The sequence below is a fragment of the Pseudacidovorax sp. genome (assembly GCF_017991995.1).
Classification (GTDB): domain Bacteria; phylum Pseudomonadota; class Gammaproteobacteria; order Burkholderiales; family Burkholderiaceae_C; genus Xenophilus.
In genome coordinates this window covers 335,465-391,103 of the sequence record NZ_JAGOPN010000003.1, presented here as the reverse complement: position 1 = coordinate 391,103, position 55,639 = coordinate 335,465, and the positions used below count along the sequence as shown (strand labels likewise).

At 69.0% G+C, this 55,639-nt stretch carries 51 protein-coding genes, 1 tRNA gene and 1 pseudogene (2 of these 53 cut by a window edge); 20 read left to right on the top strand and 33 right to left on the bottom strand.

Annotated features, from left to right (window positions below; all coding sequences use genetic code 11):
- The 22 genes from nuoN to KBC94_RS06310 all read right to left on the bottom strand — a co-directional run.
- Positions 1-924, bottom strand: partial view of an NADH-quinone oxidoreductase subunit NuoN gene (gene nuoN / locus KBC94_RS06415; protein WP_294367585.1) — the 5' portion only. Its footprint begins 564 nt before the window's first position; only the first 924 of its 1,488 coding nucleotides appear in the window; its start codon is at positions 922-924; its stop codon lies beyond the left edge, outside the window.
- A 28-nt stretch (positions 925-952) separates the two neighbouring features.
- The gene (locus tag KBC94_RS06410) at positions 953-2,428 is read right to left on the bottom strand and encodes an NADH-quinone oxidoreductase subunit M (protein WP_294367583.1); all 1,476 of its coding nucleotides are present in this window, start codon (positions 2,426-2,428) and stop codon (positions 953-955) included.
- A gap of 22 nt (positions 2,429-2,450) precedes the next feature.
- The gene (nuoL, locus tag KBC94_RS06405; RefSeq protein ID WP_294367582.1) at positions 2,451-4,484 is read right to left on the bottom strand and encodes an NADH-quinone oxidoreductase subunit L; all 2,034 of its coding nucleotides are present in this window, start codon (positions 4,482-4,484) and stop codon (positions 2,451-2,453) included.
- A 2-nt stretch (positions 4,485-4,486) separates the two neighbouring features.
- On the bottom strand, positions 4,487-4,795 hold the full coding sequence (gene nuoK / locus KBC94_RS06400; protein ID WP_294367580.1) for an NADH-quinone oxidoreductase subunit NuoK: 309 nt from the start codon (positions 4,793-4,795) through the stop codon (positions 4,487-4,489).
- The gene (locus KBC94_RS06395; RefSeq protein WP_294367578.1) at positions 4,795-5,436 is read right to left on the bottom strand and encodes an NADH-quinone oxidoreductase subunit J; all 642 of its coding nucleotides are present in this window, start codon (positions 5,434-5,436) and stop codon (positions 4,795-4,797) included. The genes nuoK and KBC94_RS06395 overlap by 1 nt, the downstream gene beginning before the upstream one ends.
- Before the next feature lie 25 nt (positions 5,437-5,461).
- The gene (nuoI, locus tag KBC94_RS06390) at positions 5,462-5,971 is read right to left on the bottom strand and encodes an NADH-quinone oxidoreductase subunit NuoI (protein WP_058641599.1); all 510 of its coding nucleotides are present in this window, start codon (positions 5,969-5,971) and stop codon (positions 5,462-5,464) included.
- 12 nt (positions 5,972-5,983) lie between these two features.
- Positions 5,984-7,060 (bottom strand): NADH-quinone oxidoreductase subunit NuoH, encoded by a 1,077-nt coding sequence (gene nuoH / locus KBC94_RS06385; protein ID WP_234196621.1) that lies wholly within the window; start codon positions 7,058-7,060, stop codon positions 5,984-5,986.
- Positions 7,057-9,213, bottom strand: a complete 2,157-nt coding sequence (nuoG, locus tag KBC94_RS06380) for an NADH-quinone oxidoreductase subunit NuoG (protein ID WP_294367567.1) — start codon at positions 9,211-9,213, stop codon at positions 7,057-7,059. Before nuoG ends, nuoH begins: the two co-directional genes overlap by 4 nt.
- Before the next feature lie 20 nt (positions 9,214-9,233).
- Positions 9,234-10,574 carry an NADH-quinone oxidoreductase subunit NuoF gene (gene nuoF / locus KBC94_RS06375; protein ID WP_294367564.1) on the bottom strand — a complete coding sequence of 447 codons (1,341 nt, stop codon included), beginning with the start codon at positions 10,572-10,574 and terminating at the stop codon, positions 9,234-9,236.
- On the bottom strand, positions 10,574-11,119 hold the full coding sequence (locus KBC94_RS06370) for an NAD(P)H-dependent oxidoreductase subunit E (protein WP_288407935.1): 546 nt from the start codon (positions 11,117-11,119) through the stop codon (positions 10,574-10,576). Before KBC94_RS06370 ends, nuoF begins: the two co-directional genes overlap by 1 nt.
- Positions 11,116-12,369: an NADH-quinone oxidoreductase subunit D gene (locus KBC94_RS06365; RefSeq protein WP_294367558.1), complete on the bottom strand. Its 1,254-nt coding sequence runs from the start codon at positions 12,367-12,369 to the stop codon at positions 11,116-11,118. The genes KBC94_RS06370 and KBC94_RS06365 overlap by 4 nt, the downstream gene beginning before the upstream one ends.
- Before the next feature lie 15 nt (positions 12,370-12,384).
- On the bottom strand, positions 12,385-12,993 hold the full coding sequence (locus tag KBC94_RS06360; protein ID WP_294367557.1) for an NADH-quinone oxidoreductase subunit C: 609 nt from the start codon (positions 12,991-12,993) through the stop codon (positions 12,385-12,387).
- Between the two features lie 13 nt (positions 12,994-13,006).
- Positions 13,007-13,489, bottom strand: coding sequence for an NADH-quinone oxidoreductase subunit B family protein (locus KBC94_RS06355; protein WP_017756931.1), 483 nt, complete (start codon positions 13,487-13,489; stop codon positions 13,007-13,009).
- Between the two features lie 30 nt (positions 13,490-13,519).
- Positions 13,520-13,879 carry an NADH-quinone oxidoreductase subunit A gene (locus KBC94_RS06350; RefSeq protein WP_017756932.1) on the bottom strand — a complete coding sequence of 120 codons (360 nt, stop codon included), beginning with the start codon at positions 13,877-13,879 and terminating at the stop codon, positions 13,520-13,522.
- Between the two features lie 74 nt (positions 13,880-13,953).
- Positions 13,954-14,038, bottom strand: a tRNA-Leu gene (locus KBC94_RS06345).
- Positions 14,039-14,172: 134 nt separating this feature from the next.
- Positions 14,173-14,541 carry a preprotein translocase subunit SecG gene (secG, locus tag KBC94_RS06340; RefSeq protein WP_294367553.1) on the bottom strand — a complete coding sequence of 123 codons (369 nt, stop codon included), beginning with the start codon at positions 14,539-14,541 and terminating at the stop codon, positions 14,173-14,175.
- A gap of 32 nt (positions 14,542-14,573) precedes the next feature.
- A complete protein-coding gene (gene tpiA, locus KBC94_RS06335; protein WP_294367551.1) occupies positions 14,574-15,326 on the bottom strand; it encodes a triose-phosphate isomerase in 753 nt (250 codons plus the stop codon).
- A 28-nt stretch (positions 15,327-15,354) separates the two neighbouring features.
- On the bottom strand, positions 15,355-16,344 hold the full coding sequence (locus KBC94_RS06330; protein WP_294367548.1) for an NAD(P)H-quinone oxidoreductase: 990 nt from the start codon (positions 16,342-16,344) through the stop codon (positions 15,355-15,357).
- An 80-nt stretch (positions 16,345-16,424) separates the two neighbouring features.
- Positions 16,425-18,779 carry a polyribonucleotide nucleotidyltransferase gene (gene pnp, locus KBC94_RS06325; protein WP_294367546.1) on the bottom strand — a complete coding sequence of 785 codons (2,355 nt, stop codon included), beginning with the start codon at positions 18,777-18,779 and terminating at the stop codon, positions 16,425-16,427.
- A gap of 206 nt (positions 18,780-18,985) precedes the next feature.
- The gene (gene rpsO / locus KBC94_RS06320) at positions 18,986-19,252 is read right to left on the bottom strand and encodes a 30S ribosomal protein S15 (protein WP_017756937.1); all 267 of its coding nucleotides are present in this window, start codon (positions 19,250-19,252) and stop codon (positions 18,986-18,988) included.
- A 140-nt stretch (positions 19,253-19,392) separates the two neighbouring features.
- Positions 19,393-20,556 (bottom strand): pyridoxal phosphate-dependent aminotransferase, encoded by a 1,164-nt coding sequence (locus KBC94_RS06315; RefSeq protein ID WP_294367541.1) that lies wholly within the window; start codon positions 20,554-20,556, stop codon positions 19,393-19,395.
- 14 nt (positions 20,557-20,570) lie between these two features.
- A complete protein-coding gene (locus KBC94_RS06310) occupies positions 20,571-21,854 on the bottom strand; it encodes a branched-chain amino acid ABC transporter substrate-binding protein (protein ID WP_294367539.1) in 1,284 nt (427 codons plus the stop codon).
- Positions 21,855-21,980: 126 nt separating this feature from the next.
- Between KBC94_RS06310 and KBC94_RS06305 the strand changes: the two genes are divergently transcribed.
- Positions 21,981-22,355, top strand: a complete 375-nt coding sequence (locus tag KBC94_RS06305; RefSeq protein WP_294367537.1) for an Hsp20/alpha crystallin family protein — start codon at positions 21,981-21,983, stop codon at positions 22,353-22,355.
- A gap of 99 nt (positions 22,356-22,454) precedes the next feature.
- Here KBC94_RS06305 and KBC94_RS06300 read toward each other — a convergent pair whose 3' ends face one another.
- The 4 genes from KBC94_RS06300 to ptsP form a co-directional block, all read right to left on the bottom strand.
- Positions 22,455-23,297, bottom strand: a complete 843-nt coding sequence (locus KBC94_RS06300; RefSeq protein ID WP_294367534.1) for a shikimate 5-dehydrogenase — start codon at positions 23,295-23,297, stop codon at positions 22,455-22,457.
- 107 nt (positions 23,298-23,404) lie between these two features.
- On the bottom strand, positions 23,405-25,174 hold the full coding sequence (locus tag KBC94_RS06295; RefSeq protein WP_294367533.1) for a PTS fructose-like transporter subunit IIB: 1,770 nt from the start codon (positions 25,172-25,174) through the stop codon (positions 23,405-23,407).
- Positions 25,175-25,259: 85 nt separating this feature from the next.
- Complete coding sequence (locus KBC94_RS06290; RefSeq protein ID WP_294367531.1) at positions 25,260-26,228, bottom strand: hexose kinase; 969 nt, start codon at positions 26,226-26,228, stop codon at positions 25,260-25,262.
- On the bottom strand, positions 26,225-28,771 hold the full coding sequence (ptsP, locus tag KBC94_RS06285) for a phosphoenolpyruvate--protein phosphotransferase (RefSeq protein ID WP_294367528.1): 2,547 nt from the start codon (positions 28,769-28,771) through the stop codon (positions 26,225-26,227). The genes KBC94_RS06290 and ptsP overlap by 4 nt, the downstream gene beginning before the upstream one ends.
- A 199-nt stretch (positions 28,772-28,970) precedes the next feature.
- Here ptsP and KBC94_RS06280 point away from each other — a divergent pair, with 199 nt between their 5' ends.
- Positions 28,971-30,038, top strand: coding sequence for a LacI family DNA-binding transcriptional regulator (locus KBC94_RS06280; protein ID WP_294367526.1), 1,068 nt, complete (start codon positions 28,971-28,973; stop codon positions 30,036-30,038).
- Here KBC94_RS06280 and tsaD read toward each other — a convergent pair.
- The gene (gene tsaD / locus KBC94_RS06275; RefSeq protein ID WP_294367524.1) at positions 29,977-31,038 is read right to left on the bottom strand and encodes a tRNA (adenosine(37)-N6)-threonylcarbamoyltransferase complex transferase subunit TsaD; all 1,062 of its coding nucleotides are present in this window, start codon (positions 31,036-31,038) and stop codon (positions 29,977-29,979) included. The genes KBC94_RS06280 and tsaD overlap by 62 nt on opposite strands.
- A 182-nt stretch (positions 31,039-31,220) precedes the next feature.
- Here tsaD and KBC94_RS06270 point away from each other — a divergent pair, with 182 nt between their 5' ends.
- The 12 genes and pseudogenes from KBC94_RS06270 to KBC94_RS06215 all read left to right on the top strand — a co-directional run bounded on the left by KBC94_RS06270 (position 31,221) and on the right by KBC94_RS06215 (position 44,663).
- A complete protein-coding gene (locus KBC94_RS06270; protein WP_294367521.1) occupies positions 31,221-32,480 on the top strand; it encodes a nitrate regulatory protein in 1,260 nt (419 codons plus the stop codon).
- Positions 32,481-32,899: 419 nt separating this feature from the next.
- Entirely contained in the window at positions 32,900-34,147 is a 1,248-nt protein-coding gene (locus KBC94_RS06265; protein WP_294367519.1) for an ABC transporter substrate-binding protein, read from the top strand.
- Positions 34,148-34,181: 34 nt separating this feature from the next.
- Positions 34,182-35,117 carry a nitrate ABC transporter permease gene (gene ntrB, locus KBC94_RS06260; RefSeq protein ID WP_294367516.1) on the top strand — a complete coding sequence of 312 codons (936 nt, stop codon included), beginning with the start codon at positions 34,182-34,184 and terminating at the stop codon, positions 35,115-35,117.
- Positions 35,114-35,944: an ABC transporter ATP-binding protein gene (locus tag KBC94_RS06255; RefSeq protein WP_294367513.1), complete on the top strand. Its 831-nt coding sequence runs from the start codon at positions 35,114-35,116 to the stop codon at positions 35,942-35,944. The genes ntrB and KBC94_RS06255 overlap by 4 nt, the downstream gene beginning before the upstream one ends.
- A gap of 38 nt (positions 35,945-35,982) precedes the next feature.
- A pseudogene (locus tag KBC94_RS06250) lies at positions 35,983-37,185 on the top strand (FAD-dependent oxidoreductase); the annotation flags it as partial.
- A gap of 7 nt (positions 37,186-37,192) precedes the next feature.
- Positions 37,193-40,030 carry a nitrate reductase gene (locus KBC94_RS06245; protein WP_294367511.1) on the top strand — a complete coding sequence of 946 codons (2,838 nt, stop codon included), beginning with the start codon at positions 37,193-37,195 and terminating at the stop codon, positions 40,028-40,030.
- Positions 40,031-40,077: 47 nt separating this feature from the next.
- Positions 40,078-40,986, top strand: a complete 909-nt coding sequence (gene ybiB, locus KBC94_RS06240; RefSeq protein ID WP_294367509.1) for a DNA-binding protein YbiB — start codon at positions 40,078-40,080, stop codon at positions 40,984-40,986.
- On the top strand, positions 40,983-41,795 hold the full coding sequence (cobA, locus tag KBC94_RS06235; protein ID WP_294367508.1) for a uroporphyrinogen-III C-methyltransferase: 813 nt from the start codon (positions 40,983-40,985) through the stop codon (positions 41,793-41,795). The genes ybiB and cobA overlap by 4 nt, the downstream gene beginning before the upstream one ends.
- 137 nt (positions 41,796-41,932) lie before the next feature.
- Positions 41,933-43,153, top strand: a complete 1,221-nt coding sequence (locus tag KBC94_RS06230; RefSeq protein ID WP_294367507.1) for an NAD(P)/FAD-dependent oxidoreductase — start codon at positions 41,933-41,935, stop codon at positions 43,151-43,153.
- Between the two features lie 255 nt (positions 43,154-43,408).
- Positions 43,409-43,621, top strand: coding sequence for a 30S ribosomal protein S21 (gene rpsU, locus KBC94_RS06225; protein ID WP_007833691.1), 213 nt, complete (start codon positions 43,409-43,411; stop codon positions 43,619-43,621).
- Between the two features lie 129 nt (positions 43,622-43,750).
- The gene (locus tag KBC94_RS06220; RefSeq protein ID WP_294367504.1) at positions 43,751-44,197 is read left to right on the top strand and encodes a GatB/YqeY domain-containing protein; all 447 of its coding nucleotides are present in this window, start codon (positions 43,751-43,753) and stop codon (positions 44,195-44,197) included.
- Positions 44,198-44,201: 4 nt separating this feature from the next.
- A complete protein-coding gene (locus KBC94_RS06215; protein ID WP_294367503.1) occupies positions 44,202-44,663 on the top strand; it encodes an NUDIX domain-containing protein in 462 nt (153 codons plus the stop codon).
- A gap of 42 nt (positions 44,664-44,705) precedes the next feature.
- Here the strand turns inward: KBC94_RS06215 and KBC94_RS06210 are convergent, their stop codons facing one another.
- Entirely contained in the window at positions 44,706-45,464 is a 759-nt protein-coding gene (locus KBC94_RS06210) for a sulfite exporter TauE/SafE family protein (protein ID WP_294367501.1), read from the bottom strand.
- 213 nt (positions 45,465-45,677) lie between these two features.
- Here KBC94_RS06210 and KBC94_RS06205 point away from each other — a divergent pair, with 213 nt between their 5' ends.
- Positions 45,678-46,583 carry a LysR substrate-binding domain-containing protein gene (locus tag KBC94_RS06205; protein ID WP_294367499.1) on the top strand — a complete coding sequence of 302 codons (906 nt, stop codon included), beginning with the start codon at positions 45,678-45,680 and terminating at the stop codon, positions 46,581-46,583.
- A 4-nt stretch (positions 46,584-46,587) separates the two neighbouring features.
- On the opposite strand, the gene pmbA is transcribed toward KBC94_RS06205, so the two are convergent.
- A complete protein-coding gene (gene pmbA / locus KBC94_RS06200) occupies positions 46,588-47,958 on the bottom strand; it encodes a metalloprotease PmbA (RefSeq protein ID WP_076510500.1) in 1,371 nt (456 codons plus the stop codon).
- A 61-nt stretch (positions 47,959-48,019) separates the two neighbouring features.
- On the opposite strand from pmbA, the gene yjgA reads away from it, so the two are divergent.
- Positions 48,020-48,676, top strand: coding sequence for a ribosome biogenesis factor YjgA (gene yjgA / locus KBC94_RS06195; protein ID WP_294367494.1), 657 nt, complete (start codon positions 48,020-48,022; stop codon positions 48,674-48,676).
- Entirely contained in the window at positions 48,676-49,275 is a 600-nt protein-coding gene (gene mog / locus KBC94_RS06190) for a molybdopterin adenylyltransferase (RefSeq protein WP_294367491.1), read from the top strand. Before yjgA ends, mog begins: the two co-directional genes overlap by 1 nt.
- A 48-nt stretch (positions 49,276-49,323) precedes the next feature.
- On the opposite strand, the gene KBC94_RS06185 is transcribed toward mog, so the two are convergent.
- Positions 49,324-49,980 carry a glutathione S-transferase gene (locus tag KBC94_RS06185; protein ID WP_234196590.1) on the bottom strand — a complete coding sequence of 219 codons (657 nt, stop codon included), beginning with the start codon at positions 49,978-49,980 and terminating at the stop codon, positions 49,324-49,326.
- Between the two features lie 117 nt (positions 49,981-50,097).
- Between KBC94_RS06185 and phaZ the strand changes: the two genes are divergently transcribed.
- Positions 50,098-51,324, top strand: coding sequence for a polyhydroxyalkanoate depolymerase (phaZ, locus tag KBC94_RS06180; protein WP_294367486.1), 1,227 nt, complete (start codon positions 50,098-50,100; stop codon positions 51,322-51,324).
- A gap of 82 nt (positions 51,325-51,406) precedes the next feature.
- Here phaZ and KBC94_RS06175 read toward each other — a convergent pair whose 3' ends face one another.
- Complete coding sequence (locus KBC94_RS06175) at positions 51,407-51,874, bottom strand: CBS domain-containing protein (protein ID WP_294367484.1); 468 nt, start codon at positions 51,872-51,874, stop codon at positions 51,407-51,409.
- A 159-nt stretch (positions 51,875-52,033) separates the two neighbouring features.
- Here KBC94_RS06175 and KBC94_RS06170 point away from each other — a divergent pair, with 159 nt between their 5' ends.
- Entirely contained in the window at positions 52,034-53,344 is a 1,311-nt protein-coding gene (locus KBC94_RS06170) for an O-acetylhomoserine aminocarboxypropyltransferase (RefSeq protein WP_294367482.1), read from the top strand.
- 1 nt (position 53,345) lies between these two features.
- Complete coding sequence (locus KBC94_RS06165; RefSeq protein WP_294367479.1) at positions 53,346-54,149, top strand: alpha/beta hydrolase; 804 nt, start codon at positions 53,346-53,348, stop codon at positions 54,147-54,149.
- Here KBC94_RS06165 and KBC94_RS06160 read toward each other — a convergent pair.
- Positions 54,142-54,555: a NirD/YgiW/YdeI family stress tolerance protein gene (locus KBC94_RS06160; protein ID WP_294367476.1), complete on the bottom strand. Its 414-nt coding sequence runs from the start codon at positions 54,553-54,555 to the stop codon at positions 54,142-54,144. The two genes, KBC94_RS06165 and KBC94_RS06160, sit on opposite strands and share 8 nt — an antisense overlap.
- A 142-nt stretch (positions 54,556-54,697) precedes the next feature.
- Positions 54,698-55,639, bottom strand: the 3' portion of a protein-coding gene (locus KBC94_RS06155; RefSeq protein WP_294367474.1) for a sensor histidine kinase. It continues 414 nt past the right edge of the window; the window shows 942 of its 1,356 coding nt (coding positions 415-1,356); its start codon lies off the right edge, out of view; its stop codon occupies positions 54,698-54,700.

Below are 55,639 nucleotides of genomic sequence, written 5' to 3'. Positions count from 1 at the left end.
CGCGATGGTCGAGTAGGCCAGCATGCGCTTGAGGTTGGTCTGCGCGACGGCGGCCAGGTTGCCCACCAGCAGCGACGCCACGGCCAGCACGGCCAGCATCTGCTGCCAGTCGAAGGCCAACGGCAGCATGCCTTCCACCAGCAGACGGATGACGATGGCGAAGGCCGCCAGCTCGGGCGCGGCGCCGATCAGCAGCGTCACGGCCGTGGGGGCGCCGTGGTAGACGTCCGGCAGCCACATGTGGAAGGGCGCGGCACCCAGCTTGAAGGCAAGACCAGCGACGATGAACACCAGGCCGAACACCAGCACCTGGTGGTTCACCTTGCTGCTGGCGATGCTCTTGAAGACCTCGTTGACGTCAAGCGAGCCGGTGGCGCCGTACATCATCGACATGCCATAGAGCAGGAAGCCGCTGGCCATGGCGCCGAGCACGAAATACTTCATGGCGGCTTCGCTGGCCGTCGCATGGTCGCGGCGCAGTGCCACCAGGGCATAGCTGGACAGCGTGAGCAGTTCCAGGCCCAGGTAGATCATCAGGAAGTTGCTGCCCGAAATCATCACGAACATGCCGAGCAGCGAGAACAGGCTGAGCGTGAACATCTCACCGCCGCGCAGCATCTGGCGGTCGGCCGCATAGGGACGGCCATAGACCAGCGTGACCATCAGCGCCACGGCCGAGAAGCATTTGAGCCAGTTGCCCATCGGGTCGCTTACCACCATGCCGCCGAAGCCGTGGAAGGTGTGGCCGGCGACGGCGTTCATGCCGGTCAGCAGCGCCGTCGCGGCCAGCGTGAGCATCGTGAGCCAATGGGTGGCGGTGCGGTGCGCGCTGCTGACACGCAGGTCGAACAGCGTGATGACGCAGGCCATCACCAGCAGCAGGATCTCGGGGTAGACAGCCACCCAGCTGAGTTTGTCGATCATCTTGTTCTCTTGTCTGCGTGGACTCTGGTCAAGGCAGCTTGGAGGCGGCCACGTGGCGCAGCAGCTCGGCCACGGAAGCGTCCATCACGTCGGTGAAGGGCTTGGGATCCAGGCCCATCCACAGCACGGCCACGGCCAGCACGGCGAGCATGAAGAACTCGCGGCCGTTGATGTCCGTCAGTTCCTTCACATGGTCGTTGCCGATGGGGCCGAGATACACGCGCTTGTACATCCACAGGGTGTAGGCGGCGCCGAAGATCAGCGCGGTGGCAGCCATCAGGCCGATCCAGAAGTTAGCCTTCACGGCACCCAGGATCACCATCCATTCGCCCACGAAGCCGGCGGTGGCAGGCAGGCCGCAGTTGGCCATGGCGAACAGCAGCGCGAACGCGGCGAACTTGGGCATGACGTTGACCACGCCGCCGTAGTCGGCGATCTGGCGCGAGTGCATGCGGTCGTACAGCACGCCGATGGACAGGAACATCGCGCCCGACACGAAACCGTGGGCGATCATCTGCACGATGCCGCCAGCCACGCCGAGCGGATTGAAGATGAAGAAGCCCAGCGTCACGAAGCCCATGTGGGCGACCGACGAATAGGCCACCAGCTTCTTCATATCGCGCTGGACCATGGCCACCAGGCCCACGTAGATCACCGCCACGATCGACAGCGCGATCATCAGCCACGCCCATTCACGGGCAGCATCGGGCGCGATCGGCATGGAGAAGCGCAGGAAGCCGTAGGCGCCCAACTTCAGCATGATGGCGGCCAGCACGGCGGAGCCGCCGGTGGGCGCCTCGACGTGCACGTCGGGCAGCCAGGTGTGCACCGGCCACATCGGCACCTTCACGGCGAAGGCCGCGAAGAAGGCGAAGAAGATCAGCGTCTGCGCCGTCGAGCCCAGGGGCGTCCGATGCCAGGTGGCGATGTCGAAGCTGCCGCCCGAGGCGCGGTACAGGTACACCAGGGCCACCAGCATCAGCAGCGAGCCGAGCAGCGTGTACAGGAAGAACTTGAAGGCCGCGTAGATCCGGTTCGGACCGCCCCAGATGCCGATGATCAGATACATCGGGATCAGCGTGGCCTCGAAGAACACGTAGAACAGCATGCCGTCCAGCGCGGCGAACACGCCGATCATCAGGCCCGACAGGATCAGGAACGCGCCCATGTACTGGTTGACGCGCTCGGTGATCACCTCCCAGGCCGAGATCACGACGATCACCGTGATGAAGGCCGTGAGCAGCACGAACCACATCGACAGGCCATCGACGCCCAGGTGGTAGTTGATGTTGAAGCGCTCGATCCACGGCGCACGCTCGACGAACTGCATCGCGGCGGTGCCGGTCTGGAAGCGCGTGTACACCGGAATGGTGACAAGGAAGCTCGCCACCGACCCGACGAGTGCCGCCCAGCGCACGAAGCGCGCCTGGTCGTCCCGCCCGAACGCCAGCAGCAAGGCGCCGATCACGATCGGCAGCCAGATGGCAAGGCTCAGCAAACCCATTTTTCTTGTTCTCCAGCCCGCGTCAGCGCTTGAACCAGACGAAATACGTCATGAGAAGGAACACCCCCAGCAGCATCGCGAAGGCGTAGTGATAGATGTAGCCAGACTGCATCCAGCGGATGGCCGCCGAGATGCGGCCCACCAGCTTCCACGAGCCATTGACCAGCGCGCCGTCGATGATGGCCTGGTCGCCGCCCTTCCAGAGGCCGGTGCCCAGCGCACGGGCGCCACGGGCCAGGATGTTCTCGTTGATCCAGTCGAGGTAGTACTTGTTCTCGAGCAGGTTGTAGATCGGCATGCAGGCACGCTTGATGGCAGCCGGCAGTGCCGGGTTGACCATGTACATGTAGTACGACAGCGCGACGCCGGCGATGGCCAGCCACAGTGGCAGGCTGGTCAGCGAATGCAGGGCCATGGCAACCGGACCGTGGATGTCCTCACGCAGCTCGGCCATCGCATGGTGGCGGGCCGTGTCGACGAAGATCACGCCGTCGAAGAAGCTGTTCAGCATCGGCATCAGCGTGAAAAAGCCGATCACCACCGACGGGATCATCAACAGAAGCAGCGGCACGGTCACCACACCGGGCGACTCGTGAGGCTTGTGGTGACCATGGCCGTGATGGTCGCCATGGCCATGACCGTGGGCGTCGTCGTGGTGCGCGTCCGGGTTCTGGTCGTAGCGCTCCTTGCCATGGAACACCAGGAAGTACAGGCGGAACGAGTAGAAGGCCGTGACGAACACGCCTGCAACCACCGAGAAATAGGCGAAGCCCGCGGCCGGCAGGTGGCTGGCGTGCACGGCCTCGATGATGGCGTCCTTCGAATAGAAGCCCGAGAAGAAGGGCGTGCCGATCAGGGCCAGCGACGCCAGCAGGAAGGTGATCCAGGTGATGGGCATGTACTTGCGCACGCCGCCCATCCAGCGGATGTCCTGGTTGTGGTGCATGCCCATGATCACCGAGCCGGCGCCGAGGAACAGCAGCGCCTTGAAGAATGCGTGCGTCATCAGGTGGAACACGGCGACCGGATAGGCCGACACGCCCAGCGCAACGGTCATGTAGCCCAGCTGCGACAGCGTCGAGTACGCCACCACGCGCTTGATGTCGTTCTGGATGATCCCCAGGAAGCCCATGAACAAGGCCGTGATCGAACCGATCACCAGGATGAAGTTCAGGGCCGTGTCCGACAGCTCGAACAGCGGCGACATGCGCGACACCATGAAGATACCGGCGGTCACCATCGTCGCGGCGTGGATCAGCGCGGAGATGGGCGTCGGGCCTTCCATCGAGTCCGGCAGCCAGACGTGCAGCGGGAACTGCGCGCTCTTGCCCATCGCGCCGATGAACAGGCAGATGCAGATCACGGTGATCAGCATCCAGTCGGTGCCCGGGAAGCCCATCTTGCCCAGCTCGCCCGACTTGGCAAAGATCTCGGTGTAGTTGAGCGTGCCGGTGTACGCGGCAATCAGGCCGATGCCGAGGATGAAGCCGAAGTCACCCACGCGGTTGACCAGGAAGGCCTTCATGTTGGCGAAGATGGCCGTCGGCTTGTTGTACCAGAAGCCGATCAGCAGGTACGACACCAGGCCCACCGCTTCCCAGCCGAAGAACAGCTGCAGCAGGTTGTTGCTCATCACCAGCATCAGCATGGAGAAGGTGAAGAGCGAGATGTAGGCGAAGAAGCGGTTGTAGCCCTCGTCCTCTTCCATGTAGCCGATGGTGTAGATGTGCACCATCAGCGACACGAAGGTGACGACGCACATCATCATGGCCGTCAGGCTGTCGATCATGAAGCCGACTTCCATCTTCAGGCCGCCCACGACCATCCATTCGTAGATGGTGGCGTTGAAGCGGGCGCCGTCGACGGCCACGCTGTAGAGCGTCCAAGCCGACAGCACGAAGGCGACGAACACGCCCAGGATGGTCAGCGTGTGCGAGGCGGCTCGGCCGATGCGGTTGCCGCCGAATTGCGTCCCCAGGATACCGGCGAGCACGCAGCCGACGAGCGGCGCCAGCGGCACCGCCAGCAGGGTGGATGCAGACAAGGTCGTGGCCATCGTTATCCCTTCAGCGTGTCGAGTTCATCGACGTTGATGGTCGACTTGTTGCGGAACAGCAGCACCAGCAGTGCCAGGCCGATGGCCGATTCGGCCGCTGCCACGGTGAGGATGAAGAACACGAAGATCTGTCCGTGCAGGTCGCCGAGGTAGGAGGAGAAGGCGACGAAGTTCATGTTGACCGCCAACAGCATCAGTTCGATGCACATCAGCAGCACGATGAGGTTCTTGCGGTTGAGGAAGATGCCGATGACGGCCAGCGCAAACAGGATGGCGCCGAGCGACAGATAGTGGCCAAGGGTCAATGTCATCACTTGCTCTCCCCTTCCGCGGCAGGCGCGGCGGGCTGCGGGGCCTGGGTGGGCGACACCTTGATCACCTGCAGGCGGTCGCTGGCCCTCACATGGATCTGGTCCTTCACGTCCACGTAGCGCGTGTCCTTGCGGCGGCGCAGCGTGAGGGCGATGGCGGCGATCATGGCGACGACCAGGATCACGGCCGCGACCTGCACCGGGTACACGTACTCGCTGTAGAGCAGAAGGCCCAGGGCCTTGGTGTTGGACACCTGATTCGCGGCCGCCACGGTGTCGGCCGCGGAGGTCTGCAGGCGGAAGCCGCCCATCAGCACATAGGCCATCTCGAGCGCGATCACCACGCCGACGAGAGCGGCCAGCGGGAAGTGCTTCCAGAAGTTCTGGCGCAGATGGTCGACGTTGAGGTCAAGCATCATCACCACGAAGAGGAAGAGCACCATCACCGCGCCGAGGTACACCAGCACGAGCACGATGGCCAGGAACTCGGCCTTGAGCAGCAGCCACACAGCGGCGGCCTGCGAGAAGGCGAGCATCAGGTACAGCACCGCATGCACAGGATTGCGGGCGGTCACAACCCGGAAGGCTGCAAACAGCAGCACGACCGAGAACAGGTAGAAGAAGCCGGTCTTGGCGTCCATGGGTTTTTCTTTTCGCTTCGCCGGTTCAGCGGTACTTGGCGTCGGCCGCCTTGCTGGCCGCGATCTCTTGCTCGTAGCGGTCGCCCACCGCCAGCAGCATGTCCTTGGTGAAGTACAGGTCACCGCGCTTCTCGCCGTGGTACTCCAGGATGTGCGTCTCGACAATCGAGTCGACCGGGCAGCTCTCTTCGCAGAAGCCGCAGAAGATGCACTTGGTCAGGTCGATGTCGTAGCGGGTGGTGCGGCGGGTGCCATCGTCGCGCACGGCGGACTCGATGGTGATGGCCACGGCGGGGCACACGGCTTCGCAGAGCTTGCAGGCGATGCAGCGCTCCTCGCCGTTCTCGTAGCGGCGCAGGGCATGCAGGCCGCGGAAGCGCGGCGACAGGGGGGTCTTTTCTTCCGGGAACTGGACGGTCACCTTGCGGCGCAGCGCATAGCGCCCCGTCAGGGCCATGCCCTTGAACAGTTCCACGAGCATGAAGCTCTTGAAGAAGTCCTTGATCGAAAAAGGAGAAGCAGCGACGGCAGTCATTCGTGGTCCACCTTATTTCCAGATGTTCCAGGGCGTCTGCATCCAGCCGCCGACGATCAGCAGCCAGACCAGCGTGACGGGGATGAAGATCTTCCAGCCCAGGCGCATGATCTGGTCGTAGCGGAAGCGCGGGAACGTGCCGCGGATCCAGATGAACAGCGACAGCACGAAGAAGGTCTTCAGGCCCAGCCAGATCCAGCCGGGGATGAAGGCCAGGAAGCCCACCGGGGGCAGCCAGCCGCCCAGGAACATGAGCACGGCCAGGATCGACACGAGCCACATGCTGGCGTACTCGGCCAGGAAGAAGATCGCGAAGCCCATGCCCGAGTATTCGACCATGTGGCCGGCCACGATCTCGGCCTCGCCTTCCACCACATCGAAGGGGTGACGGTTGGTTTCGGCCACGCCCGAGATCAGGTAGACGATGAAGATGGGCAGCAGCGGCAGCCAGTTCCAGGACAGGAAGGACAGCCCCATGTCGGCAAAGGTGCCCTTGCCCTGCACGGCGACGATGTCGCCCAGGCTCAGGCTGCCCGACACCATGATCACCACGACGAAGCAGAAGCCCATCGCGATCTCGTAGCTCACCATCTGGGCCGAGGCGCGCAGCGCGCCCAGAAAGGCGTACTTCGAGTTCGAGGCCCAGCCGGCGATGATCACGCCGTACACCTCGATGGAGGTGATGGCCATGATCAGCAGGAGGCCGGCGTTGACGTTGGCGATGACTGCGTCAGGGCCGAAGGGAATGGCCACCCAGGCCGCCAGGGCCGGCATGATGGCCATGACCGGGCCGAGGCGGAACAGGCCGGAGCTGGCCGCCGTCGGGTTGATCAGTTCCTTGGTCAGCAGTTTGACCGCGTCGGCGATCGGCTGCAGCAGGCCGAAGGGGCCGACCCGGTTGGGTCCGTGGCGGACCTGGATCCAGCCGAGGAACTTGCGCTCCCACAGCGTGGCGTAGGCCACGGCGCCCAGCACGGGCAGCAGCACCGCAATGATCTTGAGCAGCGCCCAGATGACGGGCCAGCCGCCGGCCGTCCACCAGTGGGCGCCGATGAGGCCGTAGCCGGCGTTGTACAGCGCGTCGATCATGCCGACACCTCCTGTGCGGCGGCGGCGCGGCGGCCGTCGGTCGTCAGTTGCAGCGACGGTGCGCGGCGCACCAGCGAGTCCAGTTGGTAGATGGCGGCGGTGACCGGTGCGGCCTGTCCGGCGGCCGGGGCAGAAGCCAAGTCGACGGCCGGGGCGTCGTTGCTCAGGCGCTCCGCGGCGACGAAGTCTGCAGCGGACGAACCACGCACCTTGGCCATCACGTCCTGCGTCGACTCGAAGTCGAAACCCGACAGCCCCAGCAGGTTGCCCAGCACGCGTAGCACCTTCCACGCGGGACGTGCCTCGCCCAGGGGGCGCACCACGGCATGGAAGCTCTGGATGCGGCCTTCGGCATTGACGAAGGTGCCCGGCGTCTCGCTGAACGGCGCGATGGGCAGCAGCACGTCGCTGAATTCGAGGTTGGCCTTGAAGGGGCTCAGGGTGACCACCATCTGCGCCTGACCGAGTGCGTCCGCGGCACGCGCACCGGCGGCCGAATCGAACACCGGCTCGGTGTTGAGCAGTAGCGCCGCCTTGAGGCCGCCTGCCAGCATCTGGCCGGCGTTCAGGCCCTTGGCGCCGGGCTGGGCGTTGACCCACTGCGCGCCGACGGTGTTGGCCGCTTCCGTCAGGTAGCCGACGCTGGCGCCGGTCTGGGCGCCGATCCACTGGGCCAGTGCCAACAGCCGCGAAGCCTCGGCATGGTGCGCGGCGCCGTTGCCCAGCAGGATGGCCTTGCGCTCGCCGCCCACCAGAGCCTGCGCCACACCGCGCGCGGCATCGGTCACATCAGCCTGGGCGGGTGCGGCGACGCCCTTCTCTGCCGCCACGGCAGCGGCGATCCGGGCCAGAGCGCCGTACCAGTCGGCCGCGTCGACCTGCTGGAAGCCGGCCAGCGGAATGGCCCACGAGGCGTCGGCCGCCAGTTGCTCGGCTGATGCGATGGCAAACAGCTTGCCGCCCTTGCGCACCGACTGGCGGATGCGCTGCGCGAACAGCGGATGGTCCTTGCGCAGGTTGCTGCCGACAACCAGCACACGCTGCAGGTTCGACAGCGAGGCGATGGGGGTGCCCAGCCAGCGGATGCCACTGCCCACGTTGCCGAAATCGGCATGGCGCAGGCGGTGGTCGATGTTCTCGCTGCCGAGGCCACGCACCAGCGCGCCGGCCAGGGCCAGTTCTTCCACGGTGCTGTGCGGACTCACCAGCGCGCCGATGGCAGCGGCGCCGTGATCGCCCTTGATCTGCTTGAGGCCGTTGGCGACGTACTCGAGGGCCGTCTGCCAGTCCACGGCCTGCCACTGGCCGCCCTGCTTCAGCATGGGCTGCGTCAGGCGTTGTTCGCTGCCGAGGGCTTCATAGGAGAAGCGGTCGCGGTCGGCGATCCAGCACTCGTTGACGTCCTCGTTCTCCATCGGCAGAACGCGCATCACACGGTTGTTCTTGACCTGGACGATCAGGTTGGCGCCGGTGGAATCGTGCGGGCTCACCGACTTGCGGCGCGACAGTTCCCAAGTGCGGGCGCTGTAGCGGAAGGGCTTGCTCGTGAGCGCACCGACCGGGCAGATGTCGATCATGTTGCCCGACAGCTCGGAGTCGACGGTGTCGCCGACCACGGTGGTGATCTCGGAGTGCTCGCCCCGGTTCACCATGCCCAGTTCCATGATGCCGGCCACTTCCTGGCCAAAACGCACACAGCGGGTGCAGTGGATGCAGCGGCTCATCTCCTCCATGGAGATCAGCGGGCCGACGTCCTTGTGGAACACCACGCGCTTTTCTTCCTGGTAGCGCGAGGCGCCACCGCCGTAGCCCACCGCCAGATCTTGCAGCTGGCATTCGCCGCCCTGGTCGCAGATGGGGCAGTCCAGCGGATGGTTGATCAGCAGGAACTCCATGACCGACTTCTGGGCCTTGACGGCCTTGTCGGACTGGGTGCGCACGATCATGCCCTGCGTCACGGGCGTGGCGCAGGCCGGCATCGGCTTGGGCGCCTTCTCCACGTCCACCAGGCACATGCGGCAGTTGGCGGCGATGGAGAGCTTCTTGTGGTAGCAGAAATGCGGGATGTAGGTCCCGGCCTTGTCGGCCGCATGCATGACCATGCTGCCTTCGGCCACTTCGACCTTCTTGCCGTCGAGTTCGATTTCGATCATGTGAGGTTCTCGCTCCCCGCTCAGGCCTGGGCCGGCGTCTTCGGCACGTAGCCGGGCACCATGGCCTCGAACTCGTGACGGAAGTGCTTCAGCATGGCGCGCACGGGCATGGCCGCGGCATCGCCCAGCGCACAGATCGTGCGGCCCTGGATGTTGTCGGCCACGGAATTCAGCAGGTCCATGTCGGAGGCCCGGCCTTCGCCATGGTGGATGCGGTCGACCACGCGCCACAGCCAGCCCGTGCCTTCGCGGCAGGGCGTGCACTGGCCGCAGGACTCGTGCATGTAGAAGTACGACAGGCGCTTGAGCGACTCGACCATGCAGCGGCTGTCGTCCATCACGATGACAGCGCCCGAGCCCAGCATGGAGCCGGCCTTGGCGATGGAGTCGTAGTCCATCGTGCACGACATCATGATGTCGGCCGGCAGCACCGGGGCGGACGAGCCGCCCGGGATCACCGCCTTGAGCTTGCGGCCCTTGCGCACGCCGCCCGCCAGCTCCAGCAGCTTGGAGAAGGGCGTGCCCATCGGCACTTCATAGTTGCCGGGCAGCTCGACGTCGCCCGAGACCGAGTAGATCTTGGTGCCGCCGTTGTTGGGCTTGCCGCACTCCAGGTAGGCCTGGCCGCCATTGCGGATGATCCAGGGCACCGCCGCGAAGGTCTCGGTGTTGTTGATGGTGGTCGGCTTGCCGTACAGGCCGAAGCTGGCCGGGAAAGGCGGCTTGAAGCGCGGCTGGCCCTTCTTGCCTTCCAGCGACTCGAGCAGCGCCGTCTCTTCACCGCAGATGTAGGCGCCGAAGCCATGGTGCGCATGCAGCTGGAAGCTGAAGTTGCTGCCCATGATGTTGCCGCCCAGGTAGCCGGCGGCACGCGCTTCCTCCAGGGCCGCCTCGAAGCGTTCGTACACCTCGAAGATCTCGCCGTGGATGTAGTTGTAGCCCACGCTGATGCCCATGGCATACGCCGCGATCGCCATGCCTTCGATGACGATATGCGGGTTGAACATGAGGATGTCGCGGTCCTTGCAGGTGCCGGGCTCGCCTTCGTCCGAGTTGCAGACCAGGTACTTCTGGCCCGGGAACTGGCGGGGCATGAAGCTCCACTTCAGACCCGTCGGAAAGCCGGCGCCGCCGCGGCCGCGCAGGCCGGAGGTCTTGACCTCGGCGATCACTTGGTCCTGCGTCAGGCCCTCGGTGAGGATCTTGCGCAGCGCCTGGTAGCCGCCGCGCGCCTCATAGTCGGCGATGCTCCAGTTGGTGCCGTCCAGGCCGGCATAGATCTGCGGATCGATGTGGCGGCCGTGGAAGCAGGTCTGCACGCCGGTGGCGCGGAACTGCGATAGGACTTGGTCGGGGGTCATCAGCGCGTCTCCCCTTTGGGCTCGGCGGCACGCAGGCCGTCGACCAGTTGATCGAGCTTCTCGTTGCTCATGAAGCTGCACATGGTGCGGTCGTTCACCAGCATCACCGGGGAATCGGCGCAGGCGCCCAGGCATTCGCTCTGCTGCAGCGTGAACATGCCGTCGGCGGTGGTCTCGCCCATCTTGATGCCCAGCTTGGCTTCGAGGTGGTGCAGGGCCTTGTAGCCGTCGCGCAGCTGGCACGGCAGGTTGGTGCAGACGTTCAGCTTGAACTTGCCGACCGGGTGCTGGTTGTACATGTTGTAGAACGTGGTCACCTCGCGCGCCGCGATCTGGGGCATGCCCAGGTAGGCGGCCACGGCGGCCTCGTTCTCGTCGCTCACCCAGCCATAGACCTGCTGCACGATGGACAGGCAGGCCATCACGGCAGACTGGCGACCAGCGTCGCTGTCGGGGTACTTGGCCACTTCGCGGGCGAAGCGGTCCAGCACGTCCTGCGGCAGAGCCGCAGGGGCGATGGGAGGATTGTTGAGGGAGTCGCTCATCGATCGATCTCTCCGAAGACGATGTCCAGCGTGCCGATGATGGCCACGGTGTCGGCCAGCATGTGGCCGCGCGCCATCTCGTCGAGCGCGGCCAGGTGCACGAAGCCCGGCGGCCGGATCTTCAGGCGATAAGGCTTGTTGGCACCGTCGCTGACCAGGTAGATGCCGAACTCGCCCTTGGGATGCTCGACGGCGGCATAGGCCTCGCCCTCGGGCACGCGGAAGCCCTCGGTGAAGAGCTTGAAGTGGTGGATCAGCTCTTCCATGTTGGCCTTCATGGCCTCGCGCTTGGGAGCCGCCACCTTGTGGTTGTCGGTGATCACCGGGCCGGGGTTGGCCTTGAGCCACTTCACGCACTGGGCAATGATGCGGTTCGACTGGTGGAGCTCCTCCATGCGCACGAGGTAGCGGTCGTAGCAGTCGCCGGTCTTGCCCACCGGGATGTCGAAGTCAAGCTGGTCGTAGACATCGTAGGGCTGGGTCTTGCGCAGGTCCCAGGCGATGCCCGAGCCGCGCAGCATCGGGCCGGTCAGGCCCAGGTTGAGCGCACGATCGGCGTCCATGACGCCGATGCCCACGGTCCGCTGCTTCCAGATGCGGTTGTCGGTCAGCAGCGTGTGGTACTCGGCCAGGTAGGTATCGAAGCGCTTGGTGAAGTCTTCGAGGAAGTCCAGCAGCGAACCCTGGCGGTTCTCGTTCATGCGAGCGAGGGCCTTGGCGTTCTTGATCTTGCTGTGCTTGTACTGCGGCATGGTGTCCGGCAGGTCGCGGTACACGCCGCCCGGACGGAAGTAGGCCGCGTGCATCCGCGCGCCAGAGACGGCCTCGTAGGCGTCGAACAGGTCTTCGCGCTCGCGGAAGGCGTAGATCAGGATCGTGGAGCTGCCGCAGTCGTTGCCGTGCGAGCCCAGCCACATCAGGTGGTTGAGCATGCGCGTGATCTCCGAGAACATCACGCGGATGTACTGGGCGCGGATCGGCACTTCCAGGCCGAGCAGCTTCTCGATGGCCAGGCAGTAGGCATGCTCGTTGCACATCATGGACACGTAATCGAGACGGTCCATGTAGGGCAGCGACTGGATGAAGGTCTTGTGCTCGGCCAGCTTCTCGGTGGCGCGGTGCAGCAGGCCGATGTGCGGGTCGGCGCGTTGCACCACTTCGCCATCGAGCTCCAGCACCAGCCGCAGCACACCGTGCGCGGCCGGGTGCTGCGGCCCGAAATTGAGCGTGTAGTTCTTGATTTCAGCCATGGGTCGGTCGGGGGTTCAGTGCAGGCCGCCGTAGTGCTCTTCGCGGATCACGCGCGGCGTGATCTCGCGCGGCTCGATGGTCACCGGCTGATAGACCACGCGCTGCATCTGCTCGTCGTAGCGCATCTCGACATGGCCCGACAGCGGGAAGTCTTTGCGGAACGGGTGGCCGATGAAGCCGTAGTCGGTCAGGATTCGGCGCAGGTCCGGGTGGCCGTCGAAGACGATGCCATACAGGTCGAAGGCCTCGCGCTCGAACCAGTTGGCCGCGGCCCACAGTTCGTTGACGGAGGCGATCACAGGCAGGTCGTCGTCGGGGCAGAAGGCGCGCACGCGCACGCGCTGGTTGAGACTCACCGACAGCAGGTGCGCCACCACGGCGAAGCGCGGGCCTTCCCACACCTCGTCGCGCCAGGCGGAATAGTCCAGCCCGCACAGGTCGATGAGCTGCTCGAACTGCATGCCGGCGGTGTCGCGCAGCGTCTTCATCACGTCCAGGTAATTGGCGGCGCTGACGATGATCGTCACCTCGCCCAACGCGAGGCTGACCTCGCGCACCTTGTCGCCCAGGGCGAGTGCAAGCTGGTCCTTCAGGACCTGCGGATCAATGGCAATCGATGTCATGGGAGGGGCGCGCTCAGGCACGCGCGATGGTGTTGGTGCGGCGCACCTTCTGCTGCAGCTGGATGATCCCGTAGATCAGCGCCTCGGCCGTCGGCGGGCAGCCGGGCACGTAGACGTCGACCGGCACGATGCGATCGCAGCCGCGCACCACCGAATAGCTGTAGTGGTAGTAGCCGCCGCCGTTGGCGCAGGAACCCATGGAGAGCACCCAGCGCGGCTCGGCCATCTGGTCATACACCTTGCGCAGGGCAGGCGCCATCTTGTTGCACAGCGTGCCGGCCACGATCATCAGATCGGATTGGCGCGGACTGGCCCGGAACACTTCGGCGCCGAAGCGGCCGATGTCGTAGCGGGCCGCGGCCGCGTGCATCATCTCGACCGCGCAGCACGCAAGACCGAAGGTCATGGGCCACAGAGAGCCCGTCTTCGCCCAGTTCACCACTGCGTCATAGGACGTGGTGATGAAGCCTTCCTTGAATACACCTTCAATGGCCATGGCCAGCTTTTCCTCTCGGGTTGCTTCGCCTCATTCCCAGTCCAGCGCGCCCTTTTTCCACTCGTAGGCAAAGCCCACGACGAGGATGGCCAGGAACACCACCGCCGCCCAGAAGCCCAGCGGACCCACTTCCTTGAAGGCGACGGCCCACGGGAAGAGGAAGGCGATTTCCAGGTCGAAGAGGATGAAGAGAATGGCGACGAGGTAGTAGCGGACGTCGAACTGCATGCGGGCGTTCTCGAACGCCTCGAAGCCGCACTCGTAAGGGGAATTCTTGGCCGCGTCGGGCCGGTTCGGGCCCAGAACGAAACCCAGAACTTGCGGGAGTATGCCTACCGCCACCCCCACCAGAATGAACAACAGAACGGGAAGGTAGGTCGCGAGGTTCATCGGGGGGCTCTATCACCGCTTGCCACCGACTGATGCCCTGACCCGTTGCGGGCGGCGCATCAGCCGGTGCAGATTGGTGCCGTCGGCGAGACTCGAACTCGCACAGCTTTCGCCACTACCCCCTCAAGATAGCGTGTCTACCAATTTCACCACGACGGCGGTTTACGCTTGCCCCGGATGGCATGAGGAACCAAGAAGGTTATTGGCTTTCCGGGGCAGCCTTGGAGTTTACCCTGAAATGCCCCGATTTGGACAGGACTGCATCACAAAGTGATGCCCGGGGCATGCCTGTATCACTTGGCCGGGATCTGGGCCGCGTCCGAAGCGGGCGCAGCAGGTGCGGGCACGGCATTGCCGGCCGGGATCTGAGAAGCCGGCGCCGTGAGGGGTGCCCGCTCGAGCAGGCTGTCGCCGCCGGCCGCCCGCGGCGTGCCGAAATAGGCCAGCAGCAGCGTGCAGGCGAAGAACAGGGCGGCCAGCACGGCCGTGGTCCGCGACAGGAAGTTGGCACTGCCGCTGGCACCGAACAGGCTGCCGGCGCTGCCGCTGCCGAACGCGGCGCCCATGTCGGCGCCCTTGCCGTGCTGCAGGAGGATCAGGCCCACCATGGCGATGGCGGCCAGGATCTGCACGGCGATGAGGATGTTGTGGACGATGGTCATGTGTGGAGAACTCCTTGAAGGGTGCGATCGCGTCAGCGCGCGGCCGCGATGATCTGGAGGAAGTCGGGTGCCTTGAGCGAAGCACCGCCGATGAGGCCGCCGTCGATGTCCGGCTGCGCCAGCAACGACGCGGCATTGGCGGCGTTCATACTGCCACCGTAGAGGATGCGGATCCGTGCGGCAGCATCGCCGGCCGCATGCTGCAGTTGCGCGCGCAGCACGGCGTGCACAGCCTGCGCCTCTTCCGGCGTGGCGGTCTTGCCCGTACCGATGGCCCAGACGGGCTCGTAGGCGACGACGATCTCGCTGATGCAGTGGCCGTTGGCATGGATCACGGCAGCCAGTTGGCGCCGAACCACGTCTTCCGTCTGGCCGGCTTCGCGCTCGGCCAAGGTCTCGCCCACGCACACGATGGGCGTGATGCCGCCGGCCAGCGCGGCGGCGGCCTTGGCGGCCACCACTTCGTCGGTCTCGCCGTGGTACTGGCGGCGCTCTGAATGGCCGACGATGGCATAGCCCACGCCGAAGTCCTTCAGCATGGACACGGACTGCTCGCCCGTGTAGGCGCCCTGCACATGGGCCGACACGTCCTGCGCGCCGAGCGCGATGGGCGAGCCCTGCGTCAGCACCTGCACCTGCGCCAGATAGGGCGCGGGCACGCACACCGCGACATCGCACACCGGCTGGCCCACTCCCTGACGAAGCGCACCGACGAGCGCCTCGTTGGCGGCCAGGCCGCCATTCATCTTCCAGTTGCCAGCAATGAGTTGTTTTTTCTTGCTCATGGTTCTTGATGGATAACCTGCTTGCCCCTCACCAGGTCAGCACGATCTTGCCGATGTGCTGATTGGACTGCATCAGCGCATGGGCCTTGGCCGCATCCGCGGCCTCGAATGTGGAATGGATCACCGGCTGCACGCCTTTGCGCGTAGCCAGCAGCGGCCAGACCTTCTCGCGCAGGCTGCGCGCGATGGCCGCCTTGAAGGCGACCGGACGCGGGCGCAGCGTGGAGCCCGTGATCGTCAGCCGACGGCGCAGCACCAGCCCGGCGTTGAAACCGCTCTCGATGCCGCCCTGCACGGCAATGATCACCAGCCGGCCGTCCTCGGCCAGGCAGCCCACTTCGCGCGCCACGTAGTCGCCAGCGACCATGTCGAGGATCACGTCCGCGCCGCGGCCGCCGGTGATGCGTTTGACCTCTTCGGCGAAGTCCTGCTCGCGGTAGTTGATCGCATGATCGGCACCCAGGGACAGGCAGGCCTTGCACTTGTCGGCACTGCCCGCCGTGGCGATCACGGTCGCGCCGAATGCCTTGGCCAGCTGAATGGCCGTCACGCCGATGCCGCTCGTACCACCCTGCACCAGGAAGGTCTCGCCCTGCTGCAGTCGACCGCGGTCGAAGACGTTGCTCCAGACGGTGAAGAAGGTCTCCGGCAGCGCTGCCGCCTCGACGTCCGACCAGCCCTCAGGCACGGGCAGGCATTGGCCGATGGGCGCGACGCACAGCTGCGCATAGCCGCCGCCAGCGACCAGCGCGCACACGCGGTCACCCAGCTTGAAGCCGGCCTGCGCCAGCTCGGCCGCATCGCCGCCGACGATCTCGCCGGCGACTTCCAGGCCCGGCAGGTCCGACGCACCCGGCGGCACCGGGTATTGGCCCATGCGCTGCAGCACATCGGGCCGGTTCACACCGCTGGCCGCGACGCGGATCAGCAGCTCGCCGGCGCCCGGCTGCGGATCGTCGCGCGTGCACAGGCGCAGCACCTCGGGGGCGCCATGGCTGCTGATCTCGACGGCTTTCATGCGATCTCCTGTTCAGGGCAGTGATGGACGAAAGCCGGCAGGCCACGCGAGGTGGTCTGCCGGCCTCCGATCAAGGCCGATCAGCCTTGCTGATCGGGCGCCAGGGCGCCGCCTTGGGCGCCCTGCGGTGCGGCCTGCTGCTGTTGTGCCGCCGCTGCGGCCGCCGCGTCAGCCGTGGGCTCCTGGCTGTTGCCGGGCTCCACACGCGGCTGGCGCTCTTCGCGCGGCGGACGGTCACGGCGATCACCACGGTCGCCGCGATCACCACGCTCGCGACGATCGCCACGGTCTTCGCGCGGCGGGCGGTCGCCGAACTCGGGCATGCCGGCCGGACGCTCGGCCAGCGCCTTCATCGACAGCTTGACGCGGCCCTTGTCGTCGGTCTCGAGCACCTTGACCTTCACGATCTGGCCTTCGCTGAGGTAGTCGGTGACCTTCTCGACACGCTCGTGGGCGATCTGGCTGATGTGCAGCAGGCCGTCCTTGCCGGGCAGCAGGTTGATCAGCGCGCCGAAGTCCAGGATCTTGGTGACCGGGCCTTCGTAGATCTTGCCGATCTCGACTTCGGCCGTGATCTGCTCGATGCGCTGCTTGGCCACGTCGGCCTTGGCGGCGTCGGTCGCCGCGATGGTGATGGTGCCGTCTTCCTCGATGTTGATCTGGCAACCGGTCTCTTCGGTCAGCGCGCGGATGGTGGCGCCGCCCTTGCCGATCACGTCGCGGATCTTCTCGGGGTTGATCTTCATCGTGTAGAGCTTGGGCGCGAAGGACGAGATCTCGGCCTTGGCCTCGCCCATGGCGTCCTGCATCTTGCCCAGGATGTGCATGCGCGCTTCCTTGGCCTGGGCCAGGGCGACCTGCATGATTTCCTTGGTGATGCCCTGGATCTTGATGTCCATCTGCAGGGCGGTGATGCCGTTGGTCGTGCCGGCCACCTTGAAGTCCATGTCGCCCAGGTGATCTTCATCGCCCAGGATGTCGGTCAGCACGGCGAACTTGTTGCCGTCCTTGATCAGGCCCATGGCGATGCCGGCCACGTGCGCCTTCAGCGGCACGCCGGCGTCCATCATCGACAGGCAGCCGCCGCACACCGAGGCCATCGACGAGGAGCCGTTGGATTCGGTGATCTCGCTGACCACGCGGATGGTGTAGGGGAACTCGTCCTTCTGCGGCAGCACGGCCACCAGGGCACGCTTGGCCAGACGGCCGTGGCCCACTTCGCGGCGCTTGGTGGAGCCCATGCGGCCCACTTCGCCGGTGGCGAAGGGAGGCATGTTGTAGTGAAACAGGAAGCGGTCCTCGAACTCGCCGGCCAGCGCGTCGATGCGCTGCGCGTCGCGCTCGGTGCCCAGGGTGGTCACGACCAGCGCCTGCGTCTCGCCGCGGGTGAACAGGGCCGAGCCGTGGGTGCGGGGCAGCACGCTGTTGCGGATCTCGATGGGGCGCACGGTGCGCGTGTCGCGGCCGTCGATGCGGGGCTCGCCCTGCAGGATCTGGCTGCGCACGATGTTGGCCTCGATGGCGAACAGCAGGTCGCTGACCTTGCCGGCGTCGAACTCGGCGCCTTCGGCCTTCAGTGCCTCGAAGACGCTGGCATTGGCTTCGCGCAGGGCCTGCGTGCGGGCCTGCTTGCTGCGGATCTGGTAGACGGCACGCAGCTTCTCTTCAGCCAGGCCCTTGATCTTGGATTCGAAGGCCTCGTCCTTGGCTTCGGGCGCCCAGGTGCCGTTCTCGGTCCACAGCGGCTTGCCGGCTTCACGGGTCAGCTGGTGGATGGCCTCGATGGCGATCTTGCCCTGCTCGTGGCCGAAGACCACGGCGCCCAGCATGATCTCTTCGGACAGTTGCAGCGCTTCGGATTCGACCATCAGCACGGCGGCTTCGGTACCGGCGACCACCAGATCCATCTGCGAGTCGGCACGGGCGGTCTTGCCCGGGTTCAGCACGTACTGGCCGTTGATGTAGCCCACGCGCGCGGCACCGATCGGGCCGCTGAACGGAATGCCCGAGACCGACAGGGCGGCGCTCACGGCGATCATGGCGGCGATGTCGGCGTCGACTTCGGGGTTGAGCGACAGCGTGTGGATCACCACGTGCACTTCGTTCAGGAAGCCTTCGGGGAACAGCGGGCGGATCGGGCGGTCGATCAGGCGGCTGGTCAGCGTCTCGAGTTCGCTGGGCTTGGCTTCGCGCTTGAAGAAGCTGCCGGGGATCTTGCCGGCGGCGTAGGTCTTCTCGATGTAGTCGACGGTCAGCGGGAAGAAGTCCTGGCCCGGCTTGGCCGACTTGGAGGCGACGACGGTGGCCAGCACCACGGTGCCGTCGATGTCCACCAGCACGGCGCCGGTGGCCTGGCGGGCGATCTCGCCGGTTTCCATGACGACGGTCTTGTCGCCCCACTGGAAGCTCTTGGTGACTTTGTTGAAGAGGCTCATGCTCTGCTCCTTGGGTGGTGCGGAGCCGGCGTCGAGGCCGGTCCGCGGGTGGCGGAGCGCAGGGGCGGAACACGATGCCATTCCAGCGAAGCCCTCGCGCGAGGGGCCCGTTGGAATGACACAGCTTCGATCCGTTCTGCGGTCTCCGAAGTTAAAAACGCCTGAGCTAGCGGGCTAACTCAGGCGTTCGTGCGATGCGAAGCGGCTTACTTGCGCAGGCCCAGCTTGGCGATCAGGGCGGTGTAGCGTTCGGCGTCCTTGGACTTCAGGTAGTCCAGCAGCTTGCGGCGGCGGCTCACCATGCGCAGCAGGCCGCGGCGACCGTGATGGTCCTTGGCATGCTGCTTGAAGTGGGGGGTCAGCTCGTTGATGCGAGCCGTGAGCAGGGCAACCTGCACTTCGGGACTACCGGTGTCGTTGGCAGCGCGGGCATTGGCCTTGACGACCTCGGCCTTCTTTTCGAAAGAAATCATGATGATGTGTCCTGTGATTCCCGACCTGAGGCGGCCTGCGGGGTTGAGACGCATGGCCGTGGGCGCGGGGTTGTTGACTTGCGGCACTCCCTGGAACCGGGGGTGCCGTGGAGCTTTGCAACGCGCAAAGCCTTGAAATTCTAGCAGTTTCTGGTCAGCCAACCCGAAAGCCGCTCCACGCCCTGCACCAGCCGGCCGGTGTCCCGCGAGGCGAAACACCAGCGCAGCCAGCCCTGCGCCTCCGGCGCGAAGGCATTGCCGGGCGCCAGGCCAAGGCCGGCTTCGGTCACCAGGCGCTTGGCCAGCGCCAGCGAATCGGCCGCGCCCTCGACCTGGAAGAAGGCGTACATGCCGCCCTTGGCGGCCGACACCTTCAGGCCCCGCAGGCGCTGCAGCAGCGGCACCAGCGTGTCGCGGCAGGATTGCAGGTGCGCCACCACCCGCGGGGTGATTTCGGCCTCGTGTGCCAGGGCGGCGATGCCGGCGCGCTGGCTGAACACGCTGGCGCAGGAGGTGTTGAACTCGATCAGCTTGCCGACGTTGTCCAACAGCGCCGGCGGCACCACCAGCCAGCCCAGCCGCCAGCCGGTCATCAGGAAGCTCTTGGAAAAGCTGTGCGCCACCACCAGCCGGTCGTCGGCGGTGGCGATGTCCAGGAAGCTGGGCGCGCAGCCGTTGGCGGTGTCGCCGGCGTAATAGAGCCGCTCGTAGACCTCGTCCGCCAGGATCCAGGTGCCGGTGGCGCGGCAGTGCTCCAGGATGGCCTGCTGCTCGGCCCGCGTGAGCGTCCAGCCGGTCGGGTTGTTGGGCGCGTTCAGGATCAGCAGGCGCGTGGCGGGCGTTACGGCGGCGCGCAGGGCCGCCAGGTCCAGCGTCCAGGTGCCGTCGACCGGCGCCAGTGGCAGGCAGCGCACCGTGGCGCCCAGGATGGCCGGCTGCGCCGTCAGGTTGGGCCAGACCGGCGTCACCGCCACCACCTCGTCGCCCGGGTCCACCAGCGCCTGCACGGCGATCATGAGCGCGCTGACGCCGCCGGAGGTGACGGCGATGCGTTCCATGCCCACGGCCGGGTGCAGCCGCGAGGCATAGCGCGCGATGGCTTCGCGCAGCTCGGGCAGGCCCAGGTTGTGGGCGTAGAAGGTCTCGCCGCGCTCGATGGAGTCGATGGCGGCCCGGCGCACCGGCTCGGGCGTGACTTCGTCGCTCTCGCCGAACCAGAAGGCCAGCACGTCGCTGCGGCCCATGCCGGCGTTGGCGACTTCGCGGATCTTGGAGGCTTCGAGGTTGTCGATGGCTTGGCGCATGGGTGTCCTCGGGATCAGGGCCGCTGCATGCGGCAGGTTGTCGGGAGCTCGGCCACTTCAGGCGCGATGTCCTTGATGACGCGGAAGCCGTAGCCCGAGCCTTCGACGTCGAAGGTCACGCCCGGCGTGCCCTGACGGTCCATCAGGCCCACGACCAGCGGCTGCTGGAACTGGTGGTCCGCCGCCCGCATGCGCCCGCTGCGCCCGGCGAGCGACACTTTGGCGTTCTCCAGTCGGGCCGCGACGGCGGCCGCTTCGGTGCTGCCGGCTTGGGCGATGGACTGCGCCAGCGCCTCGATCATCAGTTGCATGCGCATGTGCACATAGTCGTCCGCCGGGTTCGGGAAGCGCGCGCGGAAGCTCTTGTAGAAGGCCGCCGACTCCGGCGTCGGCACATTGGGCAGCCAGTCCGCCACGGCGATCACCTTGCCCACGCCGGCGTCGCCCAGCGCCGCCGGCGCGCCCAGCGCATTGCCGTAGAAGGTGTAGAACTTGCCCTCGAAGCCGACCTCGCGCGCCGCCTTGACCAGCAGCGTCAGGTCGTTGCCCCAGTTGCCGGTGAACACGGCCTGGGCGCCGCTCGCCTTGATCTTCACGGCGTAGGGCGCGAAGTCCTTCACCTTGCCCATGGGGTGCAGTTCCTCGCCCACGATGCGCACGTCCGGCCGCAGCTCGGCGATGCGGCGCCGGCTTTCGCGCAGCACGGCCTGGCCGAAGCTGTAGTCCTGGCCAATCAGGTAGGCGCTGCCGACGGCGCGGTCTTCCTTGAACACGGCCATCAGCGCCGCCACCCGCATGTCGGCATGGGCGTCGAAGCGGAAGTGCCAGAAGCTGCAGCGCTCGTTGGTGAGGATCGGGTCCACCGCCGAGTAGTTGAGGAAGAGCAGCCGCCGGCGCGCGTCCCGCTCGTTGTGCTTGTCCACCGCATCCAGGATGGCTGCGGCGGTGGCCGAGGAGTTGCCCTGCAGCACCGCCTGCGCGCCGTTGTCGATGGCAGCACGCAGGGCCGACAGCGCCTCTTCGGTCTGGCCCTTGCTGTCATAGCGGTCCAGTTGCAGCGGACGCGCACCGCCCGGCAGCGGGACGCCGCCGCGGGCGTTGACGCGCTCCACGGCCCACAGCAGGTTGCGGAAGACGGCCTCGCCCGTGTTGGCGAAGGGGCCGCTCAGGCTCTCGACCAGGGCCAGCCGGATGGGCGCCCCGCCCTGCGCGCGGGCCAGGCCGCCGAGGGTCGATGCACATAGCGCCGCCGCGCCGCTTTTCAAGACGCGACGACGAGAAATATAGGTCTGGGACATGCTCTTGAAAGCCGCTGGGAGGGTGCCTAGATAGGTCTCAAGCGGCACTCACGACTGAAAGGCCGCGCAGTGTAAGGGGCGCATCCTGCGCCCCTGGATCGACCCTCTTTCAGACTGGAGAAACACATGCTGTTCGCACCCGCCATCCGTTCCGCCGCCCTCGCCTCGCCCCGCAGCTTCGACCGCGGCTTCGAGCGCTTCGTCAACGACGCCTTCTTCCCGACCGCCCGCGGCGTGCAGGTCGAAAGCACCGAGCAGGGCTGGACCCTGAGCCTGGACGTGCCCGGCATCGCCCGTGAAGACCTGGGCGTGGGCATCGAAGGCCAGGTGGTGCGCATCGAGACCCGCGCCGAAGCCAAGCGCCAGTACAAGGCCGCCTACGAGCTGCCGCAGGAGATTGACACCGCCGCCAGCGAAGCCAAGCTGGAAAACGGCGTTCTGACCCTGAAGCTGGCCCGCCTGGCGCCGGTGAGCAAGGTCACGCAGCTGACCATCGCCTGAGCCTCGAGACGAAGGCGAGCGCTTCGGGCGCCCAATGAAGAAACGGCCTCCCTCGGAGGCCGTTTCTTCGTCCCCGGCACGTGCGGGCAATGCCGTCGTTCAGCCGGCCCGCGCAAAGGCGGCCGCCTCGGCCACCCGCGCCGCATCGGGCCGCACGCCGGTATAGAGCGCAAACTGCTCCACCGCCTGCAGCACCATCACCTCCTCGCCCGTGATCACGGGCCGGCCCAGCCGGCGTGTGGCGCGCACCAGCGGCGTCTCGGAGGGCAGCGCCACCACGTCGAACACCCAGGCCGCCTCGGCAATCAGTGCATCGGGGAAGGCCTGCGCCTCGGACTCCGGCGCGCCCGCCATGCCCAGCGGCGTGGCGTTGACCAGCACCGCGCCCGGTGCCTCCGCCGGCAACTCGGGCTGCCACTTCAGGCCATGCAGATTGGCCACGGCCCGGCCGCTGTCGGCGTTGCGCGCCACCAGCATGCCGGGGCCCAGGCCATGGTCCACCAGGGCCGCGGCCACCGCCCGGCCCATGCCGCCGCTGCCGCGCAGCACGAAGGGCGTGCCCGGCGGCACGCCGTGCGACTTCAGCAGCGCCGCCACGGCGATGTAGTCGGTGTTGTAGGCCACCAGCCGCCCGTCCGTGTTGACGATGGTGTTGACCGACTGCAGCCGCGCGGCCGAGGGTGTCAGCTCGTCCAGCAACGGAATGCAGGCCTCCTTGAAGGGCATGGACACCGCGCAGCCCCGCACGCCCAGGGCGCGCACGCCGCCGATGGCGGCCGGCAGGTCGGTGGTGGTGAAGGCCTTGTAGACATAGTCCAGGCCCAGCGCCTGGTACAGGTGGTTGTGCAGCCGGGTGCCGAAGTTGCTCGGCCGGCCCGACAGCGACATGCACAGTCTGGTGTCGCGGCTGAGGGTCAGGCGCATGTCCTTCGCAGCACTCATGGATGGCTCTCCTTGGAAATCAGGCGGCGCAGCTTAACGCGCCAAAAAAAGGCGGCGGGCCTGCGCATGCACAGGCCCGCCGCTGGCGGAAGGCGGTGTGCGCTGAATCAGGCCGCCACCACCACCTTCTTCTTGAACGCACCCAGCGCCAGCGCCGTCACCACACTGCCGATCAGGATGGCCAGCGCATACAGGACGACATGGTTGACCGCATTGGGAATGGCCAGCACGAACACGCCACCATGCGGCGCCTGCAGGGCGATGCCCCACATCATCGACAGCGCGCCGGCGGTGGCCGAGCCCAGCACACAGGCCGGAATCACGCGCAGCGGATCGCGCGCCACATAGGGAATCGCGCCCTCGGTGATGAAGGCCAGGCCCAGCACCGCGGCGGCCTTGCTGGCCTCGCGCTCGTCGGGCGTGAAGCGGCTGGCGAAGAGGCGGCAGGCCAGCGCGATGCCCAACGGCGGCACCATGCCGGCAGCCATGGCGGCGGCCATCGGCGTGGCCACGCCCGAGGCGATCAGCGTGGTGGAGAACACATAGGCCGCCTTGTTGATCGGCCCGCCCATGTCGGCCGCCATCATGGCGCCCAGCGTGATGCCCAGCAGCACGGCGCTGCTGGTCTGCATGCCCTTGAGCCAGTCGGTCAGCGCCGCCATGATGGCCGCCACCGGCTGGCCGATCACGAGCATCATGGCCACGCCCGTGATGGCCGCACCCAGCAGTGGCAGCAGCAGCACCGGCTTGAGGCCCTCCAATCCGCGTGGCAGGCGGATCCAGCGGTTGAGCGCGTTGACCGAGTAGCCGGCGATGAAGCCCGCGGCGATGCCGCCCAGGAAGCCGGCGCCGACGGTACCCGCCAGCAGGCCGCCGATCATGCCGGGCGCGATCCCGGGCCGGTCGGCGATGGAGAAGGCGATGTAGCCGGCCAGCGCCGGCACCATCAGCGCGAAGCCGCCCTTGGCGCCGATCTGGAACAGCGTCCAGCCCAGCGTGCCCTTGTGCGCGTCGTCGTAGACATAGATGCCGCCCAGCGCGAAGGCGAGCGCGATCAGCAGGCCGCCCGCCACCACGAAGGGCAGCATGAAGGAGACGCCGGTCATCAGGTGCTTGTAGGGGCCGGTGGCCGCGACCTTGCCCGCCGGCTTGGCGCCGGCTGCGGCGGTGGATGCGGCAGCCGCGGCGCCCTCCCCGCCCCAGACGGCCGCCTCGGCCTGTGCCTTGGCGATCAGGCCCTGCGCGTCGTGGATGGCAGCCTTGGTGCCCGAGGAATGCAGGCGCTTGCCGGCGAAGCGGCTGCGGTCCACCTGGGTGTCGGCGGCGATCAACACCAGGTCGGCCTCGTCGATGGCCTGGGCGCCCAGCGTGTTCTGCGCGCCCACCGAGCCCTGCGTCTCCACCTGGATCTGGTGGCCCAGCGCGCGGGCGCCCTGCTCCAGCGCCTCGGCGGCCATGAAGGTGTGGGCCACGCCGGTGGGGCAGGAGGTGATGGCGACGATCTTCAGTGGCCTGGCTGCTGCGGCTGCCACGGGCGCAGCGGAAACAGGCGCAGAAGCCGGCGCACCGGCCAGGGCCAGCGCCTGGCGCAGCACGGCGCCGGCATCGCGGAACACGGCGTCGGGCGCTACGTCCAGCACGCGGCCGGCGGGCAGCGCGCTGCGGTCCACGGCGGCACCGGCGTCGGCCGCCACGATGACGGCCGAAGCCTGGGCGAGTTCCGCGGCCGAGAGCTGGCCCTGGGTGCCGAGCGAGCTCTGCACCTGCAGCTTCAGGTCGTGCCCGAGCTGGCGGGCGGCGTCGGCCAGCACCTCGCCCAGCATGAAGCTGTGCGCGGGTCCGGCCTGGCTGGCGGCAATGGCGATGAGTGAGGCCATGGTGTCTCCTGGCGGGGTCTTGGTGGGGTGAGTGACAGAAGGGATAACGGAATCTTGAATGGGGCGTCGGCGGCTTCGATGCCGGTCAGACCGGCTGCAGCGCGATGCGCGCGGCCAGGGCCTCGATCTCGACCCGCGGCGGCAGCCCGGGCGCGATGCGCTGGATGCGGGCAGCGGCGCAGGCCATGCCGAAGACCACGGCTTCGGGGTAGTCGCGACCTTCGACCAGCGCCACCAGCGTGCCGGCCACCAGCGCATCGCCGGCGCCAACGGTGGTGGCCACCGGCACGCGTGGCGGCAGGGCCAGCCAGCAGCCGCCCTCGCCCGCGATGACGGCGCCGTCGCCGCCCAGCGAGACGACCACCAGCCCCACGCCGTGCGCACGCAGCGCCAGCGCCGCGCGTGCCACGTCGGCCGCAGCGGGCAGCGGCTGCCCGACCAGCTCTTCCAGCTCGGCGCGGTTGGGCTTGAGGAAGTCGGGCGCGGCCGGCAGCCGGTCGAGCAGCTCGCCCAGCACCTTGCCGCCGGTGTCCACCATCAGGCGGGCGCCGCGGGCGCGCAGCGCCTCGGCCAGGCGCAGCAGGCTCTCGACGCCCACGCCGGGCGGCAGGCTGCCGGCCAGGGTGCACCAGGTGCCCTCGCCCACCAGCGGCGCCAGGCGCGCCAGCAGCGCGGCTTCGGCCTGCGCGGTAGCTTGGGCGTCGAAGGCGATGCCGGCCAGGTTGATGTCGGTGCTGTCGCCGCGTTCGGCGTCGGCCAGCTTGATGTTGGTGCGGGTGCGGCCCGGCACGCGCACCATGGCGTCGGCGATGCCGCGCTCGGCGAAGGCGCGTTCGAACAGCTGCGGGTTCTGGTCCCCCAGCCAGCCCGAGGCCGCCGTGCGCAGGCCCAGCGCAGCAGCGACCGCCGCCACGCCAATGCCCTTGCCGCCGGCCTCGAACTGCTCGGCGCGAGCGCGGTGCACGGCGCCGGGCTCCAGCCGGTCGAGCGAGACGGTGTGGTCGATCGCCGGGTTGGGCGTGACCGTGATCAGCTGCATCGCCGTGGACGTCATGCCGCCACCTCGTCGCCAGCCGGCGCGGTGTCGCGCAACTGGGCGGCCAGAGCGCGCACGGCGTCGCCGTCGTCCATGTCCAGGGCGGCCTTCGCCAGCGCCTGCAGCTCGGCCAGGCTGTGGCGGCGCAGCAGGGCCTTGACGCCGGCGATGTCGCCCACGCTCATGCTTAATTCCTGCACGCCCAGGCCGGCCAGCAAGGCCGCGCCCAGCGGCTCGCCGGCCAGGCCGCCGCAAACGCCGACCCAGCGGCCGTGGCGGCGGGCGCCTTCCACGGTTTGCGCAACGAGGCGCAGCACGGCCGGATGCAGGCTGTCGGCCATGGTGGCCAGTTGCGGATGCTGGCGGTCCACCGCCAGCGCGTACTGCGTCAGGTCGTTGGTGCCGATGGAGAAGAAGTCCACATGCGGCGAAAGACGGTCGGCCATCATGGCGGCGGAAGGCACCTCGATCATGATGCCCACCGGAATGCGCCGGCCGCCCTGCTCGGGCGCCAGGCCCAGCGACTGCTGCACCTCGGCCAGGCGCTCGCGCAGGCGACGCACTTCGTCGAGGGTGCTGATCATGGGGAACATCAGCGACAGCGGCCCCTCCTGCGCGGCGCGCACCAGAGCGCGCAGCTGGGGCAGCATGAGGTCGTCGCGGACCAGGCACAGGCGGGCGCCGCGCAGGCCGAGGAAGGGGTTCTCCTCCACCGGCAGATCGAGGTGCGGCACCTGCTTGTCGCCGCCGATGTCCAGCGTACGCACGATCAGCGGACGGCCGCCCAGGGCGCGCACCATGTCGCGGTAGACCGCGTACTGCTCCTCTTCACCGGGCACATGGTCGCGCTCCAGGAAGAGGAATTCGGTGCGCATCAGGCCCACGCTCTCGGCGCCATGGTCCAGCGCCTTGGCCACCTGCTCGGGCTTGTTGATGTTGGCGGCGATCTCCAGGCCGTGGCCGTCCAGCGTGGTCACCGGCTGCAGACGGCTGCGGGCCTCTTCCGCCTGGCGACGGGCCAGGCGGTCGATCATGGCCTGGGCCTGGGCCAGCGCTTCGTCGCTGGGGCCGATGTGCAGCTGGCCACGGTAGCCGTCGAGGATGGCGCGCTCGCCGCTGCGGGCCGCGAGCACGCCGGGACCGGCGGCCACCACGGCCGGCAGGCCCAGGGCGCGCGCCAGGATGGCGGTGTGGGCGGTCGGGCCGCCGCGGGCGGTGCAGAAGCCCTTGACGCGTTGCACGTCGATCTGCGCCGTGACCGAGGGCGACAGGTCGTCGGCCAGCAGCAGGCTGTCGGCGGGCCAGCGCGACGGGTCCTGCGCGGCGGCGCCGGCCTCGCCCACCAGGGCGCGCAGCACGCGGTCGCCCACGTCCTGCAGGTCGGCGGCGCGGGCAGCCAGCACCGGGTCGGCGACGGCGCGCTGGGCCGCCACATGGCCGGCCAGCGCATGGCGCCAGGACCAGGCGGCACCGTGGCCCTGCACGACCAGCCGGGTGGCGTCGCGCAGCAGTTCCGGGTGGGCCAGGATCTGGCGGTGCGCCTCGAAGATGCCGGCCTGCTCGGCGGCGTTCTTGCGGCGGGCGCCTTCGGCCAGCTCGATCAGCTCGGCCTCGGCGGCGGCCAGCGCCGCATCGAGCGCGGCGGCAGCGGCGGCCACGCCCTGGCCGGGCTGGTCGGCCACCTCCAGCGCGGGCGCGTCAGCCATCACCAGCGTGCCGATCACCAGGCCTGGGCTGGCGGCGATGCCGCCGATGTGCTGGCGTGCCTCGGGTTGCCAGCCGGCCAGTTCGCGGCCCAGGCCGTGGGCCTGCTTCTCGCGGGCGGCGGCCTGCTCGGCCTGGCGTTTTTCGTCCTGCGCCAGACGGACGATCACGTCCTTGAGGGCGGCCAGCGCCTGCGCGGCGTCCGGGCCGGCGGCCGAGATGCGCAGGCGCGCGCCGCGGCCTGCGCCCAGGCCCAGCAGCGCGGGCATGCTGCGCGCGTCGGCTACGGTGTCGCCATGGCGCACGCGCAGCTCGGCCAGAAAGCGCGAGGCCACCTGCGCCCACTGCGTGGCAGGGCGGGCATGCAGGCCGTTCGGGTAGTCGAGCACCACGTCCTGCGCCATCGGCAGGTCTTCGGGCACGGCGGTGGCGACGGGGGCGGCGCCGTCGCGGGTGAGCGCGGCCACGATCTCTTCCGCATTGCCGGTGGCGGCCAGGGCTTCGAGGCGCTGGCCATCGGCCATCAGCCGGGTCAGGCGGCGCAGCACGGCGATGTGCTGGTCGGAAGCTGCGGCCACCGCCACCACGAGCTGCACGCGGTGGTCGGGCGCATCCCAGGCGACGCCGCCCGGCACCTGCACGACAGCCAGGCCGGTGCGGCGCACCAGGCCCTTGTCTTCCACCATGCCGTGCGGCACGGCCAGGCCGCGGCCCATGTAGGTGGTGGCGACCTGCTCGCGACGCAGCAGGCTGTCGGCATAGGCGGGGTCGCAGAAGCCGGCCTGGACCAGCAGGGCGCCGGCGGCGCGGATGGCAGCCTCACGGTCGGCGACCGCGGCGGCGAGTTGGACTTGCACGGGAAGATCCATACCGTCTCCTGAAAGTTTTGGAATCGATACCAATGACGGAATTATCGAAACGGGCGCTCGGCTGTCCACTGAAACCCGCTGATATGTCTCAAAAATCAGGGTAAACACCGAGATTCAGGCGATAGAACCTTCATCGCCTCGCCGCCCTCGGAATGCAGAATCCTGGTATCGATTTCAGCTTTCACCCATGACGCAGCCCTTGCCGCATCGCCAGAGCGCCAGCATCAAGGACGTCGCCGAACGCGCCGGCGCCTCCACCACCACCGTCTCGCGGGTGCTGAGCCACCCCGAGGCGGTGCGACCCGACCTGCGCCAGCGCGTGCAGCAGGCCATCGACGAGCTGGGCTACCGGCCCAACCTGGCCGCGCGACGGCTGCGGCAGCAGCGGGCCTCGCTCATCGGGTTGATCGTCTCGGACATCCGCAACCCCTTCTTCACCGAGATCAGCCGCGCGGTGGAAGACATCGCCTACCAGCACGGTCTGCGCCTGATCCTGTGCAACAGCGACGAGGACCCGGCCAAGGAACAGTCCTATCTGGAGCTGATGGCGGACGAGCAGGCCAGCGGCGTGATCCTCTCGCCCACGCTGGAGCTGACGCGGCGATTCCGTGCCGGCCAGCATCCCTTTCCGGTGGTGATGGTCGACCGGGCGCCCGAGGGCAGCACGCCCGCCGACCTGGTGCTGCTGGACAACGCCCCCGCCGCTCGCCGCCTGACCGAGCACCTGATCGCCCAGGGCTGCCGCCGCATCGCGCTGCTGGCCGGCTCGCGCAGCAGCACCGGTCGCGAACGGCAGGCGGGCTACGAGGCCGCCATGCGCGAGGCCGGCCTGGCGCCCCAGGTGGTGGCCCTGCGCCCGCTGGCGGCCGAGGGCCAGGCGGCGGCCTCCACGCTGCTGGCCCGGGCCGAGCGCCCGGATGCCTTGCTTGCAACCAACGGTCTTCTTCTATTGGGGGCCTGGAAGGCGGTGCGCGAGGCGGGCCTGGCCATGCCCGAAGACATCGCCATCGCCGGCTTCGACAACAACGACTGGACCACCCTGCCCGAGCCCGCCGTCACCGTGATGGCCCAGCCCACGGCCGACATCGGCCGCACGGCCGCCGAGCTGCTGCTGCAGCGCATGACCGAGCCCGGCCGGCCGCCGCGGCGCATCGTGCTCGAAGGCGAGCTGCTGGTGCGGGGGTCGAGTGTGCTCAGGCCGTCGGCGACGGCAGCGGCGTCCCGGCCAGCGCATCCAGCGGCCAGCGCGGCTTGACGTCGAAGGCATAGCGCGCCTCCGGCTGCGACAGGCCGGACTGGATGCGCATGGCCGCCGCCAGGGCGATCATGGCGCCGTTGTCGGTGCACAACGACAGCTCCGGGTAGTGCACCCGCACCTTGCGCCTAGCGCAGGCGGCATTCAGCTGCTCGCGCAGCAGCTTGTTGGCGCCTACGCCGCCAGCCACCACCAGCCGAGTGAGGCCGGTGCGCTGCAGCGCCGCGAGCGACTTACGCACGAGCACCTCGACGATGGCCGCCTGGGTCGAGGCGGCCAGGTCGGCCTTGCGGGCTTCCAGTTCGGCACCCAGCTTCTTGGTCTGCGTGAGCACCGCCGTCTTGAGGCCGGCGAAGGAAAAATCCAGGTCGCCGCTGTGCAGCAGCGGCCGTGGCAGCTTGAAGGCCTGCGCATCGCCGCCCTCGGCCAGCTTCGACAGCCAGGGCCCGCCGGGATAGGGCAGGCCCATCAGCTTGGCGCTCTTGTCGAAGGCCTCGCCCGCGGCGTCGTCGATGGTCTCGCCCAGCAGCTCGTAGCGCCCGACGCCTTCCACCCGCATCAGCTGCGTGTGGCCGCCGGACACCAGCAGCGCGACGAAGGGAAACTGCGGCGGATCGACGCTGAGGAAGGGCGAGAGCAGATGCCCTTCGAGGTGATGCACGCCCAGCACCGGCCGGCCCAGGGCCGCGCCCAGCGCACAGGCCACGCCCGCGCCCACCAGCAGCGCGCCGGCCAGGCCGGGGCCACGGGTGAAGGCGACGACGTCGATGTCGGCCCGCGTGCAGCCGGCCTCGGCCAGTACCGTCTCGGTCAGGGGCAGCACGCGGCGGATGTGATCGCGGCTGGCCAGCTCGGGCACCACGCCGCCGTAGGCCTGGTGCATGGAGATCTGGCTGTGCAGCGCGTGAGCGGCCAGGCGCGGCACACCGCCGTCGGCCAGGGTCTCGACGAGGGCCACGCCCGTTTCGTCGCAGGAGGATTCGATGCCCAGAATGCGCATCGCGGCAGTGTAGGCGGCGGCCTGCGGCCGGGCAGGCGGTGCTGGGCTTGCCCTTGCGGGCCGTCGGCGGCCGGTGCGTTCGTGACAGGCAAGAAAACGTGCCACCTCCGGCCGAGGGGCATGGAATTTGCGGCATGCTCTCGCCCCCTTGCGCGTGCCACACATTCCGACTGCCCCTGCCCATGACGACCAGCCTTGGCTTCCTGATCGCTGCCCGCCATTGCGAGATCGACGAGCTCGACCAGCTCGCCCGCACCAGCGAAATGGTGGGCACGCTCGGCCTGCTGGTGCATGCACTGCAGCGCGAACGCGGCATCACCAACGTCTTCCTGGGGTCCGGCGGCCAGCGCTTCGCCGCCGAGCGGTCCGCACAGGTGGCCGACTGCCTGGCGAAGGAGCAGCAGGTGCGTGCCGCCCTGGATCCCCTGGTGGACGATCCCCGGCGCCTGGCCGGCGGCGCCCGGCTGTTTCCCCGCGTGGCCTATGTGCTGCAGGGGCTGGACGCCCTGCCTACCCTGCGCGCGCGCGTCGAAGCGCTGGCGCTGGGGCCCGACCTGGCCACCGCCGCCTTCGTGAAGCTGATCGCCGGCCTGCTGGCCGTGGTCTTCGAAGCAGCCGATGGCGCCACCGACCCGGACATCTCCCGCTGGCTGGTCGCCATGTTCAATTTCATGCAGGGCAAGGAATTCGCCGGCCAGGAGCGTGCCTTCGGCGCCGCCGCCTTCCTGCGCGGCGGCAACGACGATGCCCAGCGCCAACAGTGGCTGCACCTCATCGAATCGCAGGAGCGCTGCTTCGGCCTGTTCTGCGAGTTCGGCGACGAGGCGCTGCGTGCCCAATGGCAGGCCAGCCAGGCGCCGGCCCACCTGGCCGAACTGGAGCGGCTGCGCCGCATCGGCTGCACCTCGCCCGCCGGCACGGTGCTCGACGCCAACCTGAGCCCACAGTGGTTCGAGGGCTGCACCCGCCGCATCGACGCCATGCAGGCCATCGAGGACGGGCTGGCCCGCGGACTGCGCGCCCTCTGCGGCCGCAAGATCGAACAAGCCCGCGCCGAACTGCAACGCTACGAGGCGCTGCAAGCCGAGGCGGTGACACCGGGCGACTTCTTCGCCGACGCCGCCGGCGAGACCGCCGAGGCGCCCGCAGCCGGCTACGGCCGCAACCTCGAGCGTTCGGTGCTGCAGATGGTGCAGGAGCAGTCGCGCCGCCTGCAGGCCATGAACGACGAACTGCAGACCGTGCGCGCCTCGCTCAACGAGCGCAAGGTGGTCGAGCGCGCCAAGGGCCTGCTGATGGCCCACCGCCAGCTCAGCGAGGAAGAGGCGCACAAGATGCTGCGCCAGACCGCCATGAACCAGAACCGCCGCCTGGTGGATGTGGCGGAGTCGGTGCTGGCCATGGCCGACTTCCTGCCGCTGGGCGGCAGCGCCCCGCGCTGAGCCGGGCCCCTGCGCAGCCGCGCCCCAGGTTGACACAGAACCGGCGCTGACGCCCGCACCACAGCTGCTTTTGGTGCACAGCAGCAATCCGCGGCGCACGTCCGTGGCGCATGACGGTCGCCCGGGGACGCCTGCAGCAGTGGGCTCGGCAAGCCCTGTCCGGCCCTTCTCCCTCTGACGAAGCCACCTTGGACCGCCCATCAGCCCATCCTGGCACACCGCTTGCATAGTCCTGACCACAGACCGGAAACGGTCGTCCGGCAGGCGGCGCCCAAAGGCGGGCAAGGCAGGCCGGACACAGGACAAAGGCGTCCTCTCCCGCTGGCTCCATGGCATGCACCGCATGCGATGGGCCCGGCGCGGCGAGGACGCCTTTTTGTTTTTCCCCTTCGCTGCCCTTCTTGCCCCGGAGTCTGCCCATGACCGACGCCAACCGCCCCGCCCCGCTGAGCCGCCGCCGCGTGCTGCAGGCCGCCGCTGCCAGCGCCCTGACCATCGATCCTGCCCTGCGCGCCTGCGTCTGGGCCCAGGGCTCTGACAAACCCGAGAAGGAGGAGGTCAAGATCGGCTTCATCCCGCTGACCGATTGCGCGAGCGTCGTCATGGCCTCGGTGCTGGGCATCGACAAGAAGTACGGCGTGAAGATCGTCCCCAGCAAGGAAGCCAGTTGGGCCGGCGTGCGCGACAAGCTGGTCAATGGCGATCTGGACTTCGCCCACGTGCTCTACGGCCTGATCTACGGCGTGCACCTCGGCATCGGCGGCCCCAAGAAGGACATGGCCGTGCTCATGACCCTCAACAACAACGGCCAGGCCATCACGCTGTCGAAAAAGCTGGCCGACAAGGGCGCGGTGGACGGCGCTTCGCTCGCCAAGCTGATGGCCACCGACAAGCGCGAATACACCTTCGCCCAGACCTTCCCCACCGGCACCCATGCCATGTGGCTGTACTACTGGCTGGCGGCCAACGGCATCAACCCGATGAAGGACGCCAAGTCCATCGTGGTGCCGCCGCCGCAGATGGTGGCCAACATGCGCGTGGGCAACATGGACGGCTTCTGTGTGGGCGAGCCCTGGGGCCACCGGGCCATCATGGACGGCATCGGCATCACCGCCGTGACCACGCAGGACATCTGGAAGGACCACCCCGAGAAGGTGCTGGGCACCTCGGCCGACTTCGTCAAGAAGTACCCCAACACGGCCCGCGCCGTGACGGCCGCCATCCTGGAGGCCGGCAAGTGGATCGACGGCGGCCTCTCGAACAAGAACAAGATGGCCGAGACCATCGCCGAGAAGAGCTACGTCAACACCAGCGTGGACGCCATCAACCAGCGCATCCTGGGCCGCTACCAGAACGGCCTGGGCAAGACCTGGGACGACCCGAACTACATGAAGTTCTACAACGACGGCGCGGTGAACTTCCCCTACCTGTCCGACGGCATGTGGTTCCTCACCCAGCACAAGCGCTGGGGCCTGCTCAAGGAGCATCCGGACTACCTGAAGGTGGCCACCGAGATCAACCGCATCGACATCTACAAGCAGGCCGCCGCCGCCACCAAGACGCCGGTGCCCGCCAGCCCGATGCGCAGCAGCAAGCTCATCGACGGCGTGGTGTGGGACGGCAAGGAGCCGGCCAAGTACGCCGATTCGTTCAAGGTCCGCGCCTGAGGCCGCACCCTCCATCCACCAGGAGCCCATCACCATGGTTGCCGCCGTCTTCCATCTTCCGCGCGAGGCCGACATCGCGGCCCCGTCCCCGTCCGTGCATGTGCCGGCCAAGCCGCTGACCGTGGTGTCTGCGCCCGATGTGCCGGCGGCGCCCGCCCAGCCGGCCAAGGCGGCGCGTGCCTCGCGCGACTTCAGCGGCTTGTGGCTGCGCATCGTCCCGCCGCTGCTGGGCTTTGGCCTGCTGCTGCTGGTGTGGGAGCTGGTGGCCGCGCGCAGCGGCGGCAGCTTTCCGGGCCCGGCCGAGACCTGGAAGCAGGCGGTGCAGGTCTTCGCCGACCCCTTCTACAGCAACGGCCCCAACGACCAGGGCGTGGGCTGGAACGTGCTGGCTTCGCTGCAGCGCGTGGCGGTGGGCTTCGGCCTGGCGGCGCTGGTCGGCATTCCGGCGGGCTTCGCCGTCGGCCGCTCGGTGTTCCTGGCGCGCATGTTCAACCCGCTGATCAGCCTGCTGCGCCCGGTGTCGCCGCTGGCCTGGCTGCCCATCGGCCTGCTGGTCTTCAAGGGCGCCAACCCGGCCGCCATCTGGACCATCTTCATCTGCTCGATCTGGCCGATGGTCATCAACACCGCCGTGGGCGTGCAGCGCGTGCCGCAGGACTACATGAACGTGGCCCGCGTGCTGGACCTGTCGGAATGGAAGATCCTCACCCGCATCCTCTTCCCCGCCGTGCTGCCCTACATGCTCACCGGCGTGCGCCTGGCCGTGGGCACCGCCTGGCTGGTGATCGTGGCGGCCGAGATGCTGACGGGCGGCGTGGGCATCGGCTTCTGGGTCTGGGACGAGTGGAACAACCTCAACGTCAAGAACATCATCATCGCCATCTTCGTGATCGGCATCGTGGGCCTGCTGCTGGAGATGGCCCTGGTCAAGCTCGCCACCGCATTCACCTTCGAAGAGGTCAAGTCGTGAACACCGCCGTTTCCACCTCCGCTGCCGATGCCAGGTTCATCCAGATCCAGGGCGTCGAGCAGGCCTTCAAGACGCCCAAGGGCCGCTTCGTCGCGCTGCAGAACATCGACCTCACGGTGGCCAAGGGCGAGTTCGTGGCGCTGATCGGCCACTCCGGCTGCGGCAAGAGCACGCTGCTGAACCTCATCGCCGGCCTCACCCGGCCCACGCAGGGCGCGCTGCTGTGCGCCAACAAGGAGATCGCCGGCCCCGGCCCCGAGCGCGCGGTGGTGTTCCAGAACCATTCGCTGCTGCCCTGGCTGACCTGCTTCGAGAACATCCACCTGGGCGTGGAGCGTGTCTTCGGCGGCACCGAGTCCAAGGCCCAGCTGCGCCAGCGCACCACCGATGCCCTCGCGCTGGTGGGCCTGACGGCGGCCACGCACAAGCGGCCCGGCGAGATCTCCGGCGGCATGAAGCAACGCGTGGGCATCGCCCGCGCCCTGGCCATGGAACCCAAGGTGCTGCTGATGGACGAGCCCTTCGGCGCGCTCGACGCCCTGACGCGCGCCAAGCTGCAGGACGAGCTGCTGGCCATCGTGCAGAAGACGCACAGCACCGTGGTGATGGTCACGCACGACGTGGACGAAGCCGTGCTGCTGTCCGACAAGATCGTGATGATGACCAACGGCCCGGCCGCCACCATCGGCGAGGCGCTGGCGGTGGACCTGCCCCGCCCGCGCAATCGCGTGGAACTGGCCGAGGACCGCGACTACGTGCACTACCGCAAGGCGGTGATCGACTTCCTCTACACCCGGCAAGGCCACGTGGAGAAGCAGGCCGCCTGAGGGCGGCCACGCGGGAACACGGCACGCAGGAGACAAGGATGCGGCAGAAACTGGTGGTGATCGGCAACGGCATGGCTGGCATGCGCACGGTGCAGGAGCTGCTGGCCATCGCGCCGGGGCTCTACGACATCACGGTGTTCGGTGCCGAGCCGCATCCGCACTACAACCGCATCCTGCTGTCGCCGGTGCTGGCCGGCGAGCGCAGCCTGCAGGACATCGTGCTGAACGACTGGGACTGGTACCGCGAGCAGGGCATCACCCTGCATGCGGGCCGCACCGTCACGCAGGTGGACCGCGCCCGCCGCATCGTGCGCGCCGACGACGGCACCGAGGCAGCCTACGACCGGCTGCTGCTGGCCACCGGCTCGCAGCCCGTGGTGCTGCCGGTGCCGGGCGCCGGCCTGCGCGGCGTGCTCGCCCACCGCGACATCGCCGACACCGAGGCCATGATCGAGGCCGCCCGCACGCACCGCCATGCCGTGGTCGTCGGCGGCGGCGTGCTAGGCCTGGAAGCCGCCAGCGGCCTGGCCCGTCGCGGCATGGCCGTCACTGTGGTGCACCGCAACGAGTGGCTGATGGAGCGCCAGCTCGACGCCGAGGCCGCCACGCTGCTGCGCCAGACGCTGGAAACACAACAAGGCCTGAACTTCCGCCTGGGCGCGCAGACCGAGGCGCTGCTGGACGACGGCCAGGGCCGCGTGCGCGCGGTGCGCCTCACGGACGGCAGCGAGCTGCCCGCGGACCTGGTGGTGATGGCCATCGGCATCCGGCCGCACATCGCGCTGGCGCAGCAGATGCGGCTGTATTGCGAGCGCGGCATCGTGGTCAGCGACACGCTGCAGACCGGGACCGACGGCCGCATCTACGCCGTGGGCGAATGCGCCCAGCACCGCGGCGTGGCCTACGGCCTGGTTGCGCCGCTGTTCGAGCAGGGCCGCGTGGCGGCCAACCACCTGGCGCAGATGGGCATCGGCCGCTACGAGGGCAGCACCGTCTCGGCCAAGCTCAAAGTGACGGGTGTCGAACTGCTGTCGGCCGGCGACTTCATGGGCGGCGAAGGCACTGAGATGCTGGTGCTGCGCGACCCCGAAGGCGGTGTCTACCGCAAGCTGGTGCTCAAGGACGAGCGGCTGGTCGGCGCCTGCCTCTACGGCGATGCCGAGGGCGGCGGCTGGTACCTGGACCTGCTGCGCGAAGGCCGCAGCGTGGCGGAGTTGCGCGAGCAGTTGATCTTCGGGGAGCCGGCGCATGGCTGAGGAAACGCGCTCCACCTGTCCGTACTGCGGCGTGGGCTGTGGTGTGCTCATCCAGACCGAAGGCGACCGCATCACCGGCGTGCGCGGCGACCCGTCCCACCCTGCCAACTTCGGCCGCCTGTGCACCAAGGGCAGCACGCTGCACCTGACGGCCTCGCCCGCCATCGCGCAGCAGACGCGGCTGCTGGCACCGGCGCTGCGACCCGCGCGCGGCAAAGCGCCCCACGCCATCGGCTGGAACGAGGCGCTGGACCTCGCCGCCGATCGCTTCGCGCGCGTGATCGCCGAGGACGGCCCGGATGCCGTCGGCTTCTACCTGTCGGGCCAGCTGCTCACCGAGGACTACTACGTCTTCAACAAGCTGGCCAAGGGCCTCATCGGCACCAACAACCTCGACACCAACTCGCGCCTGTGCATGAGCAGCGCCGTGGCCGGCTACAAGAGGACACTGGGCGCCGACGCTCCGCCTGCCTGCTACGACGACGTGAAGGACGCCGGCTGCCTGTTCATCGCCGGCAGCAACACGGCATGGGCGCATCCCATCTTCTTCCGCCGCATCGAAGAAGCGAAGCGCGCCAACCCGGCCATGAAGATCGTGGTGGTCGACCCGCGCCGCACCGACACCTGCGAGATCGCCGACCTGCACCTGGCGCTGCAACCGGGCAGCGACGTCATGCTCTTCCACGGCCTGCTGCATGTGATGCTGCGCGAAGGCTGGACCGACGCCGCCTTCATCGACGCCCACACCCATGGCTTAGAGGCGCTGCGCGCAACGGTGCAGGACTGCACCCCCGAGCGCGTGAGCGAGATCTGTGGCCTGCCCATTGCCGACATCGTGGAAGCCGCGCGCCTGTTCGCCACCGGCGGCACCGGCGATGCGGCGCGCCGTGCGCCCACGCTCAGCCTGTATTGCATGGGACTGAACCAGTCCTCGCACGGCACGGACAAGAACGCGGCGCTCATCAATCTGCACCTTGCCACGGGCCAGATCGGCCAACCGGGTGCCGGCCCCTTCTCGCTGACCGGCCAGCCCAATGCCATGGGCGGCCGCGAGGTGGGCGGCCTGTCGAACCTGCTGCCCGCGCACCGCGACATGGCCAACGCCGATCACCGGGCCGAGGTGGCCGCCTTCTGGGGCGTTCCGACCATCCCGGCCACGCCGGGCCTGAGCGCCATCGAGATGTTCCGTGCCGCCGCCGAAGGCCGGGTGCGCGCGCTGTTGATCGCCTGCACCAACCCCGCCCAGTCCATGCCCGACCAGGCGCTGGTGCGTCGGGCGCTGGAGCGCTGCGAATTCGTCGTGCTGCAGGAAGCCTTCGCCACCACCGCCACGGTTGCCTTCGCCGACCTGCTGCTGCCCGCCACCACCTGGGGCGAGAAGGACGGCACGGTCACCAACAGCGAGCGGCGCATCTCGCGCGTGCGGCCCGCCGTCGCGGCGCCCGGCGAGGCGCGCCACGACTGGGCCATCGCGGCCGACTTCGGCCGGCGGCTGCAGTCGCGGCTGGCCCTGCAGGCACTGGCACCCGCCACGCACGCCCTCACCGCCTACGACACGCCCGAGCAGGTCTGGAACGAGCACCGCGCCACCACCCGTGGCCGCGACCTGGACATCACCGGCCTTTCCTACGCCCTGCTGGACGAACTCGGCCCGCAGCAGTGGCCCATGCCGGAAGGGCAAGCGGCCGGCACGGCGCGCCTGTACCAGGACGGCGTCTTCGCCACGCCCGACGGCCGCGCCCGCTTCAGCCCCGAGCCCTGGCGCCCGCTGGCCGAGGCACGCGACGCCGACTGGCCCTATGCACTCAACACCGGCCGCCTGCGCGACCAGTGGCACGGCATGAGCCGCACCGGCACGCTCGGCCGGCTGTTCGGCCATGTGGCCGAGCCGGCGCTGCAGATGGCCCCGCAGGACATGGCCCGCGAAGGCCTGGCGGCCGGCGACCTGGTCGAGGTCAGCTCCCGCCGCGGCAGCGCGGTGCTGCCGGTGCAGCCCGATGCCACGCTGGCGCCGGCGCAGACCTTCCTCGCGATGCACTGGGGCGAGGAGTTCCTCGGCGGCCGGGACCCGCAGGGCCGGGAGATGACCGGCGTCAACGGCCTGACGACGCCCACCTTCTGCCCCACCTCCAAGCAGCCCGAACTCAAGCACGCGGCCGTGCGCATCCGCCGCGCGGCCCTGCCCTGGACGCTGCTGGGCATCGCCTGGCTGCCCGCCGACCGGGCGCTGGCCGTGCGGCAGGCGCTGCGCGAGGCGGCGCGCGACCTGCGCTTTGTCAGCTGCGTGCCCTTCGGCGACGAAGGTGCCGGTGGCGGCGAAGGCGGCGTGCTGCTGCGCGTCGCAGCCGACAGGCCACCGCCCGCCGCGCTGGTCGACCGCATCGAGGCCCTGCTCGGCCTGGGCGACGGTCAGGCCCTGCGCTACGCCGACCCGGCCCGCGGCCACCGCCGCGCCGTGCGGCTGCAGCGCGACGGTGAAATCGCCCATGTGCGCGCCGTGCTGCTGGCTGGCGACACCCGCGCCGAGGGCTGGCTCAAGACGCTGATCCAGGACCGGCTGCCGGCTCAGGCCTTCGGCCGTCGCCTGCTGTCGTACCAGGCGACGGCGCCGGTAGCGGTGGTGTCGCGCGGCAAGACCGTGTGCAACTGCTTCGGCGTGGCGGCGCAGACCATCGGCGAGCACCTGGCGGCCTGCGACGGCAGCGAGGGCGAGCGCCTGGCCAGCCTGCAACAGGCGCTGCGCTGCGGCACCCACTGCGGCTCCTGCGTGCCCGAACTGCGCCGCATGGTGCGCGAGACGCCGGTGCGCCTGCATCGCCAGGCGGCATAAGCGCCCTCGCATTCCGGCATAAGCGCTGCGGGACAATCCGGCCACCCATGGGAAGCATTGCGCACTACATCAAGGAAATCGGCCGCGGCGCGCGCGGCGCGAAGCCCCTCGCCCGCGAGCAGGCGGCCGACCTCTTCGGCCAGGTGCTGGACGGCAGCGTCACCGACCTGGAGATCGGTGCGTTCTGCCTGGCCATGCGCGTCAAGGGCGAGACCACGCAGGAGATGGCCGGCTTCCTCGACGCCACCCATGCGCGGCTGGCCTGCGTGCAGAGCCTGGCCGGTCCGGTGGTCGTGCTACCCAGCTACAACGGCGCGCGCCGTTTGCCGGTGCTCACGCCCCTGCTGGCGCTGCTGCTGGCCCGCGAAGGCCTGCCGGTGCTGGTGCACGGCAGCCGCACCGAAAGCAGCCGGGTCACGGCCGCCGAGGTGCTGGCCGAACTGGGCCATGCCGAAGCGACGACGCTGACGCCGCTGGACACCGGCCAGATCGCCGTGGTCGACACCGGCCTGCTGCACGGCGGCCTCAAGCGCCTGCTGGAAGTGCGCCGCGTGGTCGGCCTGCGCAACGCGGGCCACAGCGTGGTCAAGCTGATGCAGCCGGTGGCCGGCCCGGCGGTGGTGGTGGGCAGCTACACCCATCCCGCCTTCGGCACGGTGATGACCGAGCTGTTCGAGTTGCTGGGCATGACAGCCATGCTCTCGCGCGGCCTCGAAGGCGAGGTGGTGGTGGATCCGCGCCGCACCCTGCACGTCGAAGGTTTCGTGCGCGGCCAGCGCCAGGCGCTGCAGACGCAGCAGCCCGGCACACTGGCCGAGATCCCCGGCCTGCCGGCCGAACTCGACGCCGTCGCCACCGCCGCCTACACCCGCCGCGTGCTGGCGGGCGAATTGCCCCTTCCCGATGCGATCGCCGCCCAGGTCGCGCACATCCGCCAGCTGGCCGCCCACGCATGAACACGCCCACGAACGCCTCCCGCCCCCTTGGCCGCTGCACCCTCGTCGGTGCTGGCCCGGGCGATCCGGAACTGCTCACCCTCAAGGCCGTGAAGGCCATCCAGGCCGCGACCGTGCTGCTGGTGGACGACCTGGTCAACGACGAGATCCTGCAGTGGGCCCGGCCCGACGCGCGCATCGTGCACGTCGGCAAGCGCGGCGGCTGCAAGAGCACGCCGCAGTCCTTCATCGAGAAGCTGATGATCACCGCCGTGCAGGAAGGCGAGACCGTGGTGCGCCTCAAGGGCGGCGATCCCTTCGTCTTCGGCCGCGGCGGCGAAGAGGTTGAGCACCTGCGCGAGGCCGGCATCGCCTGCGAGGTGGTCAACGGCATCACCGCCGGCCTGGCCGCGGTGACGGCACTGGGCGTGCCGCTGACCCACCGCGACCATGCGGCGGGCGTGGTGTTCGTCACCGGCCATGCCAAGACCGGCGCGGCCGACAGCGCGCGCCACGACAGTACCGACTGGGCCGCCCTGGCCGCCACGGCCCGCGACGCGCGGCTGACGCTGGTCATCTACATGGGCGTGGCCGGCGCGGCCCACATCCAGCAGCAGTTACTGGCCGGCGGCCTGCCGGCCGCCACGCCGGTGGCGGTAGTGCAGCATGCCAGCCTGCCGCGGCAACGGCAGATCGTCGCCACCCTGGGCACGCTGGTCGCCGATCTGGCGCACAGTGGCCTGGGCAGCCCGTCGATCATCGTGGTGGGGGATGTGCTGCGCGGCATGGCGGCGGTCGGCGACACGGCCTCGTCACGCTTCGGGACCTGAACCGAAGCGTTCCGCGCCGCCCTGGTAGAGGTCAGCCTCGGCCGGCATCGATGAGGACCTGCGCGGCCGACTTCGCGCCGGGCGACGCCGACCTCAGCAACTTGCAGCCCGGCCGGGCAACGGATACTGCGCGCCCCATGTCCTCCAACTTCGACGCCATCGTCATCGGCGCCGGTGCCGCCGGCCTCTTCTGCGCGGCGCAGGCCGGCCAGCGCGGCCTGCGCGTGCTGCTCATCGACCATGCCGAGCGCGTGGCCGAGAAGATCCGCGTCTCCGGCGGTGGCCGCTGCAACTTCACCAACCGCGAACTCGACCCGCGCGCGCCGCAGCGCCATTACCTGGGCGAGAACCCGCATTTCTGCCGCTCGGCCCTGGCCCGCTACACGCCCGCCGACTTCATCGCGCTGGTGGACCGCCACGGCATCGCCTGGCACGAGAAGCACAAGGGCCAGCTCTTCTGCGACGGGCCCTCGCAGCAGATCATCGATCTGCTGCTGGCCGAATGCGCCGACGGCCGGGTCGAACGCTGGCAGCCCTGCGCCGTGCAGTCGGTCGCCTTCGACGCCGGGGCTGGCCGCTACTGGCTGCAGACCGCACGGGGGCCGGTGGAGGCGCCACAACTGGTCATCGCCACGGGCGGCTTGGCCATCCCGCAGATCGGCGCCACCGACTTCGGCTGGCGCATCGCGGCGCAGTTCGGCCTGCGGACCATCGCCCCGCGGCCCGCGCTGGTGCCGCTGACCTTCGGCGGCCAGGCCTGGGCGCCCTATGCGCAACTCGCCGGCCTGGCGCTGCCGGTCGCCATCAGCACCGGCAGCGGCAAGGCGCGGATGCGCTTCGACGAGGACCTGCTGTTCACCCACCGCGGGCTTTCGGGGCCGGCCATCCTGCAGATCTCCAGCTACTGGCAGCCCGGCACGCCGCTGACGCTGGACTTCGCACCGGGCACCGACGTGCAGGCCCGCCTGACCGAGGCGAAGCGCGATTCGCGCAAGCGGGTGGCGAACGAACTGGCGACGCTGGTGCCCTCGCGACTGGCCGATGCCTGGACCGGCGAGGACCCGGGCCTGCAGCGGCCCATCAACGAGGCGGCCGACAAGTCACTGGCCCGCTTGGCCGAGCGCATCAGCCGCTGGTCGCTGGTGCCCGACGGCACCGAGGGCTACAAGAAGGCCGAGGTCACGGCCGGCGGCGTGGACACGCGCGAGCTGTCCTCGCAGACCCTGGAAGCCGCGCGCCAGGCCGGCCTCTTCTTCATCGGCGAGACGGTGGACGTGACCGGCTGGCTGGGCGGCTACAACTTCCAGTGGGCCTGGGCCAGCGCACACGCCTGCGCGCAGGCGCTGCAGGCCGGCTGAGCGCGCCGGGCCACCGCTGGCGCAGCACGACGACGCGGGTTGCCGGGGATACGGCGCCTCAGCCCCATCGTCTCCGGCGTCGCGCCAGGCACGCGCCGCCAAGCACCCGAGGCAGCTTGAGCGGCGCTCCTAAATCTGCTACATTAGCCGGCTAACTTTGGCCTACCCCTCAGCGGGCCGCAAATCTTTCGAGTTGAGGACCACCGGCCGGGGGCCTCGATCTTCCCTGGTCACATTCAACATCTCTTTGAATCAATGACCACCATCCGCGTTAAAGAAAACGAGCCCTTCGACGTCGCGCTGCGCCGCTTCAAGCGCACCATCGAAAAGCTCGGCCTGCTGACCGACCTGCGCGCCCGCGAGTTCTACGAAAAGCCGACCGCCGAGCGCAAGCGCAAGAAGGCCGCGGCCGTCAAGCGCCACTACAAGCGCGTGCGCAGCATGCAGCTGCCCAAGAAGCTGTACTGATCGATCTGCAGGCAACACCGGCACGTCCTCGACGCCGCCGGTCGCGCACCAAGCAAGCCGCGCCGGGGAAACCTGCCGCGGCTTTCGTCTTTTTCCCACTCCCTCTTCTTCACCCAGCAAGGACGCACCATGAGCCTCAAGGCCCGCATCACCGAAGACATGAAGACCGCCATGCGCGCCAAGGAAGCCGAGCGCCTGGGCACCATCCGCCTGCTGCTGGCCGCGATGAAGCAGAAGGAAGTGGACGAGCGCATCGAGCTGGATGACGCCGCCGTCGTGGCCGTGATCGACAAGATGATCAAGCAGCGCAAGGACTCCATCACCGCCTTCACCCAGGCCGGCCGCACCGAACTGGCCGACAAGGAAGCCGCCGAGGTCGCCGTGCTCGAGGCCTACCTGCCCCAGCGCCTGGGCGCCGACGAAATCGACGCCGAGGTCAAGGCCATCGTGGCCGAGCTGGGCGCCAGCGGGCCCGGCGACATGGGCAAGGTGATGGGCGCCGCCAAGCAGCGCCTGGCGGGCAAGGCCGAGATGGGCCAGGTCAGTGCCGCGGTCAAGGCCGCACTCGCCGGCTGATTGCATGGACACGCCGGCCGTCGCCCCCATCGGCAAGGCCTGCGCCTGCGTGGTGGACGCGCGCGGCCGGCTGCTGGTCTTCCACCATCCGGGGGACCGCGGCATGCAACTGGTCAAGGGCACCATCGAGCCCGGCGAGTCACCCGAAGAAGCAGTCCGCCGCGAACTGCTGGAGGAATCCGGCCTGCGCTTCGACGGCCCGCTCCAGCCTCTGGGCACGCTGCTGCGCCATTGCGCCGCAGGCCACGAGGGCAACGACCACACGCACGAGCAGCTGTGGCATCTGTTCCTGCTGCGCATCGACGCGCCGCTGCCCGAGCGCTTCGAACACACCGCCCACGGAAGCCCGGAAGAGGACGGTCTGGTGTTCGACTTCCGCTGGCTCACGCCGCAGGAGCCGCTGGACGGCTTTACCCTGCCCTACCGGCAGGCCATCGAGCGGGTCTGGCAGGCGCTGCGGGCCTGAACGCGCGCCGCCGTTCGGGGCCTGCGCCCAGTCCGCATCCGCTCAGACTGCCCCGCGCAGCACCATCCATCCGCCCAGCAGCGCGAGCCCGGCGAAGAAGCAGCGCCGGAACACCGGCAACGGCAGGCGCGCCTGCAGACGCCGCCCCAGCGCCATGCCGAGCCAGGCCGGCACCAGCAAGGCCAGCGAAGGCCACCACGACGCGGCCGGCACGCCGTCCGAATTGCCCGCCAGCCCGATGCCCAGCGCCAGTGTGCAGGTGCTGAAAGACAGGCCCATCGCCCGCATCAACGCGGCCCGCGGCAGCCCCAGGCCCTGCAGATAGGGCACCACGGGCAACACGAACACGCCGGTGAGCGCTGTCAGAACGCCGGTGAACAAGCCGGCCGCCGGCCCCATCCAGCGCGCCTGCGCAGGCGTCAAGCTCGCCGCACGGCCGGCGAGGCCCCAGGCGGCATAGGCCATCAGCGCCAGCCCCAGCAGCAGCACGCCGCTGCGACCCGAAGGCGGGCCCCAAACCGCCAGTCCGCCCAGCGTGCCTGCAGCCATGCCGACCTGCAGACCCATCGTGCAGCGCAGCAGCGCCAAGGCCTCGCGCCAGGGTCCGGCCTGCCAGAGATTGGTCACCAGCGACGGCAGCACCAGCAGCGCCGCCGCCTGGGCCGGCGGCATCCAGAGCGCGAGCAGGGCCATCGACAGCGTGGGCAGGCCCAGGCCGAGCAGCCCCTTCACGGCCCCGGCGAGCACGAAGACGCCGGCGGTCAGCGCCCAGAATGGGCCCGAGGACAGCTCAGCCGACATGGCGCACGTGGCCGGTCGATGCAGCAGTCGGCGGGTGGCAAGGACGGGCCATGGCGTGAGGGTCGGCAAGGGCGACGCAGTGGGTGAAGGCCCGAAGTCTGGCCGCCCCGGCCGCTCCCCGCCAATGCGGAAGAAACGCAGCCCCCTATGGCCATGCCTGAGGGCGGCCGCCGGCCACCCCCGCGGCCGCCCTCGCGTGCTAACTTGTGCCCCATGCGATTCGACCTGACCGACCTGCGCCTCTTCGTCCACGTGGTCGAGGCCGGCAGCCTCACCCGCGGCGCCGACCGAGCCCCCATGACGCTGGCCTCCGCCAGCCAGCGGGTGCGCGGCATGGAGCAGGCGCTGGGCGGCCCGCTGCTGCATCGCCATGCGGCGGGCGTGACACCCACCGAGGCGGGCCGCACGTTGCTGCACCATGCCCGCACAGTGCTGGCGCAGATGCAGTGCCTGTATGGCGAGATGGCCGAGCACGGCCAGGGCCTGCGCAGCCGCGTGCGCCTGCTGGCCAACACCGCCGCGCTGATGGAGCACCTGCCGGGTCCCCTGGCCGACTTCCTGGCGGCGCATCCGCAGGTCTCGGTGGACCTGGACGAACGCGCCAGCGCCGATGTAGCGGATGCGGTGCGCGCCGGCCTGGCGGACATCGGCATTGCCTCGCAGCTCGCCGACTTCGGCGGCCTGGAAGACCACGCCTTCCGCCGCGACGACCTGGTGCTGGTGCTGCCGCGCGGCCATGCGCTGGCCCGTCGGCGCCGCGCAGCGCTCTCCGAGCTGGGCGATGCGGAATGGGTGGGATTGGCCGCCGGCAATCCGCTGCAGGAACACATCAGCCGCCAGATCCGTGCAGCCGGGCTGCCGTCGCGCTACCGGGCGCGGGTGCGCAGTTTCGACGCGGTGTGCCGCATGGCCGCGCAGGGCATCGGCGCCGGGGTGGTGCCGCACACGGCGGCAGCGCGGTGCGCGCGCACCATGGCACTGGCGCGGGTGCCCTTGGCAGATGAATGGGCAGGCCGCCAACTGCGGGCCTGCGTGCGCGACGAGGCGACGCTGTCGCCTCAGGCGCGCACGCTGCTCGCGCACCTCACGGCCCTGCCGGAGGCGGCGCGCAGCGCCTGAACCCTCAGGCCCCGGCCACCTTCATGCGGTCGATCAGCATCGACCCGACCGTCTTGGCGCCGTAGTTGTAGGCGTCGGCCCCCACGGCCTGGATGCCCATCAGCATCGACTTGAGGTTGCCGGCGATGGTGATCTCCTGCACCGGGAACGCGATCTGCCCGTTCTCGACCCAGAAGCCGCTCGCGCCGCGCGAATAGTCGCCGGTGACGTAGTTGACGCCCTGGCCCATCAGCTCGATGACGAACAGGCCGGTGCCCAGCTTGCGCAGCATGGCGTCCAGGTCGTCGGCCGGGTCGGTCAGGCGCGAGCGCAGCGTCAGGTTGTGCGAGCCACCGGCATTGCCCGTGGTCTTCATGCCCAGCTTGCGGGCCGAATAGGTCGACAGGAAGTAGCCCTCCAGCCGTCCGGCGTCGACCACGGTGCGCGCGCGGGTGATCACACCCTCGTCATCGAAGGGCGCGCTGCCCTTGCCGCGGCGGATGTGGGGGTCTTCCGTCACGTCGATGTGCGAGGGCAGCACATCCTTGCCCAGCGAGTCGAGCAGGAAGGTGCTGCGCCGGTACAGCGATCCGCCACTGACGGCCTGCACCAGCCCACCCAGCAGGCCGGCAGCCAGCGGCGACTCGAACAGCACGGGACATTCGGTGGTCTTGATCTTGCGCGACTTCAGCCGGCTCAGCGCCCGCTCGGCCGCATAGCGGCCCACGGCCTGCGGCGAGGCCAGCTCATCCGCAGAGCGCATGGAGCTGTACCACGCGTCGCGCTGCATGTCGTCGCCGCGGCCGGCAATGGGCGCGACCGAGATCGAATGGCGCGAGCTGGCATAGCCGCCGCGGAAGCCATGCGTGTGCGCACTGAAGAAATGGCTCTGCTGAGCCGACACGCCCGCGCCTTCGCTGTTGGTGATGCGGCGGTCGGTGCTCAAGGCTGCGGCCTCACATTCCAGCGCGAGCTTGGCAGCACCTTCGCTGTCGATGGCCCAGGGATGGAAGAGGTCCAGTTCCGGATGGTCCTTGGCGATGTCCGCCTCGTCGGGCAGGCCGCCGACCGGGTCCTCGGCCGTGAAGCGGGCGATGTCGTACGCCGCCTGCACCGTCTGGCGGATGGCCGCTTCCGAGAAGTCGGAGGTGCTGGCATTGCCACGCCGGTTGCCCACGTAGACGGTGACGCCCAGCGACTTGTCGCGGTTGCGCTCCACGTTCTCGAGCTGACCCTTGCGCACCGAGACGCTCAGTCCGCAGCCTTCGGACGCCTCGGCGCCGGCATCGGTGGCACCCAGCTTCTTGGCATGGGCCAGGGCGGTGTCGACCAGGTTCTCGAAGTAATCTCGGCTGTAGGCGAAGCCGCTTTCCGCGCGCGAAGTGGTGGTGCTCATGTGAGGGACAATGATAGCGACGCGCCCCCGATGGCCGGGCGGCGCACCCAATTCCCCCGCCATGCCCCGCAAACCCAAAAAAGGCTACTTCGTCCGTGGCCAGTTCGTCGCCGAAGGCAGCGAACTCGACATCGAATACAAGCGCGAGCTCAAGGGCGGCATCGAGACCAGCAAGACCGACCTCAAGCGCGAAAGCGCCGAAGTGCAGGCGCTGGGCGAGGCCCTGCTCACGCTGCGCGGCGAAGCCCGCGAGCGCCTGCGACTGCCCGATCGGCTCATCGAAGCCCTCAAGGAACTCGGCCGCATCACCAACTTCGAAGGCCGCCGGCGGCAGTCGCAGTTCGTAGGCAAGCTGATGCGCAAGCTGGACCCCGAGACGCTGGAGGCCGTGCGCACCGCCCTCGACGAGCAGGCCCGCGGCCCCGCCCATGCCACCGCCATGCTGCACGAGGCCGAGCAATGGCGCGAGCGCCTGCTGGCCGACGACGATGCCCTGGGCGCCTGGATCGAGACGCACCCGGGCACGGACGCCCAGCAGATGCGGGCCCTGGTGCGCCAAGCCCGCAAGGACCACCAGGCCGGCAAGCCCGGCGAGGCGCCCCGCCAGGGCAAGGCCTTCCGCGAGCTGTTCCAGCGCATCCGCGAGCAACTGTCGGTGCATGGGGACGACGACCATGCCGACCAGGCCGCGGCCCAGTCGCGCGAGGAAGACGCCTGATGGACGGCGCCGATTTCGCGCCGGTCAGGATCGGCATCGTCTCGGTCAGCGACCGCGCCAGCAGCGGCGTCTACGAGGACAAGGGCCTGCCCGCGCTGCAGGACTGGCTGACGCGGGCGCTCAAGAACCCCATCGCCTTCGAGCCGCGGCTGATTCCTGACGAGGCCGAGCGCATCAGCGCCGCGCTGGTCGAGCTGGTGGATGCCGGCTGCAGCCTGGTGCTGACCACTGGCGGCACCGGCCCCGCCCTGCGCGACGTCACGCCCGAGGCCACGCTGGCCGTCGCGCACAAGGAGATGCCCGGATTCGGCGAACAGATGCGGCAGATCGGCCTGCGTTTCGTGCCCACGGCGATCCTGTCGCGCCAGGTGGCGGTGATCCGCGATCGCAGCCTGATCATCAACCTGCCCGGCCAGCCCAAGTCCATCGCCGAGACGCTGGAGGGCCTCAAGGCGGCCGATGGCAGCCAGATCGTGCCCGGCATCTTCGCGGCCGTGCCCTACTGCATCGACCTGATCGGCGGGCCCTACCTCGAAACGCACGACGACGTCTGTAAGGCATTCCGGCCCAAGTCGGCGATTCGGCCGGCCCGCGACTGAGCACTTTTCTTCCCTGCCCGCCTGGCCACGCCAGGCGCCGGCACGCGCTCAGAACTCCGCGTCGAGCTCGTCGATCTCTTCGGGCTCCTGCAGGGCCGCGGCCATCCATTCGCGCATGGCCGGCAGTTCCAGCACCTGCTGGCTGTAGGACGCGCACAGGTCGTCCAGCGCCACGCCGTAGCTGCGAAAGCGCGTCACCACCGGCGCATACATCGCATCGGCCAGGCCCGGCCGATCGCCGAAGAGGAAGGGGCCGCCATAGGTCGACAGGCATTCGCGCCAGATCGCCACGATGCGGTCGATGTCGGCCTGTGCGCGCGACCACACCTTGAAGTCCTTGAAGCGGGCCTTGATGTTCATGGGCAAGGCGCCGCGCAGGGCTGAGAAGCCCGAATGCATCTCGCCGCAGATCGCCCGGCAGTGGGCGCGGGCGGCTGCATCGGTTGGCAGCAGGCCGGCCTTGGGGAAGTTCTCGTGCAGGTACTCGCCGATGGCCATGGTGTCCCACACCCGGATGCCCCGATGCTCCAACGAGGGCACGAGCATGGACGAGGACAGCAACAGCATCTCCGCCTTCATGGCCGGATCGTCGGGCGGGATGACCTTCTCGACGAAATCCAGACCCGCCAGCCTGCACATCAGCCACCCGCGGAGGGCCCACGCGCCGTAGTTCTTGCTGCTGATGGTGAGAACGGCCTTGGCCATGTCGAATGCTCCAGTCGGTGACTCCACCGGCAGCAGTGCAAAGCCTGTGCCAGAACAGTGCATGGGCCGCAGCCGGCCTGTGCACCGGCTTGGCCCGCAACTTGCCTTGACCGGGGCATGCTGTACCAGGCCTATCAAATGCAGGCCGACCTGCTGTCGCCGCTGCGGCAGCTGTCGCACTTCTTCGGACATGCCCTCTTTGCCGCGGGCAACGAGCGCACCATTCCCCGGCGCCTGTCGGCGGCGATGGACGTCTTCGACCGGCTCAAGCTCACCCACCAGCGTCCCGACTACGGCATCCGCGAGGTGACGACCAACGGCGAGGCCGTGCCCGTGGTCGAGGAAAAGGCCCTCCAGGCCCCTTTCGGCACATTGCTGCGCTTTCGCAAATTGCGGCCGGCCGATGCACCAGCGGAGCCCCCCGTGCTGCTGGCCGCACCGTTGTCGGGCCATTTCGCCACCCTGCTGCGCGAAACGGTGCGCACCCTGCTGCGCGACCACGACGTCTACATCACCGACTGGCACAACGCGCGCGATGTGTCGCTGGCCCATGGCCGCTTCGGCCTGGACGAGTACACGCTGCAGCTGATGGACTTCCTGCGCGCGGTCGGGCCTGGCGTGCACCTGGTGGCGGTGTGCCAACCTTGCGTGGCCGCCCTGGCCGCCACCGCACTGATGGCCGAGGACGACGACCCCGCCGCCCCGCGCAGCCTGACGCTGATGGCCGGGCCGGTGGATTGCCGCATCAACCCGACCCAGGTCAACCGGCTGGCCACCGAGCGGCCCATCGACTGGTTCGAGCGCAACCTGATCAGCCATGTGCCGCTGCCGCATGCCGGCTTCATGCGCCGGGTTTACCCGGGCTTCGTGCAGCTGTCGGCGTTCATGAGCATGAACATGGAGCGGCACAAGGAGCAGTTCCGCCGCCTCTATGCCCATCTTGTCGAGGGCGAAATGGACAAGGCCCAGGCGATCCGCACCTTCTATGAGGAGTACTTCGCCGTCAACGACCTGCCGGCCGAGTTCTACCTGGAGACGGTGGAGCGGGTCTTCCAGACCTACGACCTGCCGCGCGGCGAACTCACCGTCGCCGGCCGCCGCGTCGACCCGCGGGCCATCCGACGCACCGCCCTGCTCACCGTGGAGGGCGAGCGCGACGACATCTGCGCCGTGGGCCAGACGGTAGCGGCGCAAGACCTGTGCAGCAGCATCCGGCCCTACCTCAAGGCGCACCACCTGCAGGCGGGCGTGGGCCACTACGGCGTGTTCAGCGGCAGCAAGTGGAATGCGCAGATCTATCCGCAGGTGCGCGAAACAATCCATCAAGCCGCTGAACTGGGGTGACGTCCTTCTGTCGCCTCCACACGGCCGCAAAAAAGCCGCGTACCCGAGCAGGCGACGCGGCTTGTCTTGACGCGGCCTCGCCTCAGAGCGAGGGCTGGTTCTGCGCGTTCTCTTCTTCCGCAGGCCAGTCGCGGATGTAGGCCTTGAGCATCTTGTTCTCGAAGTTCTGGCTGTCCACCACGGCCTTCGCCACGTCGTAGAAGCTGATCACGCCCATCAGCATCCGCTTGTCCATCACCGGCATGTAGCGGGCATGGCGCTCCAGCATCATGCGGCGGACCTCGTCGAGGTCGGTCCCGTTGGTGCAGGTCAGCGGCGCATCGTCCATGGCCGTACGCACCCGGGTGTCGCCGATGGCGCCGCCGTTGCGCTGGAGCTGCAGGATGACCTCGCGGAAGGTGAGCATGCCGACGAGGTCGCCATGGGACATGACCACCAGCGAGCCGATGTCCTTGTCCGCCATGATGCCCACCGCCTCGGCCAGCGGATCGTCGGGGCCGATCGTGTAGAGCGTGTTGCCCTTCACGCGCAGGATGTCGCTGACTTTCATCGGGATGCTCCTCAAGAAACCGTCCTGAAAATATAGCCCACAATCCCTTGCGACTGGCGCCCGGCCTCGACACTTTTCTCAGGGCCAGCCCGCAGGTACTGACAAGGAGACACGCTTGATACCTCGCCTTTGCGCACGCCCCATGCTCGGAGCCCAGCCATGAGCGGCTATTCCGACCCCGGCTTCGACACCCTGGCGCTGCATGCCGGCGCGGCGCCCGACCCGGCCACCGGCGCCCGCGCGGTGCCCATCCACCTGACGACCTCCTTCGTCTTCGAGTCCAGCGACCATGCGGCGGCGCTGTTCAACCTGGAGCGCGCGGGCCACGTCTACAGCCGCATCAGCAACCCGACCAATGCGGTGCTGGAGCAACGGGTGGCGGCGCTCGAAGGCGGCATCGGCGCCATCGCGACCGCCAGCGGCCAGGCCGCACTGCACCTGGCCGTGGCCACGCTGATGGGCGCGGGCTCGCACATCGTGGCCAGCACGGCGCTCTATGGCGGCTCGCAGAACCTTCTGCACTACACGATGCGGCGCTTCGGCATCGAGACCACCTTCGTCAAGCCCGGCGACATCAACGGCTGGCGCGCCGCCATCCGCCCCGAGACGAAGCTGCTCTTCGGCGAGACCGTCGGCAATCCCGGCCTGGATGTGCTGGACATTCCCACCATCGCCCAGATCGCGCGCGAGGCCAAGGTGCCGCTGCTGGTCGATTCGACGCTCACCTCGCCCTACCTCATCAAGCCCTTCGACTGGGGCGCGGACCTGGTCTACCACTCCGCCACCAAGTTCCTGTCGGGCCACGGCACGGTGATCGGCGGCGTGCTGGTCGACGGCGGCAGCTTCGACTGGGAGGCCTCCGGCCGCTTTCCCGAGCTGACGCAAGGCTACGACGGCTTCCACGGCATGGTGTTCAGCGAGGAGAGCACCGTGGGCGCCTTCCTGCTGCGCGCGCGCCGCGAAGGCCTGCGGGACTTCGGCGCGGCCATGAGCCCGCACACGGCATGGCTGATCCTGCAGGGCATCGAGACGCTGCCGCTGCGCATGGAGCGCCACGTGGCCAACACCGAGCGCGTCGTGCAGTTCCTGGCCAGCCACCCCTTCGTCTCGCGCGTGGGGCATCCGCTGCTGGAATCGCACCCCAGCCATGCACTGGCCGGTCGCCTGCTGCGCGGCGGCGCGCGCGGCGCGGGGGCGGTGTTCAGCTTCGACATCAAGGGCAGCCGGGCGCAGGGCAAGGCCTTCATCGAGGCGCTGCGGCTGTTCAGCCACCTGGCCAACGTGGGCGACTGCCGCTCGCTGGTGATCCATCCGGCCAGCACCACGCACTTCCGCATGAGCGACGAGGCGCTGGCAGGCGCCGGCATCGGCCAGGGGACGATCCGCCTGTCGATCGGTCTGGAGGATGCGGACGACCTGATCGACGACCTCAAGCGCGCCCTCAAGGCTGCCGAGAAAGCGGGAGCCTGAGATGGAATTGCAGGTCAACGGCCACCGCGCCTATGCCTATACCGGCGGCAAGCCCTTCGACGCCGCCAGGCCCACCGTCGTCTTCATCCACGGTGTGCTCAACGACCACAGCGTGTGGATCCTGCAGAGCCGCTGGTTCGCGCACCACGGCTGGAACGTGCTGGCGGTGGACCTTCCCGGCCACTGCCGGAGTGAGGGCGCGCCGCCCGCCTCGGTGGAGGCGGCGGCCGACTTCGTGCTCGCGCTGCTCGATGCCGCTGGCGTGGGGCGCGCCGCGCTGGTGGGCCACAGCTTCGGCTCGCTGATCGCCCTGGAGGCGGCGGCGCGGGCGCCGGATCGCATCACGCATCTGGCACTGGTGGGCACGGCCTATCCGATGGTGGTGTCGCCAGCGCTGCTGGAGAGTTCGCTGAACGCGCCGCAGAAGGCCATCGACATGGTCAACGTGTTCTCGCATTCCATGTTGGCGCCGCCGCCCTCCTCGCTCGGACCGGGCACCTGGCTGATGGGCGGATCGCGGGCGCTGATGCGGCGGGTGCTGGCGAGCAACACGGCCGTCAACGTCTTCCACACCGGCTTCAAGGCCTGCAACGACTATGCGGGCGGGGAGGCGGCGATGGAGAAGGTACGCTGCCCGGTACTCTTCCTGCTGGGCGGCGCCGACCAGATGACACCGCCGCGCGCCACCAAGGCGCTGCGCGACAAGGCGCCGGGGGCCCGCGTGGTGACGGTGAAGGCCGGCCATGCCCTGATGAGCGAGGCGCCCGACGCGGTGCTGTTCGCGCTGCGCGACTTCCTCAGTTGAGGACGATCAGGCGCTCGACCTCCACCTCGGTGGTGCGCAGGCCCTTCTCGAATTCGCCGTGCAGTTCCACGCGCTGCTCGGCGCCCAGCGTGCGGCCGGCCGGGAAGTGCTGTGGCTCGATTTCCACGCGGATGCGGCCGGTGTCGTCGGCGAAGGTGTAGTTCTCGCCACCATCGTGCGACACGATGCGGCCCTGCAGCCGCACCTGCTGGTCGTCACGGCCGCTGTCGAGCAACTGGCGCACGGTGCTGACGGGCACGGTGCTGGGGCCGCTGTAGCCGCCGGTCGCTGCGGCCACCAGGGTCGGCGCGGCGCTCTGTGCGGAGGCGGCACTGCCTGCGGCGCCGGCCGTACCGGCGGCCAGCAGCGAGAGGGCGAGGGTCGAGGCGAGGATGGAAGAACGCATGGTGCAAGGCTCCTGAAGAGGGTGGGACGAAGCCGGTTCGGCTGGACGAATCCGACGGGACGAAGGCTGTGCCCGGAATCCCGGGCCAGTGAAGCCATTGGGCGGCCCGAAGATGAAGGCCAACTGATGGCCTCGGTGCGTGTCAGCGTGGCGGGAAGTCCACGATGGCCGAGAGCCCCTGCCCGTCCAACCCTTCCTCGAAATGCAGCCGCGCCCCGTGCAGCGCCGCGATGCGCGCCACGATGGACAGGCCCAGCCCGTTGCCCGGCTGGCCGCTGCCCAGCACGCGGAAGAAGCGCTCGCCCAGCCGCCGGCGCTGCGCAGGCGGCACGCCGGGCCCGTCGTCGCGCACGGCCAGGCGCGCGCCGCCGCCAGGCAAGGCGGTGCTTTCCACGCGGATGCGCGTGTCGGGGCCGCCGTAGCGGCGGGCGTTGTCGATCAGGTTGCGCACCAGCGTGGCCAGCAGCGCTGGATGGCCGACGATGACCGGAACCGACAGTGCCGTCCCGACGCGCACAGTGTCGGCAGGCGCCGCGCCGGGGCCGCCACGGCCCGGCCCGGCGCCGGCCAGCGCCTCGTCCACCAGGGGCGCCAGCGACACCGGCTCGACCGCCTCCAACGTCTTCACCGGGTCCAGCCGCGCCAGCGCCAGCAGGCTTTCGACCAGCTGCGTGCTGCGGTCCACGTCGGCCCGCAACTGCTGCGCTTCCTCCGCCGGCAGGTGGCCTTGGCGGGCGAGCAGTTGCACGCGGTTGCGCAGGGCGGCCAGCGGCGTGCGCAGCTCGTGCGCGGCGTCACTGGTGAAGCGGCGCTCGTTTTCCATCGCCATCCCCAGGCGGGCCAGCAGGCCGTCCAGCGCGCCGAGGATGGGACGCAGCTCCTGCGGCATGCCTTGCGCGTCGACGGGCGTCAGGTCCTGCGGCGACTTGGCGGCGATGCCGGCGGCGGCCGTCTCCAGCGGCCGCAGAAACCGGCGGATGGCGAACCAGCACACGGCCACCAGCAGCAGCAGCAGGCCCAACGCCGGCCAGGCCAGTCGCTCGGCGATGTCCTCCAGCAGGTCCAGTCGCTCCTCCCAGGGCTG

Excerpts from the sequence above, each read along its gene's own strand:
- KBC94_RS06410 (WP_294367583.1), bottom strand. The coding sequence starts at position 2,428 with ATGGGTTTGCTGAGCCTTGCCATCTGGCTGCCGATCGTGATCGGCGCC.
- nuoL (WP_294367582.1), bottom strand. The coding sequence starts at position 4,484 with ATGGCCACGACCTTGTCTGCATCCACCCTGCTGGCGGTGCCGCTGGCG.
- nuoK (WP_294367580.1), bottom strand. The coding sequence starts at position 4,795 with ATGACATTGACCCTTGGCCACTATCTGTCGCTCGGCGCCATCCTGTTT.
- KBC94_RS06395 (WP_294367578.1), bottom strand. The coding sequence starts at position 5,436 with ATGGACGCCAAGACCGGCTTCTTCTACCTGTTCTCGGTCGTGCTGCTG.
- nuoI (WP_058641599.1), bottom strand. The coding sequence starts at position 5,971 with ATGACTGCCGTCGCTGCTTCTCCTTTTTCGATCAAGGACTTCTTCAAG.
- nuoH (WP_234196621.1), bottom strand. The coding sequence starts at position 7,060 with ATGATCGACGCGCTGTACAACGCCGGCTACGGCCTCATCGGCGCCCAC.
- nuoG (WP_294367567.1), bottom strand. The coding sequence starts at position 9,213 with ATGATCGAAATCGAACTCGACGGCAAGAAGGTCGAAGTGGCCGAAGGC.
- nuoF (WP_294367564.1), bottom strand. The coding sequence starts at position 10,574 with ATGACCCCCGACCAAGTCCTATCGCAGTTCCGCGCCACCGGCGTGCAG.
- KBC94_RS06370 (WP_288407935.1), bottom strand. The coding sequence starts at position 11,119 with ATGAGCGACTCCCTCAACAATCCTCCCATCGCCCCTGCGGCTCTGCCG.
- KBC94_RS06365 (WP_294367558.1), bottom strand. The coding sequence starts at position 12,369 with ATGGCTGAAATCAAGAACTACACGCTCAATTTCGGGCCGCAGCACCCG.
- KBC94_RS06360 (WP_294367557.1), bottom strand. The coding sequence starts at position 12,993 with ATGACATCGATTGCCATTGATCCGCAGGTCCTGAAGGACCAGCTTGCA.
- KBC94_RS06355 (WP_017756931.1), bottom strand. The coding sequence starts at position 13,489 with ATGGCCATTGAAGGTGTATTCAAGGAAGGCTTCATCACCACGTCCTAT.
- KBC94_RS06350 (WP_017756932.1), bottom strand. The coding sequence starts at position 13,879 with ATGAACCTCGCGACCTACCTTCCCGTTCTGTTGTTCATTCTGGTGGGG.
- secG (WP_294367553.1), bottom strand. The coding sequence starts at position 14,541 with ATGACCATCGTCCACAACATCCTCATCGCCGTGCAGATCCTGGCCGCC.
- tpiA (WP_294367551.1), bottom strand. The coding sequence starts at position 15,326 with ATGAGCAAGAAAAAACAACTCATTGCTGGCAACTGGAAGATGAATGGC.
- KBC94_RS06330 (WP_294367548.1), bottom strand. The coding sequence starts at position 16,344 with ATGAAAGCCGTCGAGATCAGCAGCCATGGCGCCCCCGAGGTGCTGCGC.
- pnp (WP_294367546.1), bottom strand. The coding sequence starts at position 18,779 with ATGAGCCTCTTCAACAAAGTCACCAAGAGCTTCCAGTGGGGCGACAAG.
- rpsO (WP_017756937.1), bottom strand. The coding sequence starts at position 19,252 with ATGATTTCTTTCGAAAAGAAGGCCGAGGTCGTCAAGGCCAATGCCCGC.
- KBC94_RS06315 (WP_294367541.1), bottom strand. The coding sequence starts at position 20,556 with ATGCGCCAAGCCATCGACAACCTCGAAGCCTCCAAGATCCGCGAAGTC.
- KBC94_RS06310 (WP_294367539.1), bottom strand. The coding sequence starts at position 21,854 with ATGTCCCAGACCTATATTTCTCGTCGTCGCGTCTTGAAAAGCGGCGCG.
- KBC94_RS06305 (WP_294367537.1), top strand. The coding sequence starts at position 21,981 with ATGCTGTTCGCACCCGCCATCCGTTCCGCCGCCCTCGCCTCGCCCCGC.
- KBC94_RS06300 (WP_294367534.1), bottom strand. The coding sequence starts at position 23,297 with ATGAGTGCTGCGAAGGACATGCGCCTGACCCTCAGCCGCGACACCAGA.
- KBC94_RS06295 (WP_294367533.1), bottom strand. The coding sequence starts at position 25,174 with ATGGCCTCACTCATCGCCATTGCCGCCAGCCAGGCCGGACCCGCGCAC.
- KBC94_RS06290 (WP_294367531.1), bottom strand. The coding sequence starts at position 26,228 with ATGACGTCCACGGCGATGCAGCTGATCACGGTCACGCCCAACCCGGCG.
- KBC94_RS06280 (WP_294367526.1), top strand. The coding sequence starts at position 28,971 with ATGACGCAGCCCTTGCCGCATCGCCAGAGCGCCAGCATCAAGGACGTC.
- tsaD (WP_294367524.1), bottom strand. The coding sequence starts at position 31,038 with ATGCGCATTCTGGGCATCGAATCCTCCTGCGACGAAACGGGCGTGGCC.
- KBC94_RS06270 (WP_294367521.1), top strand. The coding sequence starts at position 31,221 with ATGACGACCAGCCTTGGCTTCCTGATCGCTGCCCGCCATTGCGAGATC.
- KBC94_RS06265 (WP_294367519.1), top strand. The coding sequence starts at position 32,900 with ATGACCGACGCCAACCGCCCCGCCCCGCTGAGCCGCCGCCGCGTGCTG.
- ntrB (WP_294367516.1), top strand. The coding sequence starts at position 34,182 with ATGGTTGCCGCCGTCTTCCATCTTCCGCGCGAGGCCGACATCGCGGCC.
- KBC94_RS06245 (WP_294367511.1), top strand. The coding sequence starts at position 37,193 with ATGGCTGAGGAAACGCGCTCCACCTGTCCGTACTGCGGCGTGGGCTGT.
- ybiB (WP_294367509.1), top strand. The coding sequence starts at position 40,078 with ATGGGAAGCATTGCGCACTACATCAAGGAAATCGGCCGCGGCGCGCGC.
- cobA (WP_294367508.1), top strand. The coding sequence starts at position 40,983 with ATGAACACGCCCACGAACGCCTCCCGCCCCCTTGGCCGCTGCACCCTC.
- KBC94_RS06230 (WP_294367507.1), top strand. The coding sequence starts at position 41,933 with ATGTCCTCCAACTTCGACGCCATCGTCATCGGCGCCGGTGCCGCCGGC.
- rpsU (WP_007833691.1), top strand. The coding sequence starts at position 43,409 with ATGACCACCATCCGCGTTAAAGAAAACGAGCCCTTCGACGTCGCGCTG.
- KBC94_RS06220 (WP_294367504.1), top strand. The coding sequence starts at position 43,751 with ATGAGCCTCAAGGCCCGCATCACCGAAGACATGAAGACCGCCATGCGC.
- KBC94_RS06215 (WP_294367503.1), top strand. The coding sequence starts at position 44,202 with ATGGACACGCCGGCCGTCGCCCCCATCGGCAAGGCCTGCGCCTGCGTG.
- KBC94_RS06210 (WP_294367501.1), bottom strand. The coding sequence starts at position 45,464 with ATGTCGGCTGAGCTGTCCTCGGGCCCATTCTGGGCGCTGACCGCCGGC.
- KBC94_RS06205 (WP_294367499.1), top strand. The coding sequence starts at position 45,678 with ATGCGATTCGACCTGACCGACCTGCGCCTCTTCGTCCACGTGGTCGAG.
- pmbA (WP_076510500.1), bottom strand. The coding sequence starts at position 47,958 with ATGAGCACCACCACTTCGCGCGCGGAAAGCGGCTTCGCCTACAGCCGA.
- yjgA (WP_294367494.1), top strand. The coding sequence starts at position 48,020 with ATGCCCCGCAAACCCAAAAAAGGCTACTTCGTCCGTGGCCAGTTCGTC.
- mog (WP_294367491.1), top strand. The coding sequence starts at position 48,676 with ATGGACGGCGCCGATTTCGCGCCGGTCAGGATCGGCATCGTCTCGGTC.
- KBC94_RS06185 (WP_234196590.1), bottom strand. The coding sequence starts at position 49,980 with ATGGCCAAGGCCGTTCTCACCATCAGCAGCAAGAACTACGGCGCGTGG.
- phaZ (WP_294367486.1), top strand. The coding sequence starts at position 50,098 with ATGCTGTACCAGGCCTATCAAATGCAGGCCGACCTGCTGTCGCCGCTG.
- KBC94_RS06175 (WP_294367484.1), bottom strand. The coding sequence starts at position 51,874 with ATGAAAGTCAGCGACATCCTGCGCGTGAAGGGCAACACGCTCTACACG.
- KBC94_RS06170 (WP_294367482.1), top strand. The coding sequence starts at position 52,034 with ATGAGCGGCTATTCCGACCCCGGCTTCGACACCCTGGCGCTGCATGCC.
- KBC94_RS06165 (WP_294367479.1), top strand. The coding sequence starts at position 53,346 with ATGGAATTGCAGGTCAACGGCCACCGCGCCTATGCCTATACCGGCGGC.
- KBC94_RS06160 (WP_294367476.1), bottom strand. The coding sequence starts at position 54,555 with ATGCGTTCTTCCATCCTCGCCTCGACCCTCGCCCTCTCGCTGCTGGCC.